Source organism: Arthrobacter sp. MYb23 (genome assembly GCF_002979775.1).
GTDB lineage: Bacteria > Actinomycetota > Actinomycetes > Actinomycetales > Micrococcaceae > Arthrobacter.
The window spans coordinates 1-55,750 of record NZ_PCPR01000022.1 but is presented as its reverse complement, the minus strand read 5'-3'; the positions used below and the strand labels follow the sequence as shown (position 1 = coordinate 55,750).

Below are 55,750 nucleotides of genomic sequence, written 5' to 3'. Positions count from 1 at the left end.
CCCCACCATCACCGATGAAGGCGAAGCGATGGTCAACACCGTGATGGCACGCCGGGCCACGGAGTCCTACGTTGTAGCCGACTCCTCCAAGGTGGGCCGCCGTTCCTTCGCTGCCATGGCAGGTTACGATTTCAGGCACCTCATCACGGACTCCGGCATCAGCGCCGAGGACAAGGCGGCTTTCGAGGCCAAGGGCACCGAAGTTATCGTCGCGCCCGCCAGCTAAGGGTTGGCCGGCTGAGGTTTGCCGGCTGGAAAGCTTGCCCGCCGAGGTTGGCCGGCTAGAACCGCATCCTCGGTGCGTGAAGCACCGAATCGTCCACATCCCTGGGCACCCACTGGCTGAATGGTAAGTCCAGACTGTACTGCTCGCCGTCGTTCCTGATCAGTGTCCGCAGTTCGGCGTTATCCGGGTTGTTGAGGGACTCGAAGTACTCCACAGTCCAGTGGAACCAGCGCATGCAGAACAGGCGCATGGTCAGTCCGTGGGTCACCAGCAGCGTATTCGGTGCATAGCTGGTCTTCTGCCAGTGCCGGTAGAGCGTTTCCATGAAGGAAGACACCCGGTCATACACGTCCGAGCCGGACTCGCCTTCACGGAACCGATAGAAGAAGTGTCCATAGAGGTTGCGCAGCTCCTTCTGGTCCTCAATCTCCCCGGCGATCTGGAAGTTGGCCCAGTCCTGTTCGCGAAGCCTGGGTTCCTCAATCACCCGCTCGATCAGGGAACCGAGGTTCATGGCTTCAAGGGTCTGGTAGGCGCGCAGGTAAGGGGAGACGTAAACGCAGACCTGCTCTCCTTCGAGCTTGCGTCGCAGGTTCTCCCCGGCAATTCTCGCCTGCTCCACGCCAAGGTCCGTCAGCGGGATCCGGTAGTCCGGTACGCGGTTGTAGATGGAGGTGTCGGCATTCGCGGCAGACTGTCCATGCCGGATCATGAAGATTCTCTCAGGGGCGCCCATCCCACCAAGCATAGGGTGGCTGCCACGCGTGGTCCGCCAAGGTGCGCAGTTCCCGGCAAAGTGGCAGGTAGTAAGGGCAAGATAGGTACATGTTCCTTGCTTCCCGCAGACGGCTGCGAGCCGAAGTACTTATTGTGCTGGGTTTGTCCCTGGGTCAGTCGGCCGTCTACTCCGTAGTGCAGCTGCTGGACAAGATGTCGCGGGCACCGTTGGCCGATGCTACGTCAACGCTGAACAGGTCCCAAAGCACCCGCGAATACTTTGACCTCACGTACCAGCTTCTGGACATTGTGTTCGCTCTGGTGCCTGTGGCCTTGGTGTTCTACTTCCTGACCACCCACGTATCCGGTGCCAAAGAGGACGGCGGTGGCTCGGCGTTCGCCCGGCTGGGCTTCAACTTTGCCCGGCCCGGCAAGGACCTTCTTCAAGGGCTTGGCCTGGCCGCCGCGATTGGCATCCCCTCGCTGGGCCTGTACGCCGCGGGGCGGGCCTTGGGAGTCACCACGGCGATTGTGCCCAGTGGCCTGGACGCTTACTGGTGGACTGTGCCGGTGCTGACCCTCTCGGCCATGCGCCACGCAATCGTGGAAGAAGTGATCGTGGTGGGCTACCTCATGGACCGCTTCGGCAAGTTCGGCTGGAGCATGCCGGCAGCCATTGTGGTCAGTGCCCTGCTGCGGGGGAGCTACCACCTGTACCAAGGCTTCGGCCCGTTCATAGGGAATGTGGTCATGGGCCTGGTGTTCGCGTGGATCTACACCAAGACCAAGCGGGTGATGCCCCTGGTGATTGCCCACGCGGTGCTGGACATCGTGGCCTTCGTAGGATTCAGCCTGTTCGGCAAGGCAATAGGCCTCGGCTAGCGGCCCGTTAAAAAGTATTCGGCCGCCATCGGTGGGTGACGTCATTGGCACCCGCTGATGGCGGCCGAAGTTTGGCCCGGACATGGATGGCCGGGGTTGAACGGAGTCCTTAGATGGTGACGGCTCCGGAGGCGGTTTCGAAGGTAACTGCCATGATGCCCGGAGTTCCGTGCGGGGCCATCCACTGGACAGCTACATCCTCGAGCGGCTTTTCCACCGGCTCACCCAACCACTCGGTAACGCGTTCTGCCGAGCCCGCAATGGTGAGGCTGGACATCTTCACGTCGCTCTCGTAGATCCTGGACGGGTGCAGTGAGGGGTCGCCCTCCCACTTGAGCAGGTAAGGCACCTGGGGATCGGCGATCAAGCCGAGGATGCCAATCTGCTGCCACACCAGTTCGCGGCCATCGGGGAACTTGCGGTTGCCCGGAACAGCTGCGCGGCCAAGGCGGTCCTCGAAAGGGGCGAGGTCATCAACGGCGACGCACCAGCCCATCCAACCGCCACCAGCAGCCGAGCGTGCACGGACGGCTTGGCCAAAGGGTGCTTTGTCAGAAGCGGGGTGGTCCAGGACCTCCACCACTTCCAGGTACTTGTTATCCGCAAGGGGAATGATCATGTTCCGGGTGCCGAAGCGCGGGTGCACTCCGCCCCGGACAGCGTCCACTCCCAATGCCGCGGAAATTCGTTCGGTAGTGGCCAAAAGGCCATCTCGTTCACAGGCGTAAGAGACGTGATCCATGCGCATGGCTTCATCTTGGCACTTTGTGATCGGGGTCTCAGCTAAGTCAAGCCTAACTAAGGTGGGATGTGTATAACTTTCGCTATGAGCGTCATGGAAGGACGCGAGGAGACCCGTTGATTCCACCGGCGTCATAAAGCTGTCTTAGCATCCGGACAGTTCCTAGACTGGCCCCAGCTCAGCTGCACCACATTGCCTGCCAAACCCATGCGCCACGAACAGGAGAACTCCATGTCCCAAGGATGGTCTTTCGAAACCCGCCAAATCCATGCAGGTCAGGAGCCTGACTCCGCCACCGGAGCGCGCTCGCTGCCGATCTACCAGACCACGTCCTTCGTGTTCCCCAGCGCCGAGAGCGCTGCCAACCGTTTTGCCCTGGCAGAGCTGGCGCCCATCTACACGCGCATCGGCAACCCGACGCAGGACGCCGTGGAGCAGCGGGTCGCAAGCCTTGAAGGCGGATTGGGCGCTCTCCTGCTCAGCTCCGGACAGGCAGCCGAGACGTTTGCCATCCTGAACATCGCCGAAGCCGGCGATCACCTTGTGGCCAGCCCCAGCCTCTACGGCGGCACCTACAACCTCCTGGCACACACCCTGAAGAAGTTCGGCATCTCCGTCACTTTCGTGGAAGACCCGGACAACCTGGATCAGTGGCGTGACGCAGTCCAGCCGAACACCAAGTTGTTCTTCGGCGAGGTTGTCTCCAACCCGCGCCAGGACGTCCTGGACATCGAGGGCATTGCACGAGTGGCGCACGAGGCCGGTGTGCCGCTCATTGTGGACAACACCCTGTCCACTCCATACCTCATCCGTCCCATCGAGTGGGGCGCGGATATTGTGGTCCACTCTGCAACCAAGTATCTGGGCGGCCATGGCTCCGCGATCGCCGGCGTGATTGTGGATTCCGGCAACTTCGACTTCGGCAAAGACCCCGAGCGTTTCCCGGGCTTCAATACTCCGGACCCCAGCTACAACGGACTGGTTTACGCCCGGGATCTGGGCAAGGACGGTGCGCTGGGGGCCAACCTCTCCTACATCCTCAAGGCCCGTGTCCAGTTGCTCCGCGACCTCGGCTCGGCCGTGTCGCCGTTCAACGCCTTCCTCATTGCCCAGGGACTGGAGACATTGAGCCTGCGCGTGGAACGCCACGTTGCCAACGCCACCAAGGTGGCCGAATGGTTGGAAGGCCACGACGACGTCGAATCGGTGGCCTACGCGGGCCTGCCGTCCAGCCCCTGGTATGACCGTGGCCGGAAGTACGGACCCAAAGGCACAGGGGCAATCGTTGCCTTCAACATCAAGGGCGGCGTGGAAGCGGGCAAGCGTTTTGTGGACGGGCTCGAACTGCACTCGCACGTTGCCAACATCGGTGACGTCCGCTCGCTGGTCATCCACCCGGCGTCGACGACGCACAGCCAGCTGACGGCGGAGCAGCAACTTGTTGCCGGCGTCAACCCGGGCCTGGTGCGCCTGTCCGTGGGCATCGAGCACGTGGATGACATCATCGCGGACCTGGAAGCCGGATTCCGGGCGGCCAAGGGCGCCTGACACCTCGCTCTCAAAGCACTGACCAGGCTGCCGCCCGCGCCGACGATTATTCGCCGGGCGGCAGTTCCGGGTGCTTGTTCCTGAACGAAGAGACCCCAAACCGTCACACTGTTGTCACATTCTTCGCCATAACCCCCCTAGGTTTCCTAGACTCGACGTATTAGGTCATGAGTGCCAGCACACAGCCCCGGCTTGCTGGCCGGCAACCCTCCTCCGCGGTGGGGTGCCCCGGGTGAAGACCTGGCCTGTTCGCACGCAAGGCGACGGGCAAGCGCGAGGTTAAGGTGTCAAAGGAATGACCATTACTGCTACAGCCCTTCCAAAATCCGGCGAAGAAGACGGAACCATCAAGTACGCCGGCATCGGCCCGCTGGAACTTGAAGCCGGCGGATTCCTGCCCGACGTCGTACTCGCTTACGAGACCTGGGGGCAGCTGAACGCCGATGCCTCCAACGCGGTGCTCATCCAGCACGCACTCACTGGCAGTACGCATGTAGCCCGCGGAGCTACGGACGAGGAAGGATGGTGGGAGCAACTCGTTGGTCCGGGTGCCACCATCGATACCAACAAGTTCTTCGTCATCTCCATCAACATTGTGGGCGGCTGTTACGGCAGCACCGGTCCATCATCGGAAGCGCCGGACGGACGCCCGTGGGGTTCGCGTTTCCCGCTGGTTACCCTGCGCGACAGCACAGAGGCCGAGTCGCGTCTCGCCGACGCCCTGGGAATCGATGCCTGGCACGCCGTCTTGGGCGGATCCATGGGCGGTGCACGTGCCCTCGAGTGGGCTGTGACCTTCCCCGGCAGGGTCAAACGCTGCGCCGTCATTTCGGTGGGCGCCTACAGCACGGCCGAGCAAATTGCCTTTGCCCAAGCCCAAACCCTGGCCATCAGGCAGGACCCAAACTTCAACAACGGCGACTACTACGGAGATGCCGCGCCCGAGCATGGCCTGGCTTTGGCCCGGCGCATCGCCCACATCACGTACCGCTCAGCGTTGGAGCTGGACCTCCGCTTCGGCCGGCAAGCCCAGCACCAAGAGACTCCGCTGGCCGCCGCAGTGTTGGGCGGGCGCGGCCGATACCAAGTGGAAAGCTACCTGGACCATCAAGGAAGCAAACTGGTCCGCCGCTTTGACGCCAACAGCTACATCGCCATCACCGAGGCACTGATGTCCCACGACGTCACCAGGGGCCGCGGCTCGTTGGAAACGGCGCTATCAGGTGCCACAGCGGAGTTCTTCGTGGCGGCCGTGGACAGCGACAGGCTCTACTTCCCGGCCCAGTCACGGGAACTTGCTGCCGCGCTCCCCGGCGAAGTGCCCGTTCACGTCATTGAGGCACCGATTGGCCATGATGGCTTCCTCACCGAAATCGGCCAGCTCTCGGAGCAGCTCCGTGAAGCATTCTTTGCCTAAGCTTCAGCCGTTCATGATGTCGCCGCGCTGCCGCATGTAATCCTCCATGGCGATCTCGCCATTGCTGAACTTCGCGTCCAACTCTGCCAGCTTGCGCGCCCGGTATCCCTGCGGCTCAGAACCGCCCGCTGCGGGAAACGTGCTGGGGGATGACGGGCTCGACGGCGGCCCGGACTGCGGTGCGTCATCTACAGGGCGGATGACGGCACGCTCCGACGGGTAGCCCGGGTAACCCTGACCCGAGTAACCCTGACCAGGGTAACCCTGACCAGGGTAACCCTGACCAGGGTAACCCTGACCAGGGTAACCCTGGCCTGGGTTGCCCTGGCCGGGGTACCCCTGCGACGGAAAATTCTGCGAGGGGTAATTTTGCGACGGGTAACCCTGTCCCGTGTGATCCTGCCCCCGGTAGTCCTGCTGTGGGTAGCCTGGGCCGGGCAGATTCTGCTGCGGGTACTCGGGGGCGCGGAAATCTCCGTGTTGGATCCGGCGCGCCCTGGAGCGGTTGTACATGCGGATTCCGAGCGGAATCAGCCACGAGCAGACGATGATCCAGAAGATCAGATTGTTCACAGTGCAGGCCTCCTAGGTCTCACCCCAGCTTAGTCCTGTGCCCTTGAACCAGTCCTGCCACTTCATACCAGCGTGACCTCCATGCCCAGGAACCGGCCGTAACGATCCACCTCGGCCTGCAGGGCGGCCTGCTCCTGCACAGTTGCCGGCCGGTTCATTCGCACGTCCAGTTCGCAAGCCCCGCCGGAGAATCCGTGACGCCACCATCCGGCCAACCTGCCATCCAGCAGGACCACGTGCAGGGGTCCGTTGTCCTCCGGGAGGTAGGGCGCCGTTCCACCCAGGAAGTGCCGGGACTGTGAGTAGCCCATCACGTACTCGTCGTAGCACTGAATAAGGTCAATGCGGGGGAGCGCAGGGTCCTCAGTCATCGAGGGGCCGTCTCCGCTGGCGAGGGTGTCTACTTCCTCCGCAGCCAGGTAATACTCAAGCCCATCAAGCTGAAGGGCGCCCAAGCTGCCGGGAGAGACGTCATGGGAAATCTGGATTCCACGCTTCACGTCCTTCATGGTCAACCCGGAGCAGGCCGCACAATCTTTGACCGTTGCGGGGCCGCGGCTGCTGAAGTATCGGAGCGCCAATTGCCCGAGTGCCTGTTCGCGGTCCTCGGGGGTTGGCGGCGTAAGAAACGAGCCGGGAACGCGTTCCTCGAACAGGGCGTAGGTCTGTTTCAGGGCACCGCCTGCGGATCGGATGGGCGATCCACTGACCAGGACGCGGCTGATTTCGGCATGCATGAGGTGGTAGATGAAGCCCAGGCCTTTGCTCGGGAAACCTGCCTGTCCCAGGATCTGGGCCAATTCCTCGCGTGTCTTGTGCGCACCGTCCGCCACAGCCGCTGCCAGGATTTGGCCACTCCTGGCAGCAGCGTCCTCATCGATTCCTGTTTGGCGATACATGCCTTTGTTGCCCTGGTGGAGGCGATCTGCGGACAGTCCCATCAACCAGCCGAGGTCGTCCCGGTGCACAAAGTGCCAGGTGGGGCGCAGGATGTGTGTCCGCAGAATGGTTCCGTCAGCCACGGCCTGCTCAACATCTGAGGCCGTGACCATGGATGCAGGGCTGGGGGAGCTTCTTTGCGAGAGCGTCCACCGCGCATAGGGGAACTCTTGTGACTGGACGGCCAGGAGGTTGCGGACCACCTCCCCTGGACTTCCGGCGTAGGGAGCCCGCAACTGTTGGCGCCGTAGCCTCGTCCGCCGGATAGTCTCCGCAGGCACAGGACTAGTCTCCGCAGGTGCAGGACCGGGCGTCACGTCAGCGGCGCGGCAGCAGAGTGCCGGTAGAGCCGAAGACGGGACCCGGCGTCGGACGCTTTGGTGTGATGCCATCGCCCGATGACTGATGCCGAAGCCGCCGGATCACCCACGGGACAAAGTACTCGCGGGCCCAGACGAGGTCGGACGACCTCGCCTCACGCCAGGTGCGTGGCGGCAGGGACTTAGGCATCAGGGGTTCAAGGGTGTGCTGGATGTTCAACGCTTCCAGCACCATCATGGCGATGGTGTGGTGGCCAAGCGGCGAGAAATGCAAGCGGTCCACATCCCACATCTGTGTGTCCGCCAACTGCCGCAAGGACCACATATCCGCAATGATGGCGTCGTGACGCGCGGCTACCGTCCGGAGGTTCTCGTTGTAAATGGCAACCTTGCCGCGGATGCGCCCCAAGACTGATGACGCCGTGTCCGGGCCGTTGAAAAGCACCACGGTAGCGCCGCCGGAACTTAACTCCGCAACGGCAGCGTCAAGTTTTTCGGCCAGCAGATCGGGATCGCCGCCAGGGCGGATGAGGTCATTACCGCCGGCCGAAATGGACACCAGGTCCGGCTGCAGTTCCAAGCAGGGGCCCACTTGTTCATCGATGATCTGCTGCAGCAGCCTGCCACGGATGGCAAGGTTGGCGTACGCGAAGTCCTCCTGGCCGCGGCCCAACTCTTCGGCAACCCGATCCGCCCAACCACGGTTACCGCCGGGGTTCCTGGGCTCCGGGTCGCCGATGCCCTCGGTGAAGGAGTCACCCAAAGCCACGTAGCGGGTCCATGGGTGCTTTTGAACGGGCTCGCCCGGCTTCAGTAAAGGATTGTTCTCACTCACATTTCATATCCTGCACCGTGACGTCGACCCTACGCCACCGTAAGTTGTTACTTGTGGGTAACTGCAAGAATGGATCCATGACTGAAGCACCCGCATTTCCAGCCCCCGTTGTCCTGTGGTCCCACGATGAAGCCGAGCGCGCAGGCAAGCCCCTCCTGGTCCTTCTGCACGGCTACGGCTCCAACGAGGACGATCTCTTCAGCTTGGCCGGGTTGCTTCCCGAAGGCTTTGTAGTGGCTGCCCTTCGCGCGCCGATGCCCATGGGTCCGGGCTTCACCTGGTTCCCCCTGACAGCGTCCATCGAATACTCGCTGGAAGCCGTGAAGCAAGCGGCCGAGTACGCCCTTGGATGGCTGGACACGGTCAAAGCGAACCACTCGTCGGTGACGTTGTTGGGCTTCTCCATGGGCATGGCCATGGCCACCACCCTGCTCCGCTACCGTCCCGCGGACTTCGCCGCCGTCGTCGGGCTTTCCGGCTTTGTGATCGACGCCGGCGCTGACGCCGCCTTCCGGGACAACGAACTGGACGGATCGTTGCCCATGTTCTGGGGCCGTGATCAGCAGGATCCCGTCATCACCCAGGACAAGATCGAATACACCATGGGTTGGGTGCGCAAGCACGTTGACCTCACCAAAGTGCTCTACACGGGGATGTGGCACGGCATCAACCAGCAGGAGATCGGACACGTGGGCGAATTCCTCACCCACAAAGTCCTCACTGATTGAGTTTTTGTACAGATAACGCCCCCAAGAGCCGTTCTGGAGGGCGTTATCTGTACAAAATCTGTGTGCGTCAGGCGGCGATGATCCGGACCGTCTGACCGTTGACCGTGACGGTATCTCCGACGTGGAGCTGGCGTCCGCGGCGGTCGTCAATTTCGTTGTTGACTTTAACCAAGCCGTTCTTGATGAGCTCCGTGGCTTCAACGCCGTCCTCCACCAGGTTGGCGAGCTTCAACAGCTGGCCCAGGCGGATCATGTCGTCGCGGATGGGGATCTCTTCAATTTCGGGGTTGCTCATACAGCAATGATGCCTGAAGTAGTGTGGTGACGGTGCCGCAGCCTTCTCCCCGTCCCGCCCTCCCGCTGGTCATTGGCCTCCCTATTGCCATAGCGACAGGCCTGGTCATCCCGCTTCAAGCAAGGATCAACGGGGCCCTCGGCGCGAAACTGGACGACGGCATCGCCGCCTCAGTGGTGAGCTTCACCACAGGGCTCCTGCTCATCAGTGCCATTTCTCTTGCCACGCCCAGGGGCAGGGCCGGCCTGCAGCGGATCATTCCTGCTGTCCGGAACCGCAGTTTTCCCCGCTTCTATGTCATGGCTGGTGCCATCGGCGCGTTGTTCGTCTTTGCCCAATCGTTCACGGTGGCACTGCTGGGTGTTGCGTTGTTCACGGTCGCTGCCGTCACCGGACAAACGCTCAGTGGCTTGCTGGTGGACCGCATGGGAATAGGCCCTGGAGGTAAGCGGCCCATCACGGGCGTCCGGATCCTGGGCAGCGTCCTGACCGTGGCCGCCGTCGCCTGGGCAGTTTCACCGCGGTTCGGCGGCGACGCCGACATCGCCTCGCTCGTTTTACCCATCCTCCTGCCGTTGGCGGCCGGTTTCTTCATGAGCTTCCAGCAGGCAATGAACGGAACCGCCACAGTGCACTATGGGACGCCCATCGCGGCCACGCTGGTGAACTTCATTGCCGGGTCAGCTATTTTGTGGATCGCCTGGATCATCAAGCTGGCCGTGGCGGGGCCGGGAAATCCGCTGCCCGCTGAGTGGTGGTACTACCTCGGTGGACCCATGGGCTGCCTCTTCATTGGACTGGCGGCACTGCTGGTCCGCAGCCTTGGCGTCCTGATCACGGGTTTGGGAATGATCGCCGGGCAGTTGGTGGGCTCGTTGGTGCTCGACGTCGTGATCCCCAGTCCCGGCGCGGTGGTCGCCTTGCCCACGGTGCTGGGTACGGTACTGACACTCGCCGCGATCATCGTGGCCACCTTGCCCTGGCCCAGGGGAGCTTTCGCACGAAGAGTCTCCTCCAAAGGCCGGTAGGGTAGGAGGCGCAGTACTTTCACGTATCTTCGGGTATTTTCGAGTACTTACAACAAACTTTCCCCCAGCACCCCGCCGGACAACCTCGTCCGGATTCCGGGGCAAACCACCGCGGACCGCACCCAGCGGCCCTGTAGAACAAATGGAGTTACCCATGGCAGCAAAATCCGTCCTTGACCAGGTCATTTCCCTCTCCAAGCGGAGGGGCTTTGTCTTTCAGGCCGGTGAAATCTATGGTGGCTCCCGTTCGGCGTGGGATTACGGTCCCCTCGGTGCTGAGCTAAAGGAAAACATCAAGCGCCAGTGGTGGCAGAGCATGGTTCGCGGCCGCGAGGACGTTGTAGGCCTGGACTCTTCGGTCATCCTTCCCCGCCAGGTATGGGAAGCCTCCGGTCACGTGGACGTCTTCTCCGACCCCCTGGTTGAATGCCTTTCCTGTCACAAGCGCTACCGCGCCGACCACCTCGAAGAAGAGTACGAGGAAAAGAAGGGCCGCCCGGCAGAAAACGGCCTGGCGGACATCGCCTGTGCAAACTGCGGCACCCGCGGCCAGTGGACCGAGCCCCAGGAATTCTCCGGCTTGCTCAAGACGTTCCTCGGCCCGGTGGCCAGCGACGAAGGCATGCACTATCTGCGTCCGGAAACTGCCCAGGGCATTTTTGTGAACTTCAACAATGTCCTCACCACCTCCCGGAAGAAGCCGCCGTTCGGCATTGGCCAGATCGGCAAGTCGTTCCGTAACGAAATCACGCCGGGCAACTTCATCTTCCGTACCCGCGAATTCGAGCAGATGGAAATGGAATTCTTCGTCGAGCCCGGCACGGACGAAGACTGGCACCAGTACTGGATGAAGGAGCGCATGTCCTGGTACACGGGCCTGGGCATCCGTGAAGACAACCTCCGATTCTTCGAGCACCCGCTGGAGAAGCTGAGCCACTACTCCAAGGGCACCACGGACATCGAATACCGCTTCGGTTTCCAGGGCTCCGAGTGGGGCGAGCTTGAGGGCATCGCCAACCGCACGGACTTCGATCTCTCCACCCATGCCAAGGCCTCCGGCACGGACCTGAGCTACTTCAACCAGGCCACCAACGAGCGCTATACCCCGTTCGTGATCGAGCCCGCCGCCGGCCTGACCCGCTCCTTCATGGCCTTCCTGATCGACGCATACACCGAGGACGAGGCACCCAATGCCAAGGGCGGCGTCGATGTCCGCACCGTGCTGAAACTGGATCCGCGCCTGGCCCCGGTCAAGGCTGCCGTCCTCCCGCTGAGCCGCAACGAGGACCTGTCCCCGAAGGCAAAGGCGCTGGGCGCCCAGCTGCGCAAGAACTGGAACATCGACTTCGACGACGCCGGTGCAATCGGCCGCCGCTACCGTCGCCAGGACGAAATCGGTACCCCGTTCTGCATCACCGTGGACTTCGACACTCTGGAAGACCAGGCCGTCACCATTCGTGAGCGCGACACCATGAGCCAGGAACGCGTGTCCCTGGACAAGGTTGAGGGCTACCTGGCAGCACACCTGATCGGCGCCTAGTCGTGGCTGTGGATTACCGCGAATGGAAGGAGGGCGACGACCTCGCCCTCCTGGAAATCTGGGGCGGCCCGGAGACCCTGCCCGCGGAGCAGTTCCGTGCAGCTCTGGCGCCTTCCAGCAACCAACCCTGGCGTCGGTGCATCGTTGCTGAAGACGTGGTGGACGGTGTGCGGATTCCCGTCGCTGCCGCCGTTGTCCATGAGGCTTCGCTGCACCCGGAGCGGCTCTGGGCGTACGTCGAGGTTGCCAAAGACCACCGCCGTGAAGGCGTGGGTGCCACCCTGCTGACCATGCTGCGCCGTGAAGCCGGGAACTCGCCGTCGGGCGTTTCCAAGCTGCGCAGCAAGGTGGAGCCGGATACCGCGGGTGCGGCCTTTGCTGCTGCCGCGGGACTGGCCCCCATTCAGCGCTCGCAGCTGGTAGTGGTGGCTCCGGAGCCTTTGTCCTTGCCGCGCTTCGGCGACGGTTCTGAGGAAGCCGCTTCAGAGCGTGTGGAGGACCTGGCAACGGGTTCGGTGGAACTGAGCGATGTGGTGGGCAAGTACTACGCTCACGTCCACCACTGGGACAGTCCCGGGGAACTGAGCATTGCCACAGTGCAGCGCCTGTTCCTGCATGACCTGGCTGGTGCGCACGGGGCAATTGTGCTGCGTGCGCCAAAGGCGAGTGCTTTCGGCCAAGGCGTACCTGCCAGCCGCAAAGGCAAGATCCAGGCGTTCGCCATCAGCTATGCCCAGGGCAACTCCGACGAGCCTTCGGACGTCTTCCTCGGACACGACCCCGAGTTGTCCGCCGAGGAAGCAGCGGCCGCGGTCCGGGACCTGCTGGCACTCATTGCCTACCAACACCCGGTCCTGCTGGAAGTTGACGAGTCCATGACGGCGCTTCGCGCGGTACTTGATCCGCTGTTGGAATCCGGGAAGGCCCATGTTCGCGGCGCGGATACGTTGATTGTGAGCGACTGACCACTGTTTGTGCACGTCAGGATCCCGCGCTGCCCGCTCACCACGGGCGGCGCGGGATTCTTCGTTTTGCCTGGGTGTGTCCCGGTGGCTCCAGGGAAGGTGAGTGTCGTCAGACGAGGGACATCTGCCATCCCGCGTAGGGTTAAGGCATGAGGTTTTGCTGCTGATGGGCCACGGTCACTCCCACGGACATTCTGAAGAGTCCGATCCCACCCCGCAGGCGCTTGCGTCGCGGAAGAGGGCCAACTGGATTCTCGCGGCCATTCTTGTTCCGGTGGGCGTCCTGACGCTCGTAGCCATGATGGTCCTGTGGCCCTCCGGCAGCCGGGAGGGAATCTCGTTCTCGAGTCCTTATCAGGCCGCTCCTGGGGTCACCTTCGATACTGGCCGGATCCAGAGCGTGGTGGTGGAGAGCTGCACGCAGACAGGCCAAAGCAACAACGGTCAAAGCAATACTGGCCAAACGGATCCCAACCAGAACAACCAGTCCGCCGGTTCCCAGTGCACCTTCGCCTTTACGGAGCCGGACAAGGGCGGGGACGTGGTCAAGGTGGTCATCAACCCGGATGTTGCCATGTCCCACGGCGTGGACGTGGGGGACTCCATCCGGTATCTCAACCTCTCCGCCGTCCAAGGTGCAAATGCTGGAAACGGTGCCCCGGCCTACGTTTTTGTGGACTTCGTCCGCAGCATCCCCATAGCCCTGCTGGCTGTCCTGTACGCAGCAGTAGTCATCGCGGTGGCGCGTTGGCGTGGCTTCCGGGCGCTCCTTGGCCTGGTGGGTGCGTACTTCGTCCTGGTCAGCTTTATTCTGCCGGGTTTGGTGGAAGGCAAGCCGCCGCTCCTGCTGGCTTTGGTGGGTTCAACGGTGATCATGATCGGGGTCCTGTATTTCGCGCATGGATTCTCGGCGCGGACATCCACTGCTTTGCTGGGCACTATTTTTGGGCTCAGCATTACCGCGCTTTTGGCGGCCTGGGCCACTGACGCCGCTAATTTGGCTGGTGTAGGGAACCACGACGCCTCCACGTTGGTGAACATGTCACCGCAGATCTCCATTTCCGGGATCATCCTCTGCGGCCTGATTATTTCCGGACTGGGCGTGCTCAACGACGTCACCATTACCCAGTCCTCGGCAGTGTGGGAGCTCTACGAACTGGCCCCCAATACCAGTGCCCGCAAGCTGTTCTCGTCGGCCATGCGGATCGGCCGGGACCACATCGCCTCCACTGTGTACACCATCGCTTTCGCCTATGCTGGCGCAGCCCTTCCGATCCTCATCATCGTGATGCTGTACGACCGGCCGCTCGCTGAAGCCCTGACCAGCGCCGAGCTGTCTGAGGAAGTCATCCGTACGTTGGTGGGTTCCATCGGTCTGGTCCTCGCGATTCCGGTGACCACGTTGATCGCCGTCCTGGTGGTCAAGGCCACGGGCATGAAGCGGCTCGCCTCATCGGGTGGACCGTCTGTTAGTGCCGATGACCTCAAAGACACCGGTTCGCTGGCAGCAGCTGCCGCCGTCGTGGGTTCCGGCCCGCAAGAGCAGCACGACGTCGGAACTGTCACCGACGCTCCCGGCAAGCCTGCGCGGCCGGGCAGCCGCCGCGCCCAGCGCGAAGCGGAGCGGCGCAGCACCGAGTAGGCGCTCATGACATTTGTCATCCAGGATGCGTGACACCCGCTACGGGTGCAGGTGGTTTATTCCAGCTTGAATTGGTAGACCACGTCAATTCCAGGGAGAGCCATGACAATGACAGATGTGCCGGCAATTCAGGCTGAAGGGCTTCACAAGAGCTTCGGCAAAGTCCACGCTGTCCGCGGGCTGGACCTGACGGTGCAGCAGGGGGAAGTGGTGGCCTTCCTGGGACCCAACGGCGCCGGCAAGACCACCACCATCGACATGATCCTGGGGCTCAGCGCCCCGGACACGGGCAGCGTCTCCGTCTTCGGACGCACACCGCGGGCAGCGATTGCCCGGGGGCAGGTGGCCGCGGTGATGCAAACCGGTGGCCTGCTGAGGGATATCAGCGTTCGTGAGACCGTGCAGCTCACCGCGGCCATGTTCGACTCCTCCCGCCCGGTGGACGAAGTCCTGACCCGCGCCGGCATCCTGGACATCGCTGACCGGAAGGTGGAGAAGTGCTCCGGCGGCCAGCAACAGCGCCTTCGCTTCGCCATGGCTTTGGTTTCCGACCCCGGGCTGCTCATCCTCGATGAGCCGACCACCGGCATGGATGTGGCCGGACGCCGTGACTTCTGGTCCGCCATCCGGGCCGATGCCTCGCGTGGGCGCACTGTCATCTTTGCCACCCACTACCTCGAGGAAGCGGACGCCTACGCCGACCGGATTGTGCTGGTACGCCACGGAACCATCGTTGCCGATGGCACGGCGGCGCAGGTCAAGAACCTTGCCTCCGGAAGAACAGTGCGCGCAACACTGCCGCCGGGGGACCGGGAGCTGCTGGCCGGACTGCCTCCTGCCGCCGCAGTGGATTACGACGCCGGCCGGGTCACCGTTCGAACCGCGGACTCGGATTCCGTGGTCCGCTACCTGCTCAACAACACCGGAGCCCACGATCTTGAAGTCGTCGCCAACAACCTAGAGGAAGCCTTCGTTGCCCTCACCGCTGACGAACCCGGCACGGATACCCAGCCTGCATTCGAAGGAGACAGGGCATGAGCCAGACAACAGCCATCCAGGACCGCAAACCTTCCGCAGGGGGCATCAACAGCACCTTCCTGTGGATCGAAATCAAGCGGATGCTCCGCAACCGCAGGACCATCATCTTTACGGTCCTCATGCCCGCGATCTTTTTCTTCATCTTTGGGTTGTCCAATAAGGACCAACTTCTTCCCAACGGCCATAGCTACGGGCAGTACATCCTGATCAGTCTCACCGTCTATGCCGCCATGACGGCAGCCACCGGGGCGGGCAGCCAAGTAGCCGTTGAGCGGGCGCAGGGCTGGAGCAGGCAACTGCGCCTCACACCGCTCCTGCCAGGCGCTTACATCGCCGTCAAAGCGGCGGCAGCGCTGACACTGTCGCTGGTGGCCGTCATAGCCCAATTCATCATTGGTGCCTTGGCCGGGGTGACCATGGACCCGCAGATCTGGCTCACCGCTGGTTTGGTCGCCTGGTTGGGTTCCCTGGTTTTCGCGGCCCTTGGCTTGTTCGTCGGCTATCTCATGCCGAGCCAGAACGTCATGCAGATCCTTGGCCCTGCCCTTGCAATCCTCGCCATGCTGGGAGGGCTCTTCATGCCGATAGAGATCATGGGAGATACCTTTGGCGAGATCGCCAGGTTCACGCCTGCCTACGGGATCGGACAGTTGGCACGGAGCCCGATCACCGGGGAGTTTGATGCCGTGTGGATCGTCAATGTCCTGGTGTGGCTGGCCATCTTTGTTGGCGGAGCCGCCATGGCCTTCCGCCGTGACACCAAGCGTGTCTGAGCGCGTCCTGCGGTGACTATTGTGGGATCCATGAGCAGCCCGAGCCTTGGCGATACGTTCCGTGGGCCCGGACCCCGCAAATGGTTTGTCGGTGCCGGATTCTCCATCGTCCTGTGGGCCTGGCCCACGTGGAACCTGGTGTGGTCGGTGGACGAACCTGCGCTCTGGAAGGTCGCCGCTTCCGCGTCGCTGGTGGCTTTCTTCGCCGCCTACGCCATCCTGCCGATGTTCAGCCGGACCCGCGGACCCCGGACCGGACTCGCCTGCACAGGGATCCTGCTGGCACTGAACGGCCTGGTCATTCTCCTGGTGGGGAAGGAAGCGCTGTGGACGTGGCCTTTCCTCGCCTGTGCCGTCGCCATGACGGTGCTGCCGCCCTTCGTGGACTTCGTCCTCATTGTTGCCATGGCGGCTGTGTCCTTGGCAATAGAACTGGCCACCGGCACCCCGGAGCAGGCGCTGTTCCAGCCGGCCCTGATCCTGTCACTCGGCTTGATGATGTCCTCCTTTGCACGATTGATCCGGCAGACTGTCCAGCTGCGTGCGGCCCAAACCGAACTGGCGGACGCCGCAGTTGCCGCGGAACGAAGCCGGGTGGCTCGGGACATGCATGACATCCTGGGCCATTCATTGACGGTGATCGCCATCAAGGCCGAACTGGCAGGCCGGTTGATGGAAGGAGCACCTCCGGGGCCGGCCACGGACAGGGCTGCCACGGAGATCAGCGATGTGCAGGATCTTGCCCGCGGCGCGCTCGCGGACGTCAGGGCAACTGTTGCGGGGTATCGGGGAGTCAACGTCCTGGCCGAACTCGCAGCCGCCCGGACGGCGCTGGAGTCGGCCGGAATAACTGCTGAATTGCCGGGCACCGTGGAACTAGTCCCGGCCAGGCACCGGGAGCTGTTCGGCTGGGTGCTCCGGGAAGGCATCACCAATGTGGTGCGGCACTCAGGCGCGCGGCGCTGCCGCGTGCTGTTGACGGCGTCGAGCGTGTTGGTGGAAGACGACGGCGTGGGCCCGGGTGCCCCGGAAGCCCTCGGTAACGGTCTGGCAGGCATCCGGGAAAGAACAGCGGCCGCCGGTGGCAGCGTTCATGTCGGTTCGAGTGACCTGGGAGGGTTCAGATTGGCAGTTGAGGTATGAGTATCCGTTTGGTGATTGCCGACGACCAAGCATTGGTCCGTGGGGCTTTGGCCGCTTTGCTGGGGCTTGAACCGGACATAGAGGTGGTTGCTGAGCTGGGTGACGGCACCGGGGTGGCGGACGCCGTCGTGGAATTTTCCGCGGATGTGGCGATGCTGGATGTGGAGATGCCCGGATTGGATGGCATCAGCGCCGCAGCTGCTGTCCGCAAGGCGGCTCCTTCATGCCGGGTCCTCATGGTCACCACTTTTGGCAGGCCCGGCTACCTCAAGCGGGCCATGCAGGCAGGTGCCTCCGGGTTCGTGGTCAAGGACACTCCTGCCCGGCAGCTCGCGGAAGCTGTTCGGCGAGTGCACCGTGGCTTGCGGGTTGTGGATCCTGCCCTCGCCGCCGAATCCTTGACATCCGGTGACAGCCCGCTGACCGAACGTGAGGCGCAGGTGCTTCGGGCGGCTTCCGACGGCGGCACAGTGGCAGACATTGCCAAAGCCGCGATGCTCTCCGAGGGGACTGTGCGGAACTACCTTTCCGCTGCGATGGCCAAGACAGGAGGAAGAACCAGGGCCGAAGCGGTCCGCCTGGCCGAGGACAACGGCTGGCTTTTGTAGGGCGCCCCCCGATTTGCCCACATTTGCAACAATGGATGGGTGACTGTAGTAGCAACGCCTCCCGCACCAAAGCTCGAGCTCCCGCCCTTGAAGCTCGGCGGGATCACCGTGGATACCCCTGTGATCCTTGCCCCCATGGCCGGCATCACCAACTCAGCCTTCCGCAGGCTCTGCCGTGAATACGGCGGCGGCATGTACGTGGCCGAGATGGTGACGTCGCGTGCCCTGGTGGAGCGGACGCCGGAATCGTTGCGGATCATCTCGCACGATGAGGACGAGAAAGTCCGCTCCGTGCAGCTCTACGGCGTGGATCCGGTGACTGTCGGCGCGGCAGTGCGCATGCTTGTTGACGAGGACCGTGCCGATCACATCGACCTTAACTTCGGCTGCCCCGTGCCCAAGGTCACCCGGCGTGGTGGCGGTTCGGCCCTGCCGTGGAAGATCGATCTCTTCACCTCAATCGTTCAAACGGCTGTCAAGGAAGCTTCCAAGGGTGGCATCCCGCTGACCATCAAGATGCGAAAAGGCATTGATGAGGACCACCTGACGTACCTCGACGCTGGCCGGATCGCCCGCGACGCCGGAGTGGCCGCCGTCGCCCTTCACGGCCGGACTGCCGCGCAGTTCTATTCCGGCCAGGCCGACTGGTCCGCCATAGCCCGCCTCCGCGAGGCCCTGCCGGATATCCCGGTGCTGGGCAACGGCGACATTTGGTCCGCGGAAGACGCAGTCCGCATGGTGCGCGAAACAGGAGTGGACGGCGTCGTGGTGGGCCGTGGCTGCCAGGGACGTCCCTGGCTCTTCGGCGACCTCCAGGCGGCCTTCGAAGGCAGCGACCAGCGGCACCGTCCCGGACTCCGCGAAGTGGCTGAGGGCGTGTACCGCCACGCCGAGCTGATGGTGGAGACCTTTGGCAACGACGAATACAAGGCGCTGCGCGAAATCCGCAAGCACATGGCCTGGTACTTCAAGGGCTATGTGGTGGGCGGGGAACTCCGCGCCAAGCTGGCCACCGTCCCCACCCTTGAAGTGCTGCGCGAATACCTTGAGGAACTGGACATGGACTCGCCCTACCCGGGAGTCGATTCCGAGGGTCCCCGCGGCCGTGCCGGTTCGCCAAAGAAGCCGGCCTTGCCCAAGGACTGGCTGGTGAGCCGTCAGCTGAACGCTGAACAGAGCGCGGATATCTCAGCCGCGGAGCTGGACGTTTCGGGCGGCTAGCCTCACACGTGTAAGACTGACTCAAGAAGCTCCACACCCCGGCGCTTGAAGGAGGCAGATACCCATGGGAACCGAAGCGATACTTGGCCACGACGGGACGGCCCACGATTTTGTGCTGGCCATCCCCGGATACGTCGAGGCAGATTCCGCGCGGTGGGTTGAAGAGCCGCGCAAGAGCAACTATCGCTCCGATTTTGAACGGGACCGTGCCAGGGTCCTGCACTCTTCGGCACTGCGCAGGCTCGGTGCAAAAACGCAGGTCGTTGCCCCGGACACGGATGACTTTGTCCGAACCAGGCTGACCCACAGCCTGGAAGTGGCACAAGTTGGCCGCGAACTGGGTCGCTCCCTCGGCTGTGATCCCGACGTGGTGGACACAGCATGCCTGAGCCACGATCTCGGTCACCCGCCCTTCGGCCACAACGGTGAGTCCGCGCTGAACGAAGTAGCGCACACCATTGGCGGCTTCGAAGGCAACGCCCAGACCCTGCGGTTGCTGACCAGGCTCGAACCTAAAGTGCTCGCTGAGGACGGCAGGCCGGCTGGACTCAACCTGACCCGCGCCAGCCTGGACGCCGCGTCCAAATACCCGTGGTCCGCCGTCGATGCGCCCGTCATCCACGGCCACCGCACCAGCAAATTCGGTGCTTACGAGGACGATCTTCCCGTGTTCGAGTGGCTGCGTGAGGGTGCCCCGGGCAACAGCTCCTGCATCGAAGCGCAGGTCATGGATCTGGCGGATGATATTTCGTACTCGGTGCACGACGTGGAGGACGCGATCGTCGCCGGCCATTTCCAGTTGAAGTGGATGGAGAACCCGGATCACCGGGCGCGGGTGGTGGGCTACACCAAGCAGTGGTACCTGCCGCACAACGATCCCGCTGACATTGATGCCGCCCTTGCCCGGCTGGAGGCCACCAAGGTGTGGGTCCGCGAAGCCGATGGCAGCCGGAAATCCATGGCTGCCCTGAAGGACATGACCAGCCAACTGATCGGCCGGTTCTGCCAGAGTGCCATGGAAACGACCCGTGCCCATTTCGGCCCGGCCAACCTCACCCGATACGACGCCGAGCTCATGGTTCCCGAGGACACCGTCACCGAGATTGCGGTCCTCAAGGGCCTGGCCACCACGTTTGTGATCTCCACCGACCACCGCCAGCCGGTGTACGAGCGTCAACGCGAAGTGCTGCATGCACTGGTAGGCGTTTTGAACGCCACCGGCGACCGTCACCTGGAGCCGATGTTCGCTGCGGACTGGCGCGACGCCGTCGACGACGGCGCTCGGCTGCGCGTAGTGATCGACCAAGTTGCCTCGCTGACGGACGTCTCCGCCCTCGCAATGTACGAGCGGCTCGTGGGGAGCCTTCCCTCGCTCTGGTAAAGCCCGTGGTAGACCCTTCCTGCGTTCCGTTAACGGCGGGGACTCTTGGGGCAAGCGACTAGGATGGTCACGTGGCTGGCCTGATCAAACGTGAAGATATCGACGAAGTACGCCAGCGCACGGATATCAAGGAAGTGGTTGACGGTTACGTCACCCTCAAGGGTGCCGGGCTGGGCAGTTTCAAGGGCCTGTGCCCCTTCCACGACGAACGCTCGCCCTCCTTCACTGTCCGCCCGCAAGTGGGCAGGTATCACTGCTTCGGTTGCGGCGAAGACGGGGACGCCATCTCCTTTGTCCAGAAGATGGACCACAGCTCCTTCCATGAGGCCGTGGAGAAGCTGGCCGCAAGAATCGGCTACGAGCTGCGCTACGAGGACGGCGGAACCGGTCCCAGCCGCGAGGAAGTGGGCAAACGCCAGCGCCTGCTGGATGCCCACAAAATTGCCGATGAGTTCTTCCGCGCGCAGCTGTTGACCCCCGGAGCGGCAGAGGGCCGCAACTTCCTGGACGGCCGCGGCTTTGACCGCGCTGCCGCCGAGCACTTTGGTGTGGGATACGCGCCACAGGGCTGGGACGCGTTGCTGAAGCACCTCCGCGGCCGCGGATTCACGGATGCTGAGTTGAAACTCACGGGCATGTTCTCCGAAGGAAACCGCGGAATCTACGATCGCTTCCGCGGCAGGCTGATCTGGCCCATCCGGGACATCGCGGGCGACACCATCGGGTTCGGTGCCCGCAAACTCTTTGAGGACGATCAAGGCCCCAAATACCTGAACACCCCTGAAACCACGCTCTACAAGAAATCCCAGGTCCTCTACGGGATCGACATCGCCAAGCGGAACATCGCCAAGGAACGGCAACTGGTAGTGGTGGAGGGATACACGGATGTCATGGCCTGTCACCTTGCCGGGGTCACGACGGCGGTGGCCACCTGCGGTACAGCCTTCGGTACCGAGCACATCAAGGTAGCCCGGCGGCTGCTCTCGGACGACGGCAGCGGGGGAGAGGTCATCTTTACCTTCGACGGCGACGCCGCCGGCCAGAAGGCTGCCCTGCGGGCTTTCGAAGAAGACCAACGCTTCACCGCCCAAACGTACGTCGCCGTGGAACCCTCCGGGGCAGACCCCTGTGATCTTCGCCAACTCAAGGGTGACGCGGCCGTGCGCGAACTCATCAGCACCCGCAAGCCACTGTTCGAGTTTGCCATCCGGGCCACTCTTCGGCGGCACAACCTGGACACCGTGGAAGGCCGCGTGGCTGCCCTCCGGGAAGCCGCCCCGGTGGTGGCACAGATCCGGGACTCCGCCACGAGGCCCGGATACACGCGCAACCTGGCCGGTTGGCTGGGAATGCCCATCGAAGAAGTCAGTGGCTACGTGGGGGCGGCGGCCAAGCGAGCCGCTTCCGGTGGCGGCGCCGCCAGCCCCGCAGGCCCGGCGGCCACCACAGCAGCACCGGCGTCGAGCGGTCCTGTCTTCCAGCGGCCCGATCCCAGAGACCCCATAGCCGGTATGGAGCGCCAAGCGCTTGAAGTGGTTCTCCAGGAGCCGGGCGTGCTGGGCGGGGGAGCCTGGGAGCGTTTCGAAGCCTCGCAGTTCACCACGCCTGCTTACGCGGCCGTCCACACCGCCGTGCGGGCCGCTGGACTGGCCCACTCGGATGACCCTGTGGCGTGGGTGGAGCAGGTCCGTCAGGAAGTGCCCGAGCCCCTGCGGGCCTTGGTCTCTGAATTGGCGGTGACGCCACTGCCAGCGAGCACTGCCGAGGCCATGCAGCGGTACTGCCGTGACATCCTGGCCCGTCTTTTCGAATTGCAGATCACCAGGATCAAGGCAGACAAGATGGGGCAGCTGCAGCGCTTGGATGCAGGGGCCAATCCGGAGGAGTTCCAGCGGCTGAACCGTGAGCTGATGCAGCTCGAAATGGAGCGCAGGGCGCTTCGCTCGGATGGCTGAAAGCGCCGATTTCACTTTCCGGCGGGCCCCTGTTAAGCTAGTAACCGCTTCATTCCTCCGTAGCTCAATTGGCAGAGCATTCGACTGTTAATCGAAGGGTTACTGGTTCAAGTCCAGTCGGAGGAGCGCGCAATACCCCCGTTTCGAACACTCGAAACGGGGGTATTTTTATACCCCCAAGGGGTATGCGGTGCCGATTTCGCATTCCGGTAGAACCTTTGCTAAAGTCATAACCGCTTCATTCCTCCGTAGCTCAATTGGCAGAGCATTCGACTGTTAATCGAAGGGTTACTGGTTCAAGTCCAGTCGGAGGAGCATCAGGACCCCGTACCGGCTTTAGTGCTGGTACGGGGTTCGTTTTTTTCTTGGACTTTCACTGGACTTCTCTTAGACGAAGTCCATCTCCACCTGCAGGAAGCGGGCGGCCTCAGCCACAGCGGCCAGGAACGAATCCTGCTCAGTGGGCGGAGTCCTGGGCTCCCGGGGATGCCATTCGTGGGGCGCAGAGTAGACGCGGGTGAAACCTCCACCTGGTGGCGCGTAGAAGATGCCGAAGCGCTGAACCGGCCACTCAGGCGAGGTCTCCGGGGCGACCAGCAGCGCGGCGTCCGTTTCAGGGTTGTACCACTGGGCAATGGGGCGTCGACGGTCATCGGTAAACAGCCCGGCGGCGTAGAGGGCAGCCGACTGCGGGCTGGTCACCGAGCACAAACGGTCCCACCACAGCGGCAGGATGCGTTCATCCCGACGCTGCCACGGTGCCGGAAGCGGCTGCAGCTCTTGCCAATGTGGCACACCTAACTTTATCGCCGGTCCGGGTCGTGCAAAAGGGCAGTGTTATCTGGAGAGGCCAAGCCTCGGGTAGAGCACGTCGAATCCTTTGGTCAGTCCCGCGTTCAACGCCAGGCCCACGTGACCGCCGTTGGGCACCTCGTAGTACGTCACAGTCATCCCTGCTTCCCGGGCGGCAGCGGATACTGCTTTGGCGGCAGCTACGTAGGTGGTGTCGTCCGAGCCCACCGTGAAGACTGCCGTTGTGTTGGGGAACTGCTTGCCCTTCATGATGTTGATGGGCTTTTGGGCGTCGTAGGCGGCCTGGTTGCCATTGAAGATCGCTGCAAGGTTGCCGGCCGGATCCTCCGCGCCGGGGAATTCCTCGCCTGAGATGTCCACTACGTTGCCCCACATCTCCGGGTATTTGACCGCGAAGGAAATGGCACATTGCCCACCGTTGGAGTAGCCGGCAATGGTCCAATGCTCGCGGTCCGGGAGGATGTTCAAGTTGGCTTTGGCCCAGTTAACAACGTCCTCGTTGATGTACTTCTCCACGTTGCCGTATTTGGCGGTGTCGAGGCAGAGGGTGTCGTCCTGGTCCGGGCCAATCTGGTCTGCGACGATCGCAATGGGGGCCAGGCCATTGTTCTTTGCAGCGAACTCGTCCAGGGCAGCGGAAACGTATTGCGGATCAGGGAGTCCGGGCTGGCCCATCATGAGGACGAACAAGGGCAGCTTGGGCGGATTGGCCGTCAAGGCGGCTGGGGGCAAGTAGATGCCCGCCGGCCTTGCAGTGAAACCGGACGCGGTGGCTGGAATGACTTGGGTACCTGCCTGGCCTTTGGCCGGCATATTGGCCGGGGGCTGCCAGCTCTGCCACAGGGGACCTGCCGGAACGGAGGCGTCAGGGTCCGGCTTGGCCAGTTGGATGGCGCCCTCAGTGGAGATCCCCAACGCCGAGCCCAACGTCTTGTTCAAACCGAACTCTGTATTGATGCCGAGCCCGGCCACTACGACGAACACGGGGATCGATACCGCGGCCACCACCTTCCGCCACCGTGGGCTGTGCCGGAAACTGACCACGGCCAGACCCAGGGCAGCGAAGCAGGCAAGGGCCCAGAACCACACCCGCGGTGTCAGCCCCACATGGAAGACGTCCAGGACATCCTCCACGAGCCACACAGTCAACCACCCGAACAGGCCCGCAACCACAATGGCCGCGACCGCGGTGAGGGCCCAGCGCGCCGATGGCCTGAGGAACAAGAGCAGGAAAAACCCGACGCCGATCACTCCAGCGATCGTCATGACGAGAGGGCCGCTGATCTCGAGCTTCAGGAGGTCGTTCATGGCCGCGCGGTCCGCTCGGGCGTCATGCGGCTGGCTCCTTGGCTACCATTTGCCGCAACAGCCCGGCGCTTTGAGTGGGGGACAGTCCTGGCAGGTAGGCCGATCCCACAGCGATGCCGATGGACGGCAGGGCCAACGGGTCCTGGTAGTACATGTACAAGGTCCGGTGTTCAGGCTGGAACCTTGATTTGAACGCGGCCAAGGATTTGAAGCCGTACATGGGTTCCAGGGCGTTTCCCAGAAGCGCCAGGACACGGTCCAGGGTGCTCCGGTCTTCATCGCCGGTACCGCCTCCTGCATTGGCGAGCGGCGAGCCGGACAAGGAGATCTGAGGTACTTCTTCTTTGAAGTGGGTCACGGCAGAGGCTATGAGAAACTCCATCACACCCTTGAACCCTGTGGTTCGGCGGCGCATGAAGTCCAAGGTCCACCCTGAGATGATCCCTTGGCTGAAGACGGGGAGCCAGCTGGTGACTCCGTGGACCAATCCGTCGTCATCCACGGCCACGCAGCAGAGCACCTCGGGGTCCTTGAGCTCGTTCAAGCCACCCAGCGTGAAGCCCATCTCAGGCAGCGCTTTGTCAGCCACCCATTCTTCGGAGATCTCCGCCAACTGCGCCCTGATTCCCGGAGGCATCTCAGGGTAGGGGTACCAGTGATCCTTGATGGAAAGCTTGTCTGCACGGTTCAGGGCGGTCCGGACGTTCTGCCATTCCTTCCCCTTGAAGGTCATGGCTTGGACGTTGAGGAGTGTCTCTTCCGCCACCTCCAGTTTCCTGAAGCCATGGGGTAGCAGTGGGACATCCAGCTCTGCCGTTGCGGAATAGAAACACGGAATCAGCCCCAGATTGGCGCAGTGTTTGACGAAACCCCTAGCTGCATCGGCGTGGTGTTCGCTGGCGCCAAAAGGGCCGGCAACGGTGAGGGCAACCCCGTTGTGGACCTGATAGGCGACTCCAGCCTTCCTGTCCGGGGTGAACCAGTACTGGTTGTTGTCCCAGAGCGCCATCCAGGACAACGTGCCGCCGCCATCATGCAACAGCTCCCTGGTGTGCCCCAGATCCGCTGCGGGATCGGTGGCCAGCATCCTGAACCGCCGGAAGTTATTCAGGACAAGCACCAGAATGCAGAGCCAGATGATGTCCCCACCCAGGCCATACAGGACAGTGCTCAGCACACCTTGGGGGAGGGCAACCACGAACGGGACTGGGAAAGGAACCAGGATGTGGGTCAACTGCCCGGCAAGGTCCAACAGCGTAGAGCGGCCCGGGTTGCCTTCAACGAACCAGAACACCACATAGAGGACCACGGCTGCCACAGCGAGGATGAGCGAGGTCCGGCCGAGGACCCGGTACCCGGCGTCGCTGGATTCGACGCGGAACTTATGCCGGTTTACCAGCAGCAGCGCAGCGATGATGATCGGGGCGAGGACCGCTGGGACCGCGTACAGCAGGAGGTACGCGAAGTCGTCATCGCCTAAGGTGACCCCCGGATCTGTAACGTACTGGACGATGGACAGGACGGTGACGGCTGCCAGATACAGCTGGATAACAAGTGTCAGCCGGTACGCCAGCCGCCGGCCGCGCCTCAGCCCCTCTGCGCAGACAAGCAACAGCAGCACAGGAATCAGTGTCAGGATTGCCGCGCCGAAGCTCTGGACGCCCACGATGCTCTGCAGGGTGACACAGTTGTTGTCGTTATTACAGGCTTCCTGAACCTCATCGGCGTCGGGACTGGCCTGGAGCATGACCTCGGAAACTACGGACAGGGGCCCGATTTCCCACGTTCCTGTCAGCTGCGTGAGCAAAGGTCCCACCGCGAAGACACCCACCACGGTGCCCACCAGGAACCGTGTTTCGCGAAGGCTTGAGGAGTGCAGCGATCCTGCCCGTCGGCGCAGGGCCAGCGACTGGATGGCCCAACCCGCCAGGATGCCGATCACGGCCCCGGCCAGGGCCTGCAGGGTTTGGGCGACTCCCACGAAGAGGGCAAACATCAGCGTGGCGGCCAGCAGCCACGTCCTCAGTCGGCGACGCCACAGCGCCTCAAGCGCCGCCGTCGAACATCCCAACGCCGCAGCAGCGCCACCATAGGCACCCACAACATATTCGCCGCCCAGGAAACTGAGCCATTGGTCGCTGGCATCCGTTCCAAAAGTTACGAGCACCACAAGGACCAGGGCGCTGAGGGCGGAGCCGGCAACGAAGGCAGCCAGCGCCAGCCAAGGGCCCATGACGCGTTCGGCGATGCCCACGCCCACCAGGATTGCTGCTGCGCAGGCCAGGTAGTCGAGCAAGGAGGAAGCGAAGAACGCCGACGTGAAGATTGACCACCAGGGTCCTGGCTCCACCGCCAAACCAAGGCCCACCTGGTCCAGGAGGTCTTGGCCGGGACCGCTGATGAGGCTACCGGTGACGGCCCCCAGCACCCAGAGGAGCACCACCAGGGCAAGCGTCAGTGGCAGCTTCCGCAGGGTTGCCAGGCCGCGCGTACTGCCCCGAAAAACAACAGCCGTGCTCATGTGATGTCCCCTTCACCGGTTCAAGCACCGGTTACCCCGGCTGGCCACCATTCTGCCCTGCGGTACGCAGTTAGGGGAGGGTTTGCTGATTCCCGACGCCGGCGGGTCGCCAGCGGGGCCGGCTTAGTCCCGCTTGCAGCTGGCCTAGTCCCGCTTGCAGCCGGCCTAGTCCCGCTTCCAAGGGCCGGGATTCACGCGGTAGAGGACAGCAGCGCCGATCACGGCGCCCAGGATGGCGCCAAACAGCGCGCTGCCTGCGGCGCGACCGAGAAGAGCACCAGCGACGGCGCCGAGCAAGGCACCCAGGAAGAGGCCCCTGCCGTTGCGGTGCGGTTTGTTAGTCATGGTCACAGCCTACGGGGCCGGTGCTAATGATCAGGGTGCTAATGAATGGAGGGAACCGACCGCGGCCGGACAACCAGCCATAACGCGGCAATGGCGCCAGTGATACAGGCGGCCATGACGGCGCCCATGGGTACGGCGGAGTTGACGCCCAGCCAACCGACCACCGGCGGGACGATGCCGGCCATCATGAACTGGGATGCGCCCAGGAGCGATGCGGCGGTGCCTGCTTGTGCGCCGTGCTTGGCCAAGGACAGGACCTGAACACACGGGAACATGAAGCCTGTTGCGCATATGTAGAACCACAACGGGATGAGGATGCCCCACAAACCCACATGGAACAGGTCCAGAACGATGATCAGTGCGGCCATGAGCACCATGAAGAGGGTTGCTCCGGCCACGATCCATTGCGGAGCTACCCGCCTGATCAGGCGGGAGCTGATCTGCACGCCTGCCACGATGCCCAGTGAATTGATGCCGAACAGGATGCCGTACTCCTGTGGTGAGAACCCATAGACGTTTTGGAACAGGAAGGTGGAGGCCGAGAGGTAGGCGAACAAGCCACCGAAGTTGAGGCTTCCCACCAACACCATGCCGACGAAGATCCGGTCCGTGAGGACCGTTTTGTAGCGTTGCCCCACGGTAACGGTGGACTTGCCCCGCTGCTCCGCCGGAAGTGTTTCCCGAATGAAGAAGATCGAGGCAAGGATCACCAGCAGGCCGTAGCCGGCCAGGAAGTAGAAAATGCCCGGCCAGGGGAAGGCCAGCAGCAACTGGGAGCCGATGACGGGAGCCAGAATGGGAGCCAGGCCGTTGACCAGTGACATCCGCGAGAACATCCGGACCATGGAATAGCCGTGAAAGAGGTCCCTGACCATGGCCATGGCCACAACGCCCCCTCCGGCAGCGCCAATTCCCATCAGTACTCGGAAGAGGGACAGCATTCCGATGTCTGTGGCCAGGGCGGCACCGAGCGATGAGCCGATGTGCACGGCAGTAGCCAGGATCAGCGGTAGCCGGCGCCCTACCTTGTCGCTGAAGGGTCCCACCAACAGCTGGCCGAGCCCGAAGCCCACCGTTGTGCCGGTCAACGTGAGCTGGATTGCCGCCGCTGAGACATCAAAACTCTCTTCCAAAGCGGGGAACGCCGGAAGATAGAGGTCGATGGTGAAAGGACCGAGGGCAGTCAGTGCACCCAACAGGAGAATGTAGACAAGTTTTTCGCGTCGGCTCAGAGAATCGCCCGGAGCAATGGGAGAGGTCACGATCATCTATCCTATGGCCCAGATCATATTTATTGGGCGTATGACGGGCGCGCCGGGGTCCGATCCCGAAAGTTCAGCAGGAACCTGAATGATAGCTTTGAGAACAGGTGTCCGCGGGGATTGTTTTCCGCCGCGTTCGCCTTACACGATGCCCAGAGGAAGCAGTTAGGCGGAACCCATGAGTGGACGTCACACAGGCAGGCCCAGTCAAGGGCCAGCCATTCGTAGTTTGCCGAAGACCCTCAAGCTCGTTGCAAGGCTGGCTCCGAGGCAACTCAACGACGAAATCGCCTTGGCGAAGGTTGAGCTCAAGCGCAAGGCCACGCAGGTTGGCATCGCTGGCGCCTTCTTCGGAGTAGCGCTTGTCTTCCTGGCGCTCCTGGTCATCGCGCTGGTTGTTGCAGCGATCCTCGGTTTGGCCACCATTATGCCCGGCTGGCTTGCGGCCCTGGTGGTTGCGGCATTCTTCCTGCTGATCGTGGCAATCGCAGCCCTGATCGGCATAGCCAAGTTCAAGAAGGCCATGCCCTTGGTTCCTGAGGACACCATCCGGGGAATCAAGCATGACCTTGGAATTGCCAAGGAAGGCTCCGAGTTCGACGAGTCCATCCTCGATCCCAACTCGCCCGCCGCCAAGGCCGCCAAGGCTGAAAAGGAAGCGGCCGCTGAGAAGGCCAAGGCTGAGAAGGCTGCCAAGGAAGCCGCCAAGGAAGCGGACGCCGTCAAGGCTCCCACCGAAGCTGAGCTTCGCTCGCGCCTGAAGCGCCGCCGCCAACACCTCACCGGTGTTCGTGACGAGCTCGGTGAACAGCTCGACGTCAAGAAGCAGGGCCAGGCGTTGCTCGAGAGTGCCAACGGAAAGTTCCAGGAGAGCAAGGAATTCGCTGCCGCGAAGTTTGCCGACCTCGGAGACTCTGTACCTGAGAGCCTCACCGAAAGGCTTGCCGCCCGGTGGAAGGACCTCGCAGCTTTCGCCACAGCTGCCGTGGTCTTCGTTGTTGCGCTGCGGAAGCTGCTGAAGAAGTAGAAGCCAGCGGCGCCATCAAACACTGAAGACGAGGAAGGGGGACAGGATGAGATTGATCGGAGCTGGGTCGCACCCCGACCGGCCACAGGTTGATCACGACCTCATCTTCACTGTCCCCAACATCCTCACAGTCCTTCGTTTCATGGGCGTGCCGCTCTTTGTCTGGCTCGTCCTGTCCGAACAGGAGTATGGTTTCGCGGTCCTGGTGCTCGTTATCATGGGCAGCACCGACTGGGTGGATGGCTATATTGCCCGACGCTTCGACCAGACGTCCAAGCTAGGCCGGATCCTCGATCCCATGGCTGACCGTGCCGCGCTGCTGGCTGTCGCCTTCACCTTGGCGATTGCCGGCGTCGTGCAGTGGTGGTACCTGGCAGCACTGCTGGTGCCGGACGCCGTCCTGGCCATTGCATCCTTGATCTACTTCCGAAGCCACCCTGACCTCCCGGTGAGCATCATCGGAAAGATCCGCACCGGGCTGCTGCTGATCGGTACGCCGCTGCTGGTCCTGTCCAAGCTGCCCATCGCGTTGACCGAGGTCTACTTTGTGGCAGCGTGGACGTTCCTGGGGCTCGGCCTGATCGGCCACTGGATAGCGGCATATAACTACTACTGGGCCATCCTGCGCAAAGGAAAAGAATTGAAGACCGACGACGGCGGACGAGGCTGATGGTCTGGCTGGCGGTTTTTCTCGCGGTACTTGGTGCCTTCTTCCTTGCCATCGGCGCCCAGAGGCAGGGCAGCGCCGTGAAAGCCGATACTGGTGGCTTGGCGCTGAGTTCCAACGGGTTCCTGCGGCTGCTGCGTAATCCGCGCTGGATGCTCGGACTGTTGTTCCTTGCACTCGGAATGGTGATGAACGCGATCGCACTGGTTTCCGCGCCCCTCACAGTGGTGCAGCCGATTGGTGCCATTGCGCTTGTTATCACCACGGTGGTTAACGCCAAGGACCAGGGCCTGAGCATCAACCGTGCAACCGTGGTGGCCATCAGCGCCTGTGTCACGGGATCGGCGCTGTTCGTGCTCCTTGCCGTCAATGTCACGCAGGAGAACCACCACGTCAATAGCGACGACGAACTGACGATTGTTCTCCTCCTGGCTCTTGCCGTGGGCATTTTTGGAGCTCTGGCCGTTATGTTCAAACACCGCATGAGCGCCTTCATTTACATTTTGGGCGCCGGTGTCCTGTTTGGCTTTGTTGCCGTCCTGACCCGCATCATCGGAAAGCATCTGCTGGACCCCAATGGCCTGTTCCTGCTCAATGTCCAGTGGTACACGCTCGTGGCAATTGTGGCTGCCGGGGGCCTGGGTTCCTGGTTTGTCCAGAGTGCCTATTCCGGTGGTCCGCCGGATCTGGTGATCGCAGGCCTGACCGTGATCGACCCCATGGTGGGCATCGCAATCGGCATTGTGATCCTTGGTGAGCTTCGTCCCGACGTCCACGCCGTGATGGCCATCGCCATGGCCGCGGCCGCTACGCTTGCTATCGTGGGGGTTATTGCCCTGAGCCGGCACCATCCGGAAGTCACCAAACGCAAGAAGGACGCGAAGGCGGCTGCCAGCCGGAAGGCCCAAGGCAAAGCTTGACCTTGCGCCCCCGCTATTGCGGACGGCAACCCGGCGACACCGCAGCACTGCCACAAGCAGTGCTGTCCGCACCGTGACCATCAGGAGTTCTCCACGTGACCATTCCCGACACCAACAAACCCCTCACTCTGCTGATTGCCGCGGACACCTACCCGCCGCACGTCAACGGTGCTGCCCAGTTCGGCTACCGCCTGGCCAAGGGGATGACGGCACGCGGGCACAACGTCCACGTCCTGGCCTGCCGTCCGGACACGGGCAAGAGCTACACCGAGTTCCGCGACGAAGCCACAGTCCACCGGCTCCGCTCCCATGGCGTCTTCACCCACGAGTACTTCCGAATCTGCTTCCCGTGGGAAATCAAGAAGGAAATCAGCCTTCTTTTCGACAAGGTCCAACCGGACGTTGTTCACATCCAGAGCCACTACATGATCGGCGAACACGTCCTCTACGAGGCTGTAAAGCGCGGTATCCGGATTGTGGCCACCAACCACTTCATGCCCGAGAACCTCAACCCGTTCCTTCCGTTCCCGCGGTGGTTCAAGGACATAGTTGGCCGGATTTCATGGAAGGACATGGGCAAGGTCATGGGGCAGGCGGACGTGGTCACTACGCCGACGCCGCTCGCTGCCAAGGCCATGCACCAGCACGCATTCCTGCGTAAGGTCCTGCCTCTTTCCAACGGCATCGACTCATCCGCTTACGAGCTGCAGCCTGGTGAAGTCATCGAGCCGCATGCCAACCCCACCGTCCTGTTTGTCGGCCGGCTTGCCGAAGAAAAGCACATTGACGTGCTGATTGATGCCGTGGCGAAGACTCCTCGCGAACTCAATGTGAACCTGGAAATCGTGGGCGGCGGCGAAGTCCGCACTGCCCTTGAGGCCCAGGTGGCGAAGCTTGGGCTGGGTGACCGGGTGAGCTTCCTCGGCCTGGCCAGCGACGAGGACCTGCGGGAGGCGTACATCAAGGCCGATATCTTCTGCATGCCCGGAACGGCCGAGCTTCAGTCGCTGGTGACTTTGGAAGCCATGTCAGCTTCCACTCCGGTGCTGCTGGCCAACGCCATGGCGCTGCCGCATTTGGTCCGGGACGGCGAGAACGGCTACCTTTTCACCCCCAATGACAGCGACGAGCTCGCGGGCAGGATCACCCAGCTGGTGGGGCTTCCCCAGGACGAGCTTGAGGCAATGGGCAAGCTGAGCCGTGAGATGGTGGAGCCGCACAGCATCAATGGCACTCTTCAGACCTTTGAGGACCTCTACCGTGGCGCCACGTACGAGGACATGGTGGTGTGACAAAAGCACTCCCTGGCAGCTATTAGAATTGCTGGAGTGCTTTGCCCGGAACTGCTGCTTTGCGGTGGCCGGACCGGGCATCAAGGGGCTATAGCTCAGCTGGTTAGAGCGCGGGACTCATAATCCTAAGGTCCTCGGTTCAAGTCCGAGTAGCCCTACATTTCACACAGGAGCCGTGGCCGACGATTCATCTTCGTCGGCCACGGCTCTTTTGCGTTCCCCTGTCAGTGCGGTATGTTACTCATCAGTAACTTAGTCTTGGTCGCAGGTGACCACCCTTGAAGGAGCGAATATGTCCAACGCTGCATTCGATGCCACCAACCTTCCGTATGCCGATGGCGACTTTTACGCCTTTGAGCAGATGCTGACAGGGAAAGAGCGGGACCGCCTGGCAGAAGTCCGGGAATTCCTTGCCCGCGAAGTCAAGCCCATTGCCGTGGACTTCTGGAACCGTGGTGAGTTCCCGATGGACCTGATTCCCAAGCTTGGCGAACTGGATCTGGTCAGCCCCGTTCGTCGTCAGGGGTACTCCAACCTGTTCGCCGGCATGCTCCACGCTGAAGTGACACGCGCTGATGCTTCGATTGCCACGTTTATGGGCGTGCACGACGGCCTGTTCACGGGTTCGATCGAGGCCCTCGCATCGCAGGAACAGAAGGATGCCTGGCTGCCGGACATTTACTCCCTGAAAAAGATCGGCGCTTTCGGGCTGACCGAGCCCTTGGGTGGCTCGGACGTGGCGGGTGGAACGCGCACCACCGCCAAGCGCGACGGCGACACCTGGATTCTCAACGGCGCCAAGCGCTGGATCGGCAACGCCACGTTTTCCGACTGGGTGGTCATCTACGCCAAGGATGTGGCTGACAACCAGGTCAAGGCCTTCCTGGTGGACACCACCTTGCCGGGCTACTCGGCCACCAAGATTGAGAACAAGATCTCCCTGCGTACGGTGCAGAATGCGGACATCGTTCTGGACAACGTGGTGGTGCCCGACTTCTTCAAGCTTGCCAACGGCAACAGCTTCCGCGATACCAACAAGGTCCTCAAGGTGACCCGCCTGGCAGTAGCCTGGCAGGCCGTTGGGCTGCAGATGGCGGCCTTTGATGTCGCCCGTCAGTACGCCGTGGAACGCCAGCAGTTCGGGCGGCCGCTGGCGGCTTTCCAGCTGGTGCAAAATCAGCTGGTTCAGATCCTCGGTAACACCGTGGCTTCCATGGGCATGATGGTTCGTCTGGCCCAACTCGAAGACGCGGGCGTGGCCAAGGATGAACAGTCGGCTCTAGCCAAGGCGTTCACAACAGCACGCATGCGCGAGAGCGTCGCCCTGGGACGCAGCATCCTGGGTGGCAACGGAATCGTCACGGACTATGGAATGGCCAAGATTTTCTCCGACGCAGAGGCTATTTACTCCTACGAGGGCACGCACGAAATCAACACCTTGGTGACCGGCCGGGCCATCACGGGCGTTTCGGCGATCGTATAGTTCGGCGATCGTCTGGAACCAGTGCAGGCGTGGCGGGCACTCGGGTCTGGTGAGGATCAATGGAGCGGCAGTAGGATGGACGGCCGCAGGTCTTCCACGAAGCCCAACGGATTGACGTAGTCCTCGCCGCGCCGCACGCCCCAGTGCAGGCACGGGGCGCTGCTGCAGTGGCCGGGATCCGTGGTGCCGATAACCTGCCCCTTGCGCACGGCGTCACCGGCTTTGAGTTCACTGGTCACCGGCTCGAAACTGCTCTTGAGGCCATCGCCGTGATCGATCGTCAGTACGGGTCGGTCCACCACGACGCCGGCAAACGCCACCACGCCATCCGACGGCGCGGTGACCGGAGCTCCGTCGGACGTCGGCCCTAAATCCACGCCCCGATGCCCGCTGAGCCACGGTTTGTCAGGCGGGTCAAACGTCCGCAGGACCGAAGGCTTGGGGGGGAGGGGCCAGCTCCACGAAGCCGAGGCCGGCGCAGGGGCGCTTGCGCTGCCGGCAAAGAGGGTGGCAGCAAGCAGGGCGGTCAAGGTGAGCTTCGCAACGGTCATGGAATCAGCTTTTCCTGACAACTCCCGCGACGCGATGCGCCGGGTGCCGTATGTGGACAACGCCTGGGTTCCGGCGGTCAAACCGGTGGGGTCGCTGTAGTACACTTGGTGGAGCAGTTTGCTGTGCCCTCAAGCTTGTTCAGGAGCATGTCTCATTCAGATATGTGAGGGTCCCAGGCTGACTACGCGTATCCAGCCCTCCACCAGCGAAGCCTCATGGTTTTGTGCTGCGGGGGATTGCGCCTCTTGCGGTCCGGTCGAGCTTAGGCTCCATGCCGGATGAGAAGTGCAATGGATGCCAGGAGCCACGCCCATCCGGGCAAAGGCTAAACAACCGTCAACTATTGGCAGGGTAAGAGCAGCCCCTTGGGCTCTCTCATGAATGACCTGCCGGAAGGAGCGTCGGCATGCCCGTCGTAACTATGCGCCAGCTGCTTGACAGCGGCGTCCACTTTGGACACCAGACCCGTCGTTGGAACCCGAAGATGAAGCGCTTCATCTTCACGGAGCGCAACGGCATCTACATTATTGACCTTCAGCAGTCGCTGTCTTACATCGACCGCGCCTACGAGTTCGTTAAGGCTACTGTCGCCCACGGCGGCACCGTCCTGTTCGTTGGCACCAAGAAGCAGGCTCAGGAAGCAATTGCCGAGCAGGCTACCCGCGTTGGCCAGCCGTACGTCAACCAGCGTTGGTTGGGCGGTATGCTCACCAACTTCCAGACCGTCGCCAAGCGTATCCAGCGCATGAAGGAACTCGAAGAGATCAACTTCGACGACGTCGCCGGTTCGGCTTACACCAAGAAGGAGCTCCTGCTCCTCAAGCGTGAACTCACCAAGCTTGAGTCCAACCTCGGTGGTATCCGCAACCTGACCAAGGCTCCCTCGGTTCTCTGGGTTGTTGACACCAAGAAGGAACACCTTGCTGTTGACGAAGCCAAGAAGCTGAACATCCCGGTTGTTGCCATCCTAGACACCAACTGCGACCCCGACGAAGTTGACTTCCCGATCCCGGGTAACGACGACGCCATCCGCTCCGTCAACCTGCTCACCCGCGTTGTTGCCGACGCCGTAGCTGAGGGCCTTATCGCCCGCAACCAGCGCGCAACGGGCACCACCGAAGCTCCGGAAGAGCCGCTGGCTGAGTGGGAGCGCGAGCTCCTCGAAGGCAGCAAGGCTGAAGAAGCAGCGGCAACCGAGGCTCCGGCAGCAGAAGCTCCCGCAGCTGAGGCTCCCGTTGCTGAGGCTCCCGCAGCAACTGAAGCTGCAGCCGGCGAAGCCGAAGAAGCCAAGTAAATCTGGACCTTCCCTGACGCTGGAGACTGCGTCGGGGGCAACTGACAGGATGGCGGCTCACACGGTGGGCTGCCGTCCTGTCAGTCCGTAAACACACAAAATTTCTAGACAGAGGGGTTCACATGGCGAACTACACTGCTGCTGACATCAAGGCCCTGCGCGAGCGCACTGGCGCCGGCATGATGGACGTCAAGAAGGCTCTTGACGAAGCCAACGGTGACGCCGAGAAGGCCATCGAGATCATCCGCATCAAGGGCCTCAAGGGCGCTACCAAGCGCGAAGGCCGTTCCACTGCTGAAGGCCTGGTTGCTGCCAAGGTCAACGGCGGCGTCGGCGTAATGATCGAGGTCAACTGCGAGACTGACTTCGTTGCCAAGGCTGACAAGTTCATCCAGCTGGCTGACAAGGTTCTCAACGTTGCAGTCGAATCCGGCGCAGCCGACCTCGAAACCCTGCTGGCCACCGAGGTTGACGGCAAGCCGTTGTCCGAGGTTGTTGTCGAAGAGGGCGCAGTCCTCGGCGAGAAGGTTGTTGTCCGCCGTATCTCCCGCGTTGAGGGCACCACGGTTGACGCCTACCTGCACAAGACGTCCAAGGACCTCCCGGCCCAGGTTGGCGTGCTGTTCGCTGTTGACGGTGAAGGCGAAGCCGCTTCCACCGCTGCACACGACATCGCTGTGCACGTTGCAGCCATGGCTCCGAACTACCTGACCCGTGACGACGTCCCGGCCGAATTGGTCGAGTCCGAGCGCCGCATCGCGGAAGAGACCGCAAAGGCTGAAGGCAAGCCCGAAGCTGCTCTTTCCAAGATCGTGGAAGGCCGCGTGACGGGCTTCTACAAGGGTGAAGTTCTGGTTGACCAGGCATTCGCCAAGGATTCCAAGAAGACTGTTGCACAGGTCCTCGAAGAAGCCGGCGTCAAGGCAACCGCAGTAACCCGTTTCCGCGTCGGAAACTAGTACTACGTGAGAAGGGGTGGTCACTTCGGTGGCCGCCCCTTTTTCATGCACCCGTCCGGGTAGTACCTGCGCGGACCCACAGCACGATAATCTAGCCAGAGTCCACCAACGGGAAGGCACCATGGAAACCGTCAACACTGCTATCCAGCCCGAGAAGACCCGTCGACGTGTACTTCTGAAACTTTCCGGCGAGGTCATCGGCGGAGGCAAGCTCGGCGTCGATCCTGAGACAGTGCGCGCCATCGCCAAGCAGATCGCGGCCGCGGTCACCGAAGTAGAAGTGGCAATCGTTGTAGGCGGGGGTAACTTCTTCCGCGGCGCCGAACTGTCGCAAAGCGGTATGGACCGCTCCCGCGCCGATTACATGGGCATGCTGGGCACCGTGATGAACTGCCTGGCCCTGCAGGACTTCCTGGAGCAAGCCGGGGTGGAAACCCGCGTCCAGAGCGCCATTACCATGGGCCAGGTTGCAGAGGCCTACATCCCGCGCCGCGCCATCCGCCACATGGAAAAGGGACGCGTGGTCATTTTCGGTGCGGGTGCCGGGCTGCCCTACTTCTCCACGGACACCGTTGCGGCGCAGCGTGCCCTTGAAGTGCACGCCGACGTGGTTCTCATGGCCAAGAGCGGAGTGGACGGCGTCTACACCGCAGATCCCAAAAAGGATCCGCTGGCGGAGAAACTGGATGTCCTCAGCTACGACGACGCCCTGCGCCGTGACATCCGGGTGATGGACCAGACCGCAATGACCATGTGCAAGGACAACAGCCTGTCCATGGTGGTCTTCGGCATGGAAGGCGAGGGCAACGTTACCCGTGCCATCCTCGGCGAAACGCTGGGAACCCTGGTTACTCCCTAGCAAGGGCTAGGATATTTCTAGGACCATCCGCCCCTGGTGGCGGATCTTTACTGTGCATTGCCGCCTGAAGTTGGGCAGCAACTATTTCTGAGGAGAAACCCGTGATCGAAGAGACCTTGCTCGAAGCCGGCGAGAAGATGGACAAGGCGGTGGAGGTAGCCAAGGACGATTTCGCCTCGATCCGTACTGGCCGGGCCAACCCCGCCCTCTACAACAAGGTGATCGTCGAGTACTACGGCACACCTACTCCGCTGCAGCAGCTGGCCTCCTTCGGTGTGCCGGATGCCCGCACCATCCTGATCACCCCTTACGACAAGACCGCATTGCGTGACATCGAGAAGGCCCTGAGCGACTCCGAGGTTGGCGCCAACCCATCCAACGACGGCAACGTCATCCGCGTGACCATCCCGGAGCTCACCAAGGAGCGCCGCAAGGAGTACGTGAAGATCGTCAAGGGCAAGGGTGAGGACGCCAAGGTTTCCATCCGCAGCATCCGCCGCAAAGCCAAGGATTCCCTGGACAAGCTCGTCAAGGACGGCGAAGCCGGAGAAGATGAGGGTGCACGCGCTGAGAAGGAACTCGACGCCCTGACCAAGCAGCACGTTGACGGCATCGACGAGCTGCTCAAGCGCAAGGAAGCCGAGCTGCTCGAGGTCTGATGAACCAGGCTGAGCCGGCGCCCGCTGAGCGGGTCCCGACACGCGATACCCCTCAGCGCGCCAGACGCGTGCGGAAGAACCCCACACCGAAGGCAGGCCGGAATCTTCCGGCCGCCATCGGCGTCGGGCTTGCCATGCTTTTGGCCGTTTTGGGCGGCTTGCTGTTCCTCCCGTTGGGTTTCGTCCTCCTCACCACCGCATTCGGGGTGCTGGGCGTTTGGGAGGTTTTCAGGGCGCTTGAGGCGCAGGGGACCCGGATGCCGATTGTTCCCGTGATGATCGGCAGCCTGGTGATGCCGGTATCGGCCTACTTCGGTGGGCTTGAAGGTTTGCTTTTCACTATGACGGCCAGCTCCGTGGCCGTCCTGCTGTGGCGCTCCATCGAGAGTGCCGCGGGAGCGCCGCGGAGCGTGTTTGCCGGTGTCTTTACGCTGGCGTGGATTCCTTTCCTCATCAGCTTTGCATCACTGTCCCTGCACACCACCAGCGGGCCCACTCCAGTGGGTTTCTGGCCGGACGGTATCCCCGAAGGCGCATGGCAGATTGCCTCCATGCTGTTGTTGGTGGTTTCCAATGACACGTTCGGGTACATCGTTGGCGCTTCCTTCGGGAAACACCCCATGGCCCCCAAGATCAGTCCCAAGAAGTCGTGGGAAGGTTTCGCGGGATCCGTCGGCGGGGCCATGGTGATCGGCGTCCTTGCGTGTATCTTCCTGCTCGACAGGCCTTGGTGGGTGGGTCTTATCCTGGCCGTGGGCATGGTGGCCGCAGCAACCGCCGGAGATCTCGCGGAGTCCATGGTCAAGCGCGAACTTGGCGTCAAGGACATGAGCAGCATCCTGCCCGGCCACGGTGGCGTCATGGACCGCCTGGACTCCATCGTGTTCGCCGCCCCTGTAGCCTATGTTCTGTTCGCGCTGCTGAGCGGCGTCTGACAACCCAATGAAGGAAAACTAGTGGCCTTGGATATTCGACGCCAGATTCCCGCAACGTTTGATCGTGTGGAGCGCAGCAAATACGGCTATAACGCCAAGCAAGTTGACGAGTTCCTCCAGCGCGCCCGGACATCGTTTGAGAACCCCGTAGGTACAGCGGACCAGGTGGCCAGCGTTGACGTCAGGGCTGTGGCTTTTGATCCCGTAAAAGGTGGTTACGACGCTCACAGCGTCGATGCCGCGCTGGACCGGTTGGAGGACGCGTTCGCGCGACGGGAGAGGGACGACCTCATCAGCCAGCAGGGCGAAGAAGCCTGGCTGCGGCAAATTGGCAAGCTCTCAGGCATTCTCCGCGGCAGGCTTCACAGGCCCGACGGCGAACGGTTCCGTCGCCCGTCGGGGAAAAGGACCCGCAGTTACGACGTCCAGGACGTTGATGCCTTGTGTGCTGAGCTGATCGGGTACCTCGAGCACGATCAGGCTCTGAGCGTGGACACTGTGCGCCGGGCTGTTTTTCGTGCCGCCAAGGGCGCTGACGGTTACGAAGAAGCTCAGGTGGACGCGTTTCTCGCCCGGGTTGTAGAGCTCATGGCAGCCATCGACTAAACCACGCCTGTACTAACGGGGCGTGGGAGAAACGGGCGGATTGTTCTTCCACACCTCCAAATAACGTCGATGTCCGCGGACCAGCGATGTGCCGAAAAAGGCCAGTGCGGCCACGACCGCAAGAGGTACAGCGGCAATCGCGGGAAGACCAACGGTCAACAGTGCCGAGCCGAGCAGCAAGGCAAGCAGTGCTGAGTTAACGAAACCCATGAACACCATGCTGCTGCCGGCCACTTGGCTGAAATCGGTCCGACCGCCAAGGAAGTAGTAGGTTCGTTTGGCGCCTGGCTCATCATCGTGGTGCCCAGCCATAAGGTATGGACGGACCCCGGGATCCAAGTCAAGATAAGCGGCACGCAGGCGGTTCATGGCCAGGACATACATGAGGTCCTCCATGCCTACGCTCATCACCCGGATATGGGTGAGCAGGCCAACTACCAGATCGATGCACAGAATGGTCAACGCGAAGGCCCGGAAGGCATCTGAGAACTGGGTGGCGTTGCCTACCAGCGCCACACTCAGCAGGCAGGCTGACGTGAAGGTCAGGAACATGCTGATGCGGGTGAGGACTTCGCCTTGGGTGGTGCTCCTTGATGCCAGCAGGCTCCAGTGTTCCGTGGCCAGTATTTGAGCGCGGACGCTGGGGGACAATTCCGGTGCGGGCGACGATGGTTCTGGACTGGCCGCACCCGGTTCCTCGGACATGGCGCCATTGTCCACCCTGCGGTGGCAACGGACAACGGTTTGCAGGGCCGCTACCTCTCCGTCGCTACCGGCCTCTCCGGCACATGCAGGCGCGACATCACGCGATTTACCGAGGCCGGGACGCGGTTCTTGGTCATCATGGACACCGTCACGGTCGCCGCGAAGGCAGCTGGGACGCTCCACGCCGCAGGCTGAGCAAGCCACACAGGCGCATTCCCAGGCCCCATGAGGGTGCCCGCCACCATGGCGCCGCCGCAAAGGAAGGCCCCGGTCAGCATGCCCGCGATGGCGCCCGCATCGGTGAGCCCGCGCCACCAGATTCCCAGCAACAGCAGCGGGCAAATAGTGGATGCCGTGAAGGCAAAGACCAAGCCTACGCTTCCGGCCAGCGCAAGGGTGTCAGTCATCAACGCAAACCCCAAAGGCACGACGGCGGCGAGCACCGCAGCGAGGCGGAAGCCCCTCACGCTTCCCCCAAAGAGGTCCTGGCTGATGACGCCGGACAACGAAACAACCAGCCCGCACGTGGTGGACAGGAAGGCGGCGAAAGCTCCGGCCACCACCAGGGCGGACAGAAGGTCGCCGGCCAGGCCTCCCACAAGCTTGCCGGGCAGCAACAGGACCAGGGCATCGGCTTGTCCGGATTGTGCCAGCTCTGGTGCGAACATCCTGCCGAGCGCCCCGGAGAGTGTGGGAAAGAGATAGAAGACGGAGAGCAGTCCCAGCACAATCAGCGTTGTCCGGCGGGCCGACTGGCCGTCAGGGTTGGTGTAGAACCTTACGAGGACGTGGGGGAGGCCCAAGGTTCCGAAGAGCAACGCCACCAAGAGTGATATGTGTTGGTAGGCTCCGGCAGCACCTTGGCCGGTGGGATTGACGGGCAGGGGTGCCTGCGGCTGTGTGCCGTTGCTGGCAAGAACCAGCAGCACGAAGACTACGGGCACGGCCAACGCGGTCAGTTTCAGCCAATACTGGAAAGCCTGAACGAAAGTGATGGAGCGCATGCCGCCTGCCGCCACTGTCAGGCACACAACCACCACTACCGCCGTGGAGCCTACCCATGATGGCAGGCCAGTGGTGATCCGGATGGCGAGCGCTGCCCCGTGGAGTTGCGGCACAATGTACAGCCAGCCGACGGCCACCACCATCAGGCTGGTGACCCGGCGGACCAGCTTGGAGTCCAACCGCGCTTCGGTGAAATCCGGGATGGTGTAGGCGCCGGAACGACGCAGGGGAGCGGCCACGAAGAGCAGCAGCATGAGGTAGCCCGCGGTGTATCCCACGGGGAACCACAGCGCGTCGGTTCCTGAAAGCAGGATCAGTCCTGCGACGCCCAGGAAGCTGGCGGCTGAAAGGTACTCGCCGCCGATTGCGGAAGCGTTCCACCAGGGCGGGACTGTTCGTGAGGCGACGTAGAAGTCACCGGTGGTCCGTGAGATGCGCAGGCCGTAGAAGCCAATGACCGCCGTCGCGAGGGAAACGGCCAGAAATGCGAAGAGGCCAACAGCAGGATTCACTTGTCCTCCACCAGATCCCTGTAGCGGGCCTCATTTCGGGCCGCGGCACGGTTGTAGAGCCAAGCACTCAAACCAATCACCGGGTAAATGCCCACACCGAGCACTAGCCAATCCAACGGAATGCCAAAGATGCGGGTTTCTGCCACCCCGGGTCCGTAGACCAGGAAGACAGCAAACACGGCGAGAATGATCAGGAATCCGCAGGCCACCACCAAGGCCAGCCTCAATTGGGACCGGATCAGGGATCGGATGAAAATCCGTCCGGAGTCGGAGTCCTCGGTTACCTCACGGGGATAAGGCGACCTGCCCGGTGCGGCCGTGGCGGATTGCCGTGGGCCCGTGACGCGGACGCGTGTCATCCCTGCGGCCGGATGCGGGTGGTGTGCAGCTTGTCCCTGACCGATGGCAGGTGCCTGCGGCTGATGGGCAGAACAGCCCCGGCCACCGCAACGCTCGGCCCCGTCGCGGAAAGCTTCACGTGCTGTACATGGTTCAGGGCGATCAGATACGAGCGATGGATGCGGATGAATCCGGCGTCCGCCCACTTTTGTTCCAGATCGCTGAGGGGCACCCGGATCAGGTAACTGGCTTCGGCGGTGTGCAGCCTTGCGTAATCGCCCTGGGCCTGCACATAGGTGACGTCGTCGCGGCGGATCATGCGGGTGGTGCTGCCGAGGTCCACTGTGATCATCTCAGGGGCGGGAGTGCCGTCCTTGATGAGCTCACTGATCCGGTCTACGGAACGAGACAGCCGTTCCGCCCTGAGGGGTTTCAGCAGGTAGTCGACGGCGGCGAGGTCAAAGGCTTCGAGCGCACAGTCTTCGTCTGCGGTGACAAACACGACGGCGGGCGGACGGCTGCTGCGGGAAATGGCGCGTGCGATGTCCAGCCCGGAGAGCGCCGGCATGTGGATGTCGAGGAACACTGCGTCCACGGACTCTGTTTCAAGGGTCCGCAGAGCCTGGGCACCGGATGATGCCCGATGGATGGCGCCTATGCGCTCATCCCGGCCCAACATGAAGGCGAGCTCCTCCACGGCGGGCAGTTCGTCATCGGCGACGAGCACGTTGATCATGATTAATAGACTAGCGGCAGGCTCAGGCGTCGTGGTCGGGCTGGGATTTGGGCACCCGCATGGTGATCAGGGTCCCTTCGCCCGGCGCCGTGTCGATGACGAGCCCGTGCTCGTCGCCGTAGACCTGCCGCAGGCGGGCGTCCACATTGCGAAGTCCCACGTGATCGCCGTCCGTGTGTCCGGCGAGTACTGAGCGCAGATGTTCCGGGTCCATTCCCACGCCGTCGTCTTCGATGGTCACTTCGGCGAACGCGCCGGAATCATTCGCGCAAATAGTGATGTGTCCCGGGCCTTCCTTGGCCTCCAATCCGTGCCGGACGGCGTTCTCCACCAATGGTTGAAGGCTGAGGAACGGGATGACGGTGCTGAGGACTTCGGGAGCGATCCGCAGACTCACTTGAACCCGCTCACCGAACCTGGCCTTTTCCAGCAGGAGATAGCGGTCTATGCAGCGAAGTTCTTCGGCCACGGTGGTGAAGTCCCCATGCCGCCGGAACGAGTACCGGGTGAAATCAGCGAATTCCACCACGAGCTCCCTGGCCCGGGCCGGGTCCGTGTTGATGAACGAGGCAATGGCATTCAACGAGTTGTAGATGAAGTGTGGGCTGATCTGCGCACGGAGTGCCCGGACCTCGGCTTCCATCAGGAGGGTGCGCGACGATTCCAGCTCGGCCAGCTCCAGCTGCGCGGCAATCCAGTCGGCTACTTCGCTGGTGGCCCTCACCAGCCCGGCTCCGGCAGCAGGAGCCAGTGCGGCCACCGAACCAACCACACTGGATCCAGCCCGGATGGGTGCGATCACAGCGCTGAAATCGTGGTGTCCATGGTCGGAGGTGGCGGGGTGACCGGCGCGGGGAACCACCACCGTGCGGCCCGTGTCCAGAACCTCCGCCGCGAGCCGCATCAGTGTTGGCCGGAGTTCCTCAGCGGCGCCGTCCCAGGCGAGCACGGAGTCCGTGTCCGTGATGGCCAACGCATCGCAGCCCAGCAGGACACGCAGTTGTTTGCTTGCCTTGGCTGCACCGGCGGGGTGGAGGCCACCGCGAAGGTGCTGCCCGGCGCGGGATGCTGCATGCAGCGTGTTGTACGTGGCTCGTTCGGCGTCCGTTCCCAGGTCGCGGAACGATCGGATCACCTTGAGGCCAACACCCACCACGACGGCGATTGCCAGGACGATCACGGCGATCGCGGCTGCGGTGAAGAGCGGGGAATCGGGCATGAGGCCAGCGTAGCCGCACGTCCGCCCGTTGCCCGGTTGTTCTCCTTGCAGCCACCGTTTGGCGCAGCATCACAACCGCTGAGCGACGGCAGTCAACGATTCTCTGGAACAGGACCGCAGCGCGTTCGATAGTGATTGCAGTCACATTGGCAAAGCGTGTGCAGCTGATGTGGACACATCACACTCAGGAGGAACCATGGGTAATGAGGCCCAACCCCAGGACGCAACGGCGTCCGTGGACTTCCAGGAAGTCCAGCAAACGGAACGGTTCAAGACTCTGCGCAAGCGGCACCGCAGCTTTGTCTTCCCGATGGCCGTCGTATTCCTGCTCTGGTATTTCGCCTACGTTCTCCTGGCCGCCTATGCGGTGGACTTCATGTCCACCAAGGTCTGGGGCAACATCAACGTCGGACTGATTCTCGGACTGCTTCAGTTCGTCACCACCTTCGGCATCACGGCCTGGTACGTGAGCTACTCCAACAGGAAGCTGGACCCCATCGCTGCTGAGATCCGCAACGAGATTGAGGGCCACGAATTCGACAAGGACGGCAATGTGATCAGCGGGGTTAAGAAATGAACACCATGGTCCCGGCAGTCAACGTCGAAGCTCTGAAAGACACGACGCTGCTCAACATGGGCATCTTTGCCCTCTTCGTGGCGGTCACCATGGTGATCGTCTTCCGGGCAAGCCGGAACAACAAAACGGCGGCAGACTACTATGCGGCCGGCCGGTCATTCACAGGCTCCCAAAATGGCACCGCCATTGCCGGCGACTACCTGTCCGCGGCCTCGTTCCTCGGGATCACCGGCGCCATCGCGATCAACGGCTACGACGGTTTCCTCTACTCCATCGGCTTCCTGGTCGCTTGGCTTGTCGCGTTGCTGCTGGTGGCTGAACTGCTCCGCAACACCGGCAAGTTCACCATGGCCGATGTCTTGTCCTTCCGGCTCCGCCAGCGCCCTGTGCGGATTGCGGCAGCACTGTCCACACTGGCCGTTTGCTTCTTCTATCTCCTCGCCCAAATGGCTGGTGCAGGCAGCCTGATTTCGCTCCTGCTGGGCATCAGCGACTGGGGCGGACAAGCCCTGGTGATTATCGTCGTCGGCGCTTTGATGATCATGTACGTACTCATCGGCGGCATGAAGGGCACCACCTGGGTGCAGATCATCAAAGCCATCCTGCTGATTGCCGGTGCCGCCGTCATGACAGCAATGGTGCTGGCGATCTACGGCTTCAACGTGTCCAGCCTGCTGGGTTCGGCGGCCGAGGCGGCCAACAATCCGGCCGTCCTCAACCCGGGACTGCAGTACGGCAAGACCGAAACGTCCAAGCTCGACTTCATGTCTTTGGGCCTGGCACTGGTCCTCGGAACAGCAGCCCTGCCACACGTCCTGATGCGCTTCTACACCGTGCCCACAGCCAAGGAAGCCCGCAAATCCGTTGTCTGGGCCATCTGGCTCATCGGCCTGTTCTACCTCTTCACGTTGGTACTGGGCTATGGGGCAGCCGCGCTGGTGGGCGCAGAAACCATCAAGTCCGCACCCGGCGGGGTGAACTCGGCAGCACCGCTGCTGGCATTCCATTTGGGCGGGCCGCTGCTCCTGGGCTTTATCTCGGCGGTCGCTTTCGCCACGATCCTGGCGGTGGTGGCTGGTCTGACCATTACGGCGGCGGCATCCTTCGCCCACGATATCTACGCGAACGTCATCTCCAAGGGCAAAGCCGACGCGGACACCGAGGTAAAGGTGGCGCGACGCACCGTCGTGGTGATCGGTGTCCTGGCCATCCTGGGCGGCATCTTCGCCAACGGCCAAAATGTTGCATTCCTGGTGGCACTTGCCTTCGCCGTCGCGGCGTCTGCGAACCTGCCCACCATCGTGTACTCCCTGTTCTGGAAGAAGTTCACCACCCAGGGCGCGGTGTGGAGCATGTATGGTGGCCTGGCCGCGGCCATCCTGCTGATCACGTTCTCACCTGTGGTTTCGGGCGCCAAGACCTCCATGATCCCCGGAGCCAACTTCGCCCTCTTCCCGCTGAGCAACCCGGGCATTGTGTCCATCCCGCTGGCCTTCTTCCTCGGCTGGCTGGGAACGGTCCTGGACAAGCGGCGCGAAGATCCGGTCAAGCAGGCGGAGATGGAAGTGCGCTCGCTGACCGGTGTGGGAGCTGAGAAGGCGGTAGACCACTAACTCCGGCACCACGACGCCATCACACAAGGGCTCCTCCTGCGAAGAATTGCGGGAGGAGCCCTTGTGTGGGGTGCTACTTCTTCAGGCTCAACCACTCCTTCAACTGTGCCAGAGGCCAAGTGGTGACAATCCGTTCCTTGGGCACGCCAAGGGCTTCGGCCCGCTCCGCACCGTACTGCAGGAAATCGAGCTGGCCGGGAGCGTGGGCGTCGCTGTCGATGCTGAACAGGCAGCCGGCGTCGAGGGCCATGTTGATGAGGTTATCCGGCGGGTCCTGGCGTTCGGGCCGGGAGTTGATTTCGACGGCGACGCCCCACTCCGCGCATTCCTTGAAGACTTTGGCGGCATCGAATTCGGACTCGGGCCGGGTCCCCCGCGAACCCTGGACCAAGCGGCCTGTGCAATGTCCCAGGACGTTGGTGTGCGGATCACTGATGCCGCCCAACATTCGCGTGGTCATGGTCTTTTTGTCTGATCGAAGCTTTGAATGAATGCTGGCCACCACCACATCCAGACGGTCCAGCATGTCCGGGGTCTGGTCCAGGGAGCCGTCTTCAAGGATGTCCACCTCGATTCCTTTGAGCAACCGGAAGCCATCCTGTGATGCGTTGATTTCGTCCACCTCGCCCAGTTGCTTCTCCAGCCGTTCCACGCTGAGGCCATTGGCGATGGTGAGGTTGGGGGAGTGGTCAGTCAGTGCAAGATATTCGCGGCCGAGGGTGCGTGCAGCGGCAACCATGGCTTCGATGGGGGAGCCGCCGTCGGACCAGTTGCTGTGGCTGTGCAGGTCCCCGCGTAACTCTGCCCGCAGGGTGTCGCCCCCGGAGGCCAGCGCTTCGGTGCCACGTTCACGCAAATCAACCAAATAGTCGGGAACCCGGCCTTCCAGCGCCTGGGTGATGACTTCGGCGCTGCGGTTGCCCACGCCTTTGAGGCTGGTGATGCGTCCCGAGCCCACCAGTTTCTTCAGGTCCTCGGGCGAAAGCTGCCGTGCGGCGTCGGCTGCTTTCCGGAACGCCTGGACTTTGAATGTGGGGGCCTGGCTTCGTTCGAGCCAGAAAGAGATTTCGTCGAGCGCCTCAAGGGGATCCATGGCTCCATGATCCACGAACGAGGCGCACCATCAACAGTGGGCAGTGTTGATGGTGCGCCCGTTCGGTCATCGCCAGTTAGTGGTGGTGACCCCGGTCCAGGGCGGGATTGGAGCCCTGGCCGTTTTCTCCGGAGGGCGACTGGCCGTGCTCTCCGTGCGGGACAGCATGCTGTCCAGCCATCGAGGCGGCCAGGCCGGGGGTTGCTACTGAAGCAACAACGACGGCGGCTCCGAACGCGGCTGCCAGAAGCCGCCCGGTCCTTGGCTGGCCGTGGGCGCCGCCGTCGCTGGTCTGGTGCTGCCGCTTCAGCCAGCCAGCCCCGGCAACTGCCATGAGCGTCAGGCCAAGAGCGGCAAAGTGACTCACATTCAGTGAGCGCTGGGTGCTGACCCCGGCCACCGTCACTGCAAGGTGTGCAGCAGCAGTCAGGGCGAGGACAGGAAGTGCGTATCGAGCTAGGACCAAGGTGTTGCGGTGCAGCCCCCACAGCGACCAAGCCAAAAATGCCAGGCCGCCTGCGAGGGTTGCCGCACCGGCAACAACCAGGCCGGGTGTCACCGCTTCATTTCCCGTGAGATATCCGGCTGCAAGGGAAAGCTCCACCATCCCGGCGGCCATTGCTGCGAAGTACACGAACAGCAGGGTCGCTGCGCTGAGCGTGGGGTGATTTTTGCGTTCCATGGCTCTTCGCCGTCCTCTCGCTTGTCAAACGGTGATCAGATCCCTGTTCAGAGATTTCAGATTCTGTTCAGGGGCTTTCAGATACTGATCAGGTACTGATCAGGCGCGGGCGGAAGCTACGGCGGCCTTGTCCTGGGACAGTGCGACGCCCAGCAGGACCACGGCGCTGGCAAGGTGCAGGACGTTGTCCGCGCCGTTGAGAGCGATGATGTTCAGCGAGGAACCCACCAGGAAGAGTCCAAGGATGCCCACCAGGAGGTAAACGCCACCCACAGTGGTGTTGACGCCCTTGGAGAGCGTGACGCTGTTCATGCCGGCATAGAGGAGTGCGGCGCCAATGGCCAAGTGGATGATGTTGTGAAGCGGATTCACGGCGAAGATGATGAGGTTGGCACCCTCAGTGGCGAAGAAGCCGATTCCCGAGGTGACAAAGAATCCGAGGACGCCTACCAAGAGGTAGACGGCGCCGAAGATGGTGGCGATCAGGCGATTGGGCGAAGTACGCATGGTCCGGACCTTCCGATGATGGCCGGAAACCCCGGCCGTCCTGCTGAGCCCCGGTTGGGGCTCTCAGGCAGTGATTCGGACCATATGCGCAGGTGGATGGGTGTTAAGCGGAATTAATTCCCGAACCTTTAGGGGCGGAGGCGGATGCTGCTCATCTTGAGGTCGTCGGTGCCCTCAAAGACGTACTGGAGGTTGATCGTCTTGCCGTCGCACTGCAACGTTCCCGCGAGGTTGGCTTTGTTGTTTCCGTTTTCCGAGTTCACGTTGACTGAGTTGTAGTTCGGCTTGCACGAGCTGTCCAGGTCCAGGCTGGCAATGCCGTCCAGGAACGACTGCTTGTCCAATTCGTCTTTCAGCGGCTGGCTCAAGTAGTTGTCATAGGCCTGCTCGGTCTGGCCGGACACCACCAGGTTGGTGAATTCATCCGCCAGGGTCCTGGCTTTTGACGTCGCGTTCCCCACCAGGTTGACGAGCAGCAGCACACCCACCACCGCCAGCACGATCACTCCCGCAACTATGCCCAGGACGATCCACAGAACTTTCCGGCTCTTTTTCGGTGGCTGCTGGCCGTAGGGGCCGGGTTGATACTGCCCGGGCTGATTCGGGCCCGGGGCGTAAGGGTTCTGGCCCTGCGGGTAAGGATTCTGGGCGTACGGGTCGGTGCCGGGCGCCGCGTACTGCGGGTTGCCTTGAGGGGTAGCGGTCGACGGCGGCTGTTGCCACTGCGGCGACGCGCCGGTTTGCGGGGACGCTCCCGTCTGCGGTGGATACGGGGCGCCAGTCTGCGGCGGGTACCCGGGGCCGGGTGGAACCGGTGGCGGGTTCTGGCCCTGGTAGTTCGGCTCGGGATGGTTGTTCGGCTCGGGCTGGTCGGGTTGTTGCGGGTTGCTCACGGTAGTGCCCCTTTCGGTAGCCTTCGGTAGCGCCACCACATAGCCGGGGTCCTCTGGCCGGCCCCCGATGCGTCCTCTTGCATCAAATCCTATGCGGGTGCGGCGAGCAAGTACTGCGCGGCCCGTACTGCAGGTGAATGGCTCGCTGCGGGTGAATGGCTTACTGCAGGTGAACGGCTACCGCAGGTGAATGGCCATTTTCACTCGCCAGAGCGCCGTCCCAGCAGCGGTTGCACCCGGTACGGGATCATCTCCCGCATGGCCAGCGCCGTGTCTGTCCGTTCCACCCCGTCGCAGCCGAGGATCTTTCCGTTAATGCGGTAGAGGTCCTCTGCGTCCAAGGCAACCACGCGCAGAAGCAGGTCCGCGGAGCCCGTCAGGCCGAATCCTTCAAGGATTTCGGGGATGTCTGCAAGGTCTTCGGAGAGTGAGGCCAGTTTTTGTTGTTGCACATGGACAGTGATGAAGGCCGTGAGCGGATACCCCAGTGCTGCGGGATTGATGCGCCGTTCGAAGGAGAGGAACGCGTGTTTCTTTTCAAGCTGCGCCATGCGGGCTTGGACGGTATTCCTGGACAGGCCGAGCTTCTGAGCCAGGGCCACTACGGTCCCTCTGGGATCTTTCGCCATGGCCGAAAGGAGCCGGGTATCAGTGCCATCCAAGGGTTGCATAATGCGCAAGATTAGCACGGTCGAGAGGCGCCATACAGGGCAAAATGATCAATCTTTGAAGTGGTGGTTGTACCCCCTGACACTTGTGAGTAGGGTCACAGTTAACTTCGGCGAAGGTGCCGGAGGGCCGGTCTGCGGCAGGATCACAAGTCCTGCCAGCGCCGACGAAAACGAGCCGGAAGGTTGCGATCACCTGTGTTGACGGATCAGGCGGGCAAAGGAGTGCACCACACTCCAGACCCAGGACATAGTGCACAAATTCCTTTGAGGACTGGCGGAGATCTGCTCCAGTTGGTGTCGCCGGAAGGCGAACGCATCAGCCATCCCGAATTCGATATCTGGGTCAAGGACATCGGTGATGAGCACCTGTGCTCCTTGTATGAGGACATGACAGTCATTCGCCGTATCGATGCGGAAGCTACGGCTCTCCAGCGGCAGGGAGAGCTCGCATTGTGGCCCCCGTTGCTGGGTCAGGAGGCAGCTCAGATCGGCTCAAGCCGCTCACTCCGGGACGATGACTTCGTCTTTCCCAGCTACCGCGAAAGCGGAGTGGCCTATGTGCGGGGCGCCCACCTCTCCGAGATTGCCCGGGTATGGCGCGGCAACGCCTCCTATGGTTGGGATCCCCTGCGCATCAACCTGGCGACGCCCCAGATCATCATAGGTTCCCAGAGCCTGCACGCCACCGGTTATGCCATGGGTGTGCAACTGGATGGTGCCAACACCGCGGTACTTGCCTACTTTGGCGATGGCGCCACGAGTGAAGGCGACGTCAATGAGGCCATGGTGTTTGCTGCGAGCTACCAGGCTCCCGTGGTGTTCTTCTGCCAGAACAACCACTGGGCAATTTCCGAGCCCGTCCGCGTCCAGTCCCACGTCCAGCTGGCCGACAGGCCTAGTGGCTTCGGTATTCCCAGCATGCGGGTTGATGGCAATGATGTCCTGGCCGTCATGGCTGCCACCCGTGTGGCCTTGGACCGGGCACGCAAGGGTGGAGGACCTACCTTTATTGAGGCAGTTACTTACCGCATGGGTCCGCACACCACCGCCGATGACCCCACCCGATACCGTGACCCCATCGAGTTGGAGGACTGGGCCGCCAAGGACCCCATTCTGAGGCTGCACAAACTGCTCGAAGCCAAGGGCCTGCTGACTGAAGACATGGAAGCCCGGGTGAAATCCAAGGCAGATGCTGTGGCCGCCGAACTCCGGGCCAGCTGCATCGATATGCCGGACCCGCAGCCGCTGGATGTCTTCAATCATGTGTACAGCACTCCCAATTCCTGGATTGAACGCCAGAAGGACCACTACTCGCGCTATTTGAACAGCTTCAACCAGCCCGTCGAGGAAGGTGCACTCTGATGTCCAAGCTCACTTTTGCCCGGGCCATCAATGCCGGCCTCCGGAAGTCCCTCGAAAATGACCCCAAAGTGGTCCTCATGGGAGAAGACATTGGCGCCCTCGGTGGCGTCTTCCGCGTCACGGATGGGCTTCAGAAAGACTTCGGCAAACACAGGGTGATCGATTCTCCGCTGGCTGAGTCGGGCATCATCGGCACCGCAGTAGGGTTGGCCTACCGTGGTTATCGCCCGGTGTGCGAGATCCAATTCGATGGGTTCATCTACCCGGCGTTCGACCAGATTGTCAGCCAGGTAGCCAAGATGCACTATCGGACCCAGGGGCGGGTCAAAATGCCAATCACCATTCGCGTTCCTTTCGGTGGCGGCATCGGATCCCCGGAGCATCATTCCGAATCACCAGAGGCATATTTCACCCACACCTCCGGCCTCCGGGTGGTGGCGGTGTCCAATCCCCAGGATGCCTACACCATGATCCAGCAGGCCATCGCTTCCGATGATCCCGTCCTCTACTTTGAGCCCAAGCGGCGTTATCACGACAAGGGCGACGTGGATGAGACCCTGGACCTCTCAACTGCCCTTCCCTTGGATAAAGCTGCCGTGGTCACCGCAGGTTCTGATGTCACGTTGGTTGCCTACGGACCGCTGGTCAAGACGGCCAAGGACGCTGCCATGGCCGCTGCCGACGAAGGGATTTCGGTGGAAGTCATCGATCTGCGCTCGCTGGCTCCGGTGGACTACCCCGTAGTGGAAGCTTCTGTCCGTAAGACCGGACGCCTGGTCATCACCCACGAGGCCGGCCAATCCGGAGGCCTTGGCGCTGAAATCGCCGCCAGCATTACTGAACGCTGCTTCCATTACCTGGAGTCCGCCCCGGTCCGCATCACCGGTTTCGACGTTCCATATCCATACTCGAAGCTCGAAATGCATCACCTGCCGGACCTGGACAGGATTCTCGACGGCGTGGACCGCGCCCTGGGCCGGCGCAACTCCCTGAGCGGACTGGAAGGATGACCGCCACCATGATCAAGGAATTCAGGCTGCCGGACCTTGGCGAAGGCCTGACGGAATCGGAAATCCTGAGTTGGAAGGTAGCGGTGGGGGACACCGTCACACTGAACCAGGTCATCGCTGAGGTTGAAACCGCCAAGGCCGTTGTCGAGTTACCTTCTCCTTTCGCAGGAGTGGTGGCTGAACTTCACGAACAGCCTGGCACGGTGGTTGAGGTTGGCAAGCCGATCGTCTCCTTTGAGGTTGACGACGCCGGGTCCTCCAACGGTGGCGGTGTTTCGGATACGCGTGACCGGTCTGCTGCTGGGCCCGCCGGAAACCAGTCCGCCGGAAACCATTCCTCTGGTGACAGGGCCGTCGTCGAAACCTCTACAAAGGGTTCGCCATCAACTGCTGGCGCTGAAGCAGTCGGAGCCCCGGCCAAACGTGAGCCGAACCTGGTGGGTTACGGCGCCGTCGTCGAGCATTCCGGCCGCCCCACCCGGCGGGCCCGTGGCCAGGTCCAGGACGTGAAGTCCGCGTCCTCGGAAGCACCGGCGCTTAGCGAACCTGCGGCGGCTCGGCAGGCTGAGGGTGACGTCTCTGAACGACCACGCTCGACCCCGCCTGTGCGTAAGCTCGCCCGCGATCTGGGAATCAACCTGGAACTCGTCCGCGGCACCGGACCGGGCGGGCTCATCACCCGCGAGGACGTCCAGAACTTTTCCGGTGCAACAGAAGCTCCTTCCGAGACTCAGGTTTCTGCTGCCCGAGGTGAGCGCGAGACCCGCACTCCCATCAAGGGTGTCCGCAAGTTCACGGCCGCAGCGATGGTGCAGAGTGCGTTCACTGCCCCGCACGTGACCGAGTTCCTCACGGTGGACGTCACGGCAACCATGGAATTGCTGGCAAGGCTCAAAGGCAACAAGGCGTTCGACGGCTACAAGCTGACACCGCTGACCATTGCCGCTAAAGCTGTTCTGGTGGCGCTCCGGAACAACCCATCACTGAACTCGCGGTGGGATGAGGCCAGCCAGGAGATTGTCCAGTTCAACTACGTGAATCTGGGCATCGCAGCCGCCACACCCCGAGGCCTGACGGTTCCGAACATCAAGGACGCGGACAGGCTGACGCTTCGTGAGCTTTCCACGGCGTTGACCGAACTCACGGACACCGCGCGTGCAGGCAAGACATCGCCGTCGGAGTTGTCCGGTGGCACCATCTCCATCACCAACATCGGCGTGTTTGGCATCGACGCCGGGACACCCATCCTGAATCCGGGCGAGGCCGCCATCGTTGCCCTGGGCGCTGTAAGGAAGGCACCTTGGGTGGTGAATGACCAACTCGCGGTCCGGCAGGTCATGTCCCTCAGCCTGTCCTTCGACCACCGCTTGGTGGATGGGGAGCAGGGATCCCGATTCCTTGCCGACCTCGGCGCTATCCTTGCCGACCCCGCCATGGTGATGACCATGATCTAGGTGCAACTGAAGCTGCGCCGGCCCATCCCTTTACGAGTGCTTGCAGGAAACTGCAGCTAAGGGGTGGGCCGTCGCGCGTTAAGCCTGCGCCTTAGCCTGCGCCTAAGCCCGCGTCAGCCCGCCTCAGTCCTCGGTTGGCGTAGTGCGGTTGGAGTGGACGGTGCGCCAGCTGTGCTCCGGCTCAAACCCCAGCAGCCTGCGCGCCTTGTCAATGGACAGCATGGTTTCGTGCTCGCCCAATTCCTTAAGGACCTCGACGCCGGGGAAGACTTCCGCAGCCAATCCGGCGCTGCTTCGACTCATCACGGTATCGGCAGCTGCGATGATAAAGGCCTCAAATCCCGGTTCGCTGTGTTCCAACGCCCTGACGACTGCCAGTGCACCGTCACGGGCATCGATGTAGCCCCAAAGATTCCATTTCCGGAGGGTTGCGTCATTGTCGAAGGACGGGAAGGCATCGTAGTCCTCGGGGTCCATGACGTTGGAGAAGCGCAAGGCTGTGATGCTCAGTTCAGGATCCCATCGCGTGAGCTGGATGGCCATCTGCTCCTCGAGGTGCTTGACCAGCGAGTAGGTGCTTTCCGGGCGGGCGGCGTACTCCTCATCTACCGGAATATAGGGAGGATCGATCTCGAAGGGTAGACCCAGCACGGTCTCGCTGGAGGCATAGACCACCTTCTTGATGCCGGCCCTTCGTGCTGCCTGGAACACGTTGTAGGTGGACACCATGTTGTTCTCGAAGATGGCAGCATCGGGGGCCAGCCCCGGTGCCGGGATGGCGGCAAGGTGCACAATGGCGTCCAAGCCGTGGTGTTGGTCGTCCAGGCCCAGGATGACATCCAGAACCTGTCCGTAGTTGCGGAGGTCCACGTTGACGTAGCCCTTGCCGCGGGTACCGGCGCGGTCGATGTTGAGCACCTGGTGGCCATCCTGCGTGAGTCGCCGGACCACGCTCCTGCCGAGTTTCCCGCTTCCGCCCGTGACGGCAATCCTCATGGTGTGCTCCTCGATAGTGGCTGGTCCCTGCCCGGCTGCGGCGCTCATCAGCTGCTCTGATTGTTCAGTAAGGGTTTGATTTTTTAGCCTAGGCGGCGCGGCGGCAGAAAACAGCCCCTCAAGCTGGCCCTGAGAGTCCTAGGAAGATAGGAACGACCCAAAGGGCTTAGCGCGCGGCCACCTTTACCAGGGTGTCGTCGAGGATCTCACTGGGTCATTGCCTGGCCGTGCACCTGGGGCGCAGCACATCACCACGCGGGGAGAAGCGTTCCAGCCTCATCCTGCGCCGCTTTTGGGGCGTGTTTATGTTCTTTGGGGTGTGTGGTGGTGGTTGCGTCGGGGTGTTTGGTGGGGGTCG

At 62.4% G+C, this 55,750-nt stretch carries 55 protein-coding genes, 3 tRNA genes and 1 riboswitch (1 of these 59 cut by a window edge); of the genes, 35 read left to right on the top strand and 23 right to left on the bottom strand.

The window, feature by feature from the left end; translation table 11 throughout:
* Nucleotides 1–226, top strand: partial view of a DeoR/GlpR family DNA-binding transcription regulator gene (locus tag CQ020_RS19045; RefSeq protein WP_024820246.1) — the end only. The gene continues 566 nt to the left of window position 1, outside the view; 226 of the gene's 792 nt are visible here — the last part of the coding sequence; its start codon lies off the left edge, out of view; its stop codon occupies nt 224–226.
* A 55-nt stretch (nt 227–281) separates the two neighbouring features.
* Here the strand turns inward: CQ020_RS19045 and CQ020_RS19040 are convergent, their stop codons facing one another.
* Entirely contained in the window at nt 282–962 is a 681-nt protein-coding gene (locus CQ020_RS19040; protein ID WP_105693275.1) for a histidine phosphatase family protein, read from the bottom strand.
* An 89-nt stretch (nt 963–1,051) separates the two neighbouring features.
* On the opposite strand from CQ020_RS19040, the gene CQ020_RS19035 reads away from it, so the two are divergent.
* Nucleotides 1,052–1,825 carry a CPBP family intramembrane glutamic endopeptidase gene (locus CQ020_RS19035; RefSeq protein WP_105693258.1) on the top strand — a complete coding sequence of 258 codons (774 nt, stop codon included), beginning with the start codon at nt 1,052–1,054 and terminating at the stop codon, nt 1,823–1,825.
* A gap of 109 nt (nt 1,826–1,934) precedes the next feature.
* Here the strand turns inward: CQ020_RS19035 and CQ020_RS19030 are convergent, their stop codons facing one another.
* Nucleotides 1,935–2,573: a VOC family protein gene (locus CQ020_RS19030; protein ID WP_024820249.1), complete on the bottom strand. Its 639-nt coding sequence runs from the start codon at nt 2,571–2,573 to the stop codon at nt 1,935–1,937.
* 201 nt (nt 2,574–2,774) lie between these two features.
* Here CQ020_RS19030 and CQ020_RS19025 point away from each other — a divergent pair, with 201 nt between their 5' ends.
* Together CQ020_RS19025 and CQ020_RS19020 are read left to right on the top strand one after the other, a co-directional pair.
* Nucleotides 2,775–4,115 (top strand): bifunctional o-acetylhomoserine/o-acetylserine sulfhydrylase, encoded by a 1,341-nt coding sequence (locus CQ020_RS19025; RefSeq protein WP_258142089.1) that lies wholly within the window; start codon nt 2,775–2,777, stop codon nt 4,113–4,115.
* A gap of 163 nt (nt 4,116–4,278) precedes the next feature.
* Nucleotides 4,279–4,395, top strand: a riboswitch (SAM riboswitch).
* 15 nt (nt 4,396–4,410) lie between these two features.
* Complete coding sequence (locus CQ020_RS19020) at nt 4,411–5,532, top strand: homoserine O-acetyltransferase (protein WP_105693255.1); 1,122 nt, start codon at nt 4,411–4,413, stop codon at nt 5,530–5,532.
* 3 nt (nt 5,533–5,535) lie between these two features.
* Here CQ020_RS19020 and CQ020_RS19015 read toward each other — a convergent pair whose 3' ends face one another.
* The 3 genes from CQ020_RS19015 to CQ020_RS19005 all read right to left on the bottom strand — a co-directional run bounded on the left by CQ020_RS19015 (nt 5,536) and on the right by CQ020_RS19005 (nt 8,199).
* A complete protein-coding gene (locus tag CQ020_RS19015; RefSeq protein WP_105693254.1) occupies nt 5,536–6,105 on the bottom strand; it encodes a hypothetical protein in 570 nt (189 codons plus the stop codon).
* A 62-nt stretch (nt 6,106–6,167) separates the two neighbouring features.
* Entirely contained in the window at nt 6,168–7,325 is a 1,158-nt protein-coding gene (locus tag CQ020_RS19010) for a winged helix DNA-binding domain-containing protein (RefSeq protein WP_258142088.1), read from the bottom strand.
* A gap of 37 nt (nt 7,326–7,362) precedes the next feature.
* Nucleotides 7,363–8,199 (bottom strand): SGNH/GDSL hydrolase family protein, encoded by an 837-nt coding sequence (locus CQ020_RS19005; RefSeq protein ID WP_105693252.1) that lies wholly within the window; start codon nt 8,197–8,199, stop codon nt 7,363–7,365.
* 77 nt (nt 8,200–8,276) lie between these two features.
* Between CQ020_RS19005 and CQ020_RS19000 the strand changes: the two genes are divergently transcribed.
* Nucleotides 8,277–8,927: an alpha/beta hydrolase gene (locus CQ020_RS19000; protein WP_105693251.1), complete on the top strand. Its 651-nt coding sequence runs from the start codon at nt 8,277–8,279 to the stop codon at nt 8,925–8,927.
* A gap of 67 nt (nt 8,928–8,994) precedes the next feature.
* Here CQ020_RS19000 and CQ020_RS18995 read toward each other — a convergent pair whose 3' ends face one another.
* A complete protein-coding gene (locus CQ020_RS18995; RefSeq protein ID WP_024820256.1) occupies nt 8,995–9,222 on the bottom strand; it encodes an RNA-binding S4 domain-containing protein in 228 nt (75 codons plus the stop codon).
* 23 nt (nt 9,223–9,245) lie between these two features.
* On the opposite strand from CQ020_RS18995, the gene CQ020_RS18990 reads away from it, so the two are divergent.
* From CQ020_RS18990 to CQ020_RS18930, 13 genes are all read left to right on the top strand, one after another.
* Nucleotides 9,246–10,250: a DMT family transporter gene (locus CQ020_RS18990; RefSeq protein WP_105693250.1), complete on the top strand. Its 1,005-nt coding sequence runs from the start codon at nt 9,246–9,248 to the stop codon at nt 10,248–10,250.
* Between the two features lie 154 nt (nt 10,251–10,404).
* Complete coding sequence (locus tag CQ020_RS18985; protein WP_024820258.1) at nt 10,405–11,790, top strand: glycine--tRNA ligase; 1,386 nt, start codon at nt 10,405–10,407, stop codon at nt 11,788–11,790.
* Nucleotides 11,791–11,792: 2 nt separating this feature from the next.
* Nucleotides 11,793–12,755, top strand: a complete 963-nt coding sequence (locus CQ020_RS18980; protein ID WP_105693249.1) for a GNAT family N-acetyltransferase — start codon at nt 11,793–11,795, stop codon at nt 12,753–12,755.
* Between the two features lie 166 nt (nt 12,756–12,921).
* Nucleotides 12,922–14,397, top strand: a complete 1,476-nt coding sequence (locus tag CQ020_RS18975; protein WP_105693248.1) for a YibE/F family protein — start codon at nt 12,922–12,924, stop codon at nt 14,395–14,397.
* Between the two features lie 102 nt (nt 14,398–14,499).
* On the top strand, nt 14,500–15,435 hold the full coding sequence (locus CQ020_RS18970) for an ABC transporter ATP-binding protein (RefSeq protein ID WP_219844527.1): 936 nt from the start codon (nt 14,500–14,502) through the stop codon (nt 15,433–15,435).
* The gene (locus tag CQ020_RS18965) at nt 15,432–16,208 is read left to right on the top strand and encodes an ABC transporter permease (protein ID WP_105693247.1); all 777 of its coding nucleotides are present in this window, start codon (nt 15,432–15,434) and stop codon (nt 16,206–16,208) included. The genes CQ020_RS18970 and CQ020_RS18965 overlap by 4 nt, the downstream gene beginning before the upstream one ends.
* 30 nt (nt 16,209–16,238) lie before the next feature.
* Nucleotides 16,239–17,351, top strand: a complete 1,113-nt coding sequence (locus tag CQ020_RS18960; RefSeq protein WP_105693246.1) for a sensor histidine kinase — start codon at nt 16,239–16,241, stop codon at nt 17,349–17,351.
* Nucleotides 17,348–17,959: a response regulator gene (locus tag CQ020_RS18955; RefSeq protein WP_105693245.1), complete on the top strand. Its 612-nt coding sequence runs from the start codon at nt 17,348–17,350 to the stop codon at nt 17,957–17,959. Before CQ020_RS18960 ends, CQ020_RS18955 begins: the two co-directional genes overlap by 4 nt.
* Nucleotides 17,960–17,998: 39 nt before the next feature.
* Complete coding sequence (gene dusB, locus CQ020_RS18950; protein ID WP_024820261.1) at nt 17,999–19,180, top strand: tRNA dihydrouridine synthase DusB; 1,182 nt, start codon at nt 17,999–18,001, stop codon at nt 19,178–19,180.
* 64 nt (nt 19,181–19,244) lie between these two features.
* Nucleotides 19,245–20,561 carry a deoxyguanosinetriphosphate triphosphohydrolase gene (locus tag CQ020_RS18945; RefSeq protein ID WP_105693244.1) on the top strand — a complete coding sequence of 439 codons (1,317 nt, stop codon included), beginning with the start codon at nt 19,245–19,247 and terminating at the stop codon, nt 20,559–20,561.
* A 71-nt stretch (nt 20,562–20,632) separates the two neighbouring features.
* Nucleotides 20,633–22,516: a DNA primase gene (gene dnaG / locus CQ020_RS18940; protein WP_105693243.1), complete on the top strand. Its 1,884-nt coding sequence runs from the start codon at nt 20,633–20,635 to the stop codon at nt 22,514–22,516.
* Between the two features lie 53 nt (nt 22,517–22,569).
* Nucleotides 22,570–22,642, top strand: a tRNA-Asn gene (locus tag CQ020_RS18935).
* Nucleotides 22,643–22,758: 116 nt separating this feature from the next.
* Nucleotides 22,759–22,831, top strand: a tRNA-Asn gene (locus CQ020_RS18930).
* A gap of 72 nt (nt 22,832–22,903) precedes the next feature.
* Here the strand turns inward: CQ020_RS18930 and CQ020_RS18925 are convergent.
* From CQ020_RS18925 to CQ020_RS18905, 5 genes are all read right to left on the bottom strand, one after another.
* The gene (locus CQ020_RS18925; RefSeq protein ID WP_011774207.1) at nt 22,904–23,311 is read right to left on the bottom strand and encodes a hypothetical protein; all 408 of its coding nucleotides are present in this window, start codon (nt 23,309–23,311) and stop codon (nt 22,904–22,906) included.
* A gap of 42 nt (nt 23,312–23,353) precedes the next feature.
* Entirely contained in the window at nt 23,354–24,637 is a 1,284-nt protein-coding gene (locus CQ020_RS18920; RefSeq protein ID WP_105693242.1) for an alpha/beta hydrolase-fold protein, read from the bottom strand.
* A gap of 22 nt (nt 24,638–24,659) precedes the next feature.
* Nucleotides 24,660–27,158, bottom strand: coding sequence for a bifunctional lysylphosphatidylglycerol flippase/synthetase MprF (locus tag CQ020_RS18915; RefSeq protein ID WP_105693241.1), 2,499 nt, complete (start codon nt 27,156–27,158; stop codon nt 24,660–24,662).
* 165 nt (nt 27,159–27,323) lie between these two features.
* Nucleotides 27,324–27,503 carry a glycine zipper domain-containing protein gene (locus CQ020_RS18910; RefSeq protein WP_017199401.1) on the bottom strand — a complete coding sequence of 60 codons (180 nt, stop codon included), beginning with the start codon at nt 27,501–27,503 and terminating at the stop codon, nt 27,324–27,326.
* Nucleotides 27,504–27,541: 38 nt separating this feature from the next.
* On the bottom strand, nt 27,542–28,771 hold the full coding sequence (locus tag CQ020_RS18905) for a multidrug effflux MFS transporter (RefSeq protein WP_105693240.1): 1,230 nt from the start codon (nt 28,769–28,771) through the stop codon (nt 27,542–27,544).
* 172 nt (nt 28,772–28,943) lie between these two features.
* Here CQ020_RS18905 and CQ020_RS18900 point away from each other — a divergent pair, with 172 nt between their 5' ends.
* From CQ020_RS18900 to CQ020_RS18875, 6 genes are all read left to right on the top strand, one after another.
* Nucleotides 28,944–29,792: a phage holin family protein gene (locus CQ020_RS18900; RefSeq protein WP_105693239.1), complete on the top strand. Its 849-nt coding sequence runs from the start codon at nt 28,944–28,946 to the stop codon at nt 29,790–29,792.
* Nucleotides 29,793–29,838: 46 nt separating this feature from the next.
* Nucleotides 29,839–30,462 carry a CDP-alcohol phosphatidyltransferase family protein gene (locus tag CQ020_RS18895; RefSeq protein WP_105693238.1) on the top strand — a complete coding sequence of 208 codons (624 nt, stop codon included), beginning with the start codon at nt 29,839–29,841 and terminating at the stop codon, nt 30,460–30,462.
* The gene (locus CQ020_RS18890) at nt 30,462–31,379 is read left to right on the top strand and encodes a DMT family transporter (RefSeq protein WP_105693237.1); all 918 of its coding nucleotides are present in this window, start codon (nt 30,462–30,464) and stop codon (nt 31,377–31,379) included. Before CQ020_RS18895 ends, CQ020_RS18890 begins: the two co-directional genes overlap by 1 nt.
* A 95-nt stretch (nt 31,380–31,474) precedes the next feature.
* Nucleotides 31,475–32,671: a glycosyltransferase gene (locus CQ020_RS18885; RefSeq protein WP_105693236.1), complete on the top strand. Its 1,197-nt coding sequence runs from the start codon at nt 31,475–31,477 to the stop codon at nt 32,669–32,671.
* 84 nt (nt 32,672–32,755) lie between these two features.
* A tRNA-Ile gene (locus tag CQ020_RS18880) sits at nt 32,756–32,829 on the top strand.
* Between the two features lie 134 nt (nt 32,830–32,963).
* The gene (locus CQ020_RS18875; protein WP_105693235.1) at nt 32,964–34,154 is read left to right on the top strand and encodes an acyl-CoA dehydrogenase family protein; all 1,191 of its coding nucleotides are present in this window, start codon (nt 32,964–32,966) and stop codon (nt 34,152–34,154) included.
* 56 nt (nt 34,155–34,210) lie between these two features.
* Here CQ020_RS18875 and CQ020_RS18870 read toward each other — a convergent pair whose 3' ends face one another.
* Nucleotides 34,211–34,705 (bottom strand): M23 family metallopeptidase, encoded by a 495-nt coding sequence (locus tag CQ020_RS18870; protein ID WP_105693273.1) that lies wholly within the window; start codon nt 34,703–34,705, stop codon nt 34,211–34,213.
* 407 nt (nt 34,706–35,112) lie between these two features.
* On the opposite strand from CQ020_RS18870, the gene rpsB reads away from it, so the two are divergent.
* From rpsB to CQ020_RS18840, 6 genes are all read left to right on the top strand, one after another.
* Nucleotides 35,113–36,000, top strand: coding sequence for a 30S ribosomal protein S2 (gene rpsB / locus CQ020_RS18865; protein ID WP_024820275.1), 888 nt, complete (start codon nt 35,113–35,115; stop codon nt 35,998–36,000).
* Nucleotides 36,001–36,122: 122 nt separating this feature from the next.
* Entirely contained in the window at nt 36,123–36,959 is an 837-nt protein-coding gene (tsf, locus tag CQ020_RS18860; protein WP_024820276.1) for a translation elongation factor Ts, read from the top strand.
* Between the two features lie 121 nt (nt 36,960–37,080).
* The gene (gene pyrH, locus CQ020_RS18855; protein ID WP_024820277.1) at nt 37,081–37,818 is read left to right on the top strand and encodes a UMP kinase; all 738 of its coding nucleotides are present in this window, start codon (nt 37,081–37,083) and stop codon (nt 37,816–37,818) included.
* 101 nt (nt 37,819–37,919) lie between these two features.
* Complete coding sequence (gene frr / locus CQ020_RS18850) at nt 37,920–38,477, top strand: ribosome recycling factor (RefSeq protein ID WP_024820278.1); 558 nt, start codon at nt 37,920–37,922, stop codon at nt 38,475–38,477.
* Nucleotides 38,477–39,412 carry a phosphatidate cytidylyltransferase gene (locus CQ020_RS18845; protein WP_105693234.1) on the top strand — a complete coding sequence of 312 codons (936 nt, stop codon included), beginning with the start codon at nt 38,477–38,479 and terminating at the stop codon, nt 39,410–39,412. Before frr ends, CQ020_RS18845 begins: the two co-directional genes overlap by 1 nt.
* 21 nt (nt 39,413–39,433) lie before the next feature.
* On the top strand, nt 39,434–40,018 hold the full coding sequence (locus tag CQ020_RS18840; RefSeq protein WP_105693233.1) for a DivIVA domain-containing protein: 585 nt from the start codon (nt 39,434–39,436) through the stop codon (nt 40,016–40,018).
* Nucleotides 40,019–40,030: 12 nt separating this feature from the next.
* Here the strand turns inward: CQ020_RS18840 and CQ020_RS18835 are convergent, their stop codons facing one another.
* From CQ020_RS18835 to CQ020_RS18815, 5 genes are read right to left on the bottom strand one after another with little or no spacing between them, the layout of a single operon-like run.
* Complete coding sequence (locus CQ020_RS18835; protein WP_105693232.1) at nt 40,031–40,723, bottom strand: hypothetical protein; 693 nt, start codon at nt 40,721–40,723, stop codon at nt 40,031–40,033.
* Nucleotides 40,724–40,773: 50 nt separating this feature from the next.
* The gene (locus tag CQ020_RS18830; RefSeq protein WP_105693231.1) at nt 40,774–42,240 is read right to left on the bottom strand and encodes a cation acetate symporter; all 1,467 of its coding nucleotides are present in this window, start codon (nt 42,238–42,240) and stop codon (nt 40,774–40,776) included.
* Complete coding sequence (locus CQ020_RS18825) at nt 42,237–42,599, bottom strand: hypothetical protein (protein ID WP_105693230.1); 363 nt, start codon at nt 42,597–42,599, stop codon at nt 42,237–42,239. Before CQ020_RS18825 ends, CQ020_RS18830 begins: the two co-directional genes overlap by 4 nt.
* Complete coding sequence (locus CQ020_RS18820) at nt 42,596–43,315, bottom strand: LytTR family DNA-binding domain-containing protein (RefSeq protein ID WP_105693229.1); 720 nt, start codon at nt 43,313–43,315, stop codon at nt 42,596–42,598. The genes CQ020_RS18825 and CQ020_RS18820 overlap by 4 nt, the downstream gene beginning before the upstream one ends.
* A gap of 22 nt (nt 43,316–43,337) precedes the next feature.
* Nucleotides 43,338–44,534, bottom strand: coding sequence for a sensor histidine kinase (locus CQ020_RS18815; protein WP_105693228.1), 1,197 nt, complete (start codon nt 44,532–44,534; stop codon nt 43,338–43,340).
* Between the two features lie 196 nt (nt 44,535–44,730).
* Here CQ020_RS18815 and CQ020_RS18810 point away from each other — a divergent pair, with 196 nt between their 5' ends.
* Nucleotides 44,731–45,111: a DUF485 domain-containing protein gene (locus CQ020_RS18810; RefSeq protein WP_062067452.1), complete on the top strand. Its 381-nt coding sequence runs from the start codon at nt 44,731–44,733 to the stop codon at nt 45,109–45,111.
* Nucleotides 45,108–46,724: a cation acetate symporter gene (locus CQ020_RS18805; protein WP_024820287.1), complete on the top strand. Its 1,617-nt coding sequence runs from the start codon at nt 45,108–45,110 to the stop codon at nt 46,722–46,724. The genes CQ020_RS18810 and CQ020_RS18805 overlap by 4 nt, the downstream gene beginning before the upstream one ends.
* A gap of 73 nt (nt 46,725–46,797) precedes the next feature.
* On the opposite strand, the gene CQ020_RS18800 is transcribed toward CQ020_RS18805, so the two are convergent.
* The 5 genes from CQ020_RS18800 to CQ020_RS18780 form a co-directional block, all read right to left on the bottom strand.
* Nucleotides 46,798–47,817 carry a PHP domain-containing protein gene (locus tag CQ020_RS18800; RefSeq protein ID WP_105693227.1) on the bottom strand — a complete coding sequence of 340 codons (1,020 nt, stop codon included), beginning with the start codon at nt 47,815–47,817 and terminating at the stop codon, nt 46,798–46,800.
* Nucleotides 47,818–47,893: 76 nt separating this feature from the next.
* Nucleotides 47,894–48,499, bottom strand: coding sequence for a hypothetical protein (locus CQ020_RS18795; protein WP_105693226.1), 606 nt, complete (start codon nt 48,497–48,499; stop codon nt 47,894–47,896).
* A 99-nt stretch (nt 48,500–48,598) separates the two neighbouring features.
* Nucleotides 48,599–49,006, bottom strand: coding sequence for a DUF4383 domain-containing protein (locus CQ020_RS18790; RefSeq protein WP_024820290.1), 408 nt, complete (start codon nt 49,004–49,006; stop codon nt 48,599–48,601).
* A 128-nt stretch (nt 49,007–49,134) separates the two neighbouring features.
* On the bottom strand, nt 49,135–49,899 hold the full coding sequence (locus CQ020_RS24245; RefSeq protein ID WP_258142085.1) for a hypothetical protein: 765 nt from the start codon (nt 49,897–49,899) through the stop codon (nt 49,135–49,137).
* A gap of 200 nt (nt 49,900–50,099) precedes the next feature.
* Entirely contained in the window at nt 50,100–50,570 is a 471-nt protein-coding gene (locus CQ020_RS18780) for an Lrp/AsnC family transcriptional regulator (RefSeq protein WP_024820292.1), read from the bottom strand.
* Between the two features lie 195 nt (nt 50,571–50,765).
* Here CQ020_RS18780 and pdhA point away from each other — a divergent pair, with 195 nt between their 5' ends.
* The 3 genes from pdhA to CQ020_RS18765 are packed head-to-tail and all read left to right on the top strand — an operon-like array spanning nt 50,766 to nt 54,396.
* Nucleotides 50,766–51,932, top strand: a complete 1,167-nt coding sequence (pdhA, locus tag CQ020_RS18775; RefSeq protein ID WP_105693225.1) for a pyruvate dehydrogenase (acetyl-transferring) E1 component subunit alpha — start codon at nt 50,766–50,768, stop codon at nt 51,930–51,932.
* Nucleotides 51,932–52,942 (top strand): alpha-ketoacid dehydrogenase subunit beta, encoded by a 1,011-nt coding sequence (locus CQ020_RS18770; protein WP_105693224.1) that lies wholly within the window; start codon nt 51,932–51,934, stop codon nt 52,940–52,942. Before pdhA ends, CQ020_RS18770 begins: the two co-directional genes overlap by 1 nt.
* Nucleotides 52,939–54,396, top strand: coding sequence for a dihydrolipoamide acetyltransferase family protein (locus CQ020_RS18765; RefSeq protein WP_105693223.1), 1,458 nt, complete (start codon nt 52,939–52,941; stop codon nt 54,394–54,396). Before CQ020_RS18770 ends, CQ020_RS18765 begins: the two co-directional genes overlap by 4 nt.
* Nucleotides 54,397–54,519: 123 nt before the next feature.
* Here the strand turns inward: CQ020_RS18765 and CQ020_RS18760 are convergent, their stop codons facing one another.
* Nucleotides 54,520–55,392, bottom strand: coding sequence for an NAD(P)-dependent oxidoreductase (locus tag CQ020_RS18760; RefSeq protein ID WP_024820296.1), 873 nt, complete (start codon nt 55,390–55,392; stop codon nt 54,520–54,522).
* Nucleotides 55,393–55,750 lie beyond the last annotated feature (358 nt).

What these genes read in the sequence shown, in the direction of transcription:
- CQ020_RS19040 (WP_105693275.1), bottom strand. Translation starts at nt 962, where the DNA reads ATGGGCGCCCCTGAGAGAATCTTCATGATCCGGCATGGACAGTCTGCC.
- CQ020_RS19035 (WP_105693258.1), top strand. Translation starts at nt 1,052, where the DNA reads ATGTTCCTTGCTTCCCGCAGACGGCTGCGAGCCGAAGTACTTATTGTG.
- CQ020_RS19030 (WP_024820249.1), bottom strand. Translation starts at nt 2,573, where the DNA reads ATGCGCATGGATCACGTCTCTTACGCCTGTGAACGAGATGGCCTTTTG.
- CQ020_RS19025 (WP_258142089.1), top strand. Translation starts at nt 2,775, where the DNA reads ATGCGCCACGAACAGGAGAACTCCATGTCCCAAGGATGGTCTTTCGAA.
- CQ020_RS19020 (WP_105693255.1), top strand. Translation starts at nt 4,411, where the DNA reads ATGACCATTACTGCTACAGCCCTTCCAAAATCCGGCGAAGAAGACGGA.
- CQ020_RS19000 (WP_105693251.1), top strand. Translation starts at nt 8,277, where the DNA reads ATGACTGAAGCACCCGCATTTCCAGCCCCCGTTGTCCTGTGGTCCCAC.
- CQ020_RS18995 (WP_024820256.1), bottom strand. Translation starts at nt 9,222, where the DNA reads ATGAGCAACCCCGAAATTGAAGAGATCCCCATCCGCGACGACATGATC.
- CQ020_RS18985 (WP_024820258.1), top strand. Translation starts at nt 10,405, where the DNA reads ATGGCAGCAAAATCCGTCCTTGACCAGGTCATTTCCCTCTCCAAGCGG.
- CQ020_RS18975 (WP_105693248.1), top strand. Translation starts at nt 12,922, where the DNA reads ATGGGCCACGGTCACTCCCACGGACATTCTGAAGAGTCCGATCCCACC.
- CQ020_RS18970 (WP_219844527.1), top strand. Translation starts at nt 14,500, where the DNA reads ATGACAATGACAGATGTGCCGGCAATTCAGGCTGAAGGGCTTCACAAG.
- CQ020_RS18965 (WP_105693247.1), top strand. Translation starts at nt 15,432, where the DNA reads ATGAGCCAGACAACAGCCATCCAGGACCGCAAACCTTCCGCAGGGGGC.
- CQ020_RS18960 (WP_105693246.1), top strand. Translation starts at nt 16,239, where the DNA reads ATGAGCAGCCCGAGCCTTGGCGATACGTTCCGTGGGCCCGGACCCCGC.
- CQ020_RS18955 (WP_105693245.1), top strand. Translation starts at nt 17,348, where the DNA reads ATGAGTATCCGTTTGGTGATTGCCGACGACCAAGCATTGGTCCGTGGG.
- CQ020_RS18945 (WP_105693244.1), top strand. Translation starts at nt 19,245, where the DNA reads ATGGGAACCGAAGCGATACTTGGCCACGACGGGACGGCCCACGATTTT.
- CQ020_RS18920 (WP_105693242.1), bottom strand. Translation starts at nt 24,637, where the DNA reads ATGAACGACCTCCTGAAGCTCGAGATCAGCGGCCCTCTCGTCATGACG.
- CQ020_RS18915 (WP_105693241.1), bottom strand. Translation starts at nt 27,158, where the DNA reads ATGAGCACGGCTGTTGTTTTTCGGGGCAGTACGCGCGGCCTGGCAACC.
- CQ020_RS18910 (WP_017199401.1), bottom strand. Translation starts at nt 27,503, where the DNA reads ATGACTAACAAACCGCACCGCAACGGCAGGGGCCTCTTCCTGGGTGCC.
- CQ020_RS18905 (WP_105693240.1), bottom strand. Translation starts at nt 28,771, where the DNA reads ATGATCGTGACCTCTCCCATTGCTCCGGGCGATTCTCTGAGCCGACGC.
- CQ020_RS18900 (WP_105693239.1), top strand. Translation starts at nt 28,944, where the DNA reads ATGAGTGGACGTCACACAGGCAGGCCCAGTCAAGGGCCAGCCATTCGT.
- CQ020_RS18895 (WP_105693238.1), top strand. Translation starts at nt 29,839, where the DNA reads ATGAGATTGATCGGAGCTGGGTCGCACCCCGACCGGCCACAGGTTGAT.
- CQ020_RS18890 (WP_105693237.1), top strand. Translation starts at nt 30,462, where the DNA reads ATGGTCTGGCTGGCGGTTTTTCTCGCGGTACTTGGTGCCTTCTTCCTT.
- CQ020_RS18875 (WP_105693235.1), top strand. Translation starts at nt 32,964, where the DNA reads ATGTCCAACGCTGCATTCGATGCCACCAACCTTCCGTATGCCGATGGC.
- CQ020_RS18870 (WP_105693273.1), bottom strand. Translation starts at nt 34,705, where the DNA reads ATGACCGTTGCGAAGCTCACCTTGACCGCCCTGCTTGCTGCCACCCTC.
- rpsB (WP_024820275.1), top strand. Translation starts at nt 35,113, where the DNA reads ATGCCCGTCGTAACTATGCGCCAGCTGCTTGACAGCGGCGTCCACTTT.
- tsf (WP_024820276.1), top strand. Translation starts at nt 36,123, where the DNA reads ATGGCGAACTACACTGCTGCTGACATCAAGGCCCTGCGCGAGCGCACT.
- pyrH (WP_024820277.1), top strand. Translation starts at nt 37,081, where the DNA reads ATGGAAACCGTCAACACTGCTATCCAGCCCGAGAAGACCCGTCGACGT.
- CQ020_RS18845 (WP_105693234.1), top strand. Translation starts at nt 38,477, where the DNA reads ATGAACCAGGCTGAGCCGGCGCCCGCTGAGCGGGTCCCGACACGCGAT.
- CQ020_RS18835 (WP_105693232.1), bottom strand. Translation starts at nt 40,723, where the DNA reads ATGTCCGAGGAACCGGGTGCGGCCAGTCCAGAACCATCGTCGCCCGCA.
- CQ020_RS18825 (WP_105693230.1), bottom strand. Translation starts at nt 42,599, where the DNA reads ATGACACGCGTCCGCGTCACGGGCCCACGGCAATCCGCCACGGCCGCA.
- CQ020_RS18820 (WP_105693229.1), bottom strand. Translation starts at nt 43,315, where the DNA reads ATGATCAACGTGCTCGTCGCCGATGACGAACTGCCCGCCGTGGAGGAG.
- CQ020_RS18815 (WP_105693228.1), bottom strand. Translation starts at nt 44,534, where the DNA reads ATGCCCGATTCCCCGCTCTTCACCGCAGCCGCGATCGCCGTGATCGTC.
- CQ020_RS18810 (WP_062067452.1), top strand. Translation starts at nt 44,731, where the DNA reads ATGGGTAATGAGGCCCAACCCCAGGACGCAACGGCGTCCGTGGACTTC.
- CQ020_RS18805 (WP_024820287.1), top strand. Translation starts at nt 45,108, where the DNA reads ATGAACACCATGGTCCCGGCAGTCAACGTCGAAGCTCTGAAAGACACG.
- CQ020_RS18800 (WP_105693227.1), bottom strand. Translation starts at nt 47,817, where the DNA reads ATGGATCCCCTTGAGGCGCTCGACGAAATCTCTTTCTGGCTCGAACGA.
- CQ020_RS18795 (WP_105693226.1), bottom strand. Translation starts at nt 48,499, where the DNA reads ATGGAACGCAAAAATCACCCCACGCTCAGCGCAGCGACCCTGCTGTTC.
- CQ020_RS18790 (WP_024820290.1), bottom strand. Translation starts at nt 49,006, where the DNA reads ATGCGTACTTCGCCCAATCGCCTGATCGCCACCATCTTCGGCGCCGTC.
- CQ020_RS18780 (WP_024820292.1), bottom strand. Translation starts at nt 50,570, where the DNA reads ATGCAACCCTTGGATGGCACTGATACCCGGCTCCTTTCGGCCATGGCG.
- CQ020_RS18770 (WP_105693224.1), top strand. Translation starts at nt 51,932, where the DNA reads ATGTCCAAGCTCACTTTTGCCCGGGCCATCAATGCCGGCCTCCGGAAG.
- CQ020_RS18765 (WP_105693223.1), top strand. Translation starts at nt 52,939, where the DNA reads ATGACCGCCACCATGATCAAGGAATTCAGGCTGCCGGACCTTGGCGAA.
- CQ020_RS18760 (WP_024820296.1), bottom strand. Translation starts at nt 55,392, where the DNA reads ATGAGGATTGCCGTCACGGGCGGAAGCGGGAAACTCGGCAGGAGCGTG.